This is a genomic window from Pseudoalteromonas qingdaonensis (assembly GCF_038739665.1).
GTDB classification, from domain to species: Bacteria; Pseudomonadota; Gammaproteobacteria; order Enterobacterales; family Alteromonadaceae; genus Pseudoalteromonas; species Pseudoalteromonas qingdaonensis.
Genome location: NZ_JBCGCU010000007.1, coordinates 56,621 through 113,283 on the forward strand (window position 1 = coordinate 56,621; position 56,663 = coordinate 113,283).

A 56,663-nucleotide genomic window follows, 5' to 3' on the forward strand; every position below is an offset into this window, starting at 1 on the left:
CGTTTAACCACGCTTAAACGGTCAACAAAGCGCCCTTGATAGGCCATATCCTGCTCGCGCATGGAGCCGGATAAGTCCACCGCCAGCATAATATCTCGTCCTTCATTGGCTAAAGTGATGGGCTCGCCACGATACACGGGATTCGCCAAGGCGCTTACCAGGGCCAGCCAGGCCAGAGCCAACAGCCAATGCGGCCAGCCCTTGTTGGCGGTGGTCTGTGTTTTTGCCTTGGCCTGATAAGCCAGGGAGTCGATACGCAGCAACAGGCTGCTGTGCGTTTTTTTGCTATTTTGCACCCAGGCCAGTAACCAGGGCAGGGGCAAAAGGATAAACAGCCAGGGCCAGGAAAACTCAAACATCCAAAGTCTCCTTGGTTTTAAACTGCACCAAAGCCTGCTTTAGTTTGTGCGCCAGCTCATGTTGCTCGGCTTCCTCTTTATATAGGGCATTGAGTTCATCGGCGTTAAAGTTAAGGCCACTTAACTGGGAAAGGGTTAAGGCCCATTGCTGGCCACTTAGGGCACTGATCTTGGCACCGTAATAATGCTTGCACAGGCGCTTTAGTAGTTGATGTAAACCCAGAGCCGTTTGTTGCTCTGCCAATTGCAGAGCATGACGTTTGGCGCGCAAGTGTTGCTGGCGGCGACGATAAACCAGTGCGGCGGCTATAACCAAGAGTATCAGCAGGGCGGCCAAGAGCCACCAGGCTGGACCCGGGGGCCAACTGGAAACCTCAGTGGGAATAATGACATCGGCCAATGGTAATGTGGGGGCTGACTGCATCTAAGCACTCCCTTCATAAAACTGTTGTTCCAGCGCCTTAGCGGCACTAATTTCCACCAAGGAATGGCAATATCGGGCCAACTTCTGCTGGCGCAAAGCGCCGAGTTGTTGTGCCTGCTGGTTAAAGCGGCGGCGAAAGCCAGCGTCGTGCAGGGGCAGGCTAAATTGCCCCTGATGACTGCGCACATTCACCGCTTCTGGATAGTGTGGCAGGTGCTGTTCAAAGGGATCGCTGATCACGCAGGCGACCACTTCACAATGGCGAGCCAGGCGCTGCAGTTCGCGCTCAATGGCCGGGTTGTCACCCTGTTGCAATACCGCAAAGTCGCTGATCAGATAGACGGTGCAGCCGGGCTTGGCAAGCTGGTTTAAGCGCTGTAACTGGGCCAGTAAACCTGTGTTGGCGGAGCCTGCACTGCTGGAGTCATCAATAAGGCTTTGTTGCTGTTTATGGCTGTCGAGCAGGCCGTGGAACACCCGCAGCACCGCTTTATCTCGGCTCTGTGGGCGAAACTCATGGTGTTGCTGGTCATTGAAAACCAGGGCACCGAGTTTGTCGCCCCGGGCACAGGCAGACCAAGCGATAAGGGCTGCAAGGTGCGCCGCCTGTACAGATTTAAATAACAACTGAGAGCCAAACTGCATGCTGGCGCTAAAGTCCACCAACATCAGCACCGGGCGTTCCTTTTCTTCTTGAAACAGTTTGGTATGAGCCTCGCCGGTACGGGCGGTGACACGCCAGTCGATGCTGCGCACATCATCGCCGCTTTGATAATGTCGTACTTCGGCAAACTCCATGCCGCGGCCCTTATGCGGCGCCAAATACTGGCCACTATGGGGGCTGCGAATGCGTTTACGCACAGCTAAATCCAGTAGCTGGGTTTTACTCTTGTAATAAGTGAGCTCTTTTAAAGCCAGGCTATGGCCGTTGCTATGTAACTGCTGTAGCCATTGCTGCACACTTAGGGCTGACTTCAACCTAGCCATTAAGGCACTGCCACGCGCTCTAAGATGCGCGTTAACACCTGATCTTTACTGATCCCCTCGGCCTGGGCTTCGTAGCTGAGAATAATGCGGTGGCGCAGCACATTATGAAACACTGCCTGAATATCTTCCGGGCTGACAAAGTCGCGGCTATTTAACCAGGCATGGGCGCGTGCGGAGCGGTCGAGCGCTATGGTGGCCCTTGGACTGGCGCCGTATTCAATCCAGTTGGCCAGCTCGTCATCAAAGCGCAAACCATCGCGGGTAGCTATAACCAGCTGTACCAGGTACTGCTCTAGCGGCTCGGCCAAATGCAGCGCCAAAACTTCTTGGCGGGCAGCAAACAAATCCGCCTGAGTAATAGGCTCGATAGTTAGTTGCTCTCCGGCCAAGGCTTCACCACGAGTCAGCCGTAAAATAGCCAGCTCAGCTTCGGCATCCGGGTAATCGATATTGAGGTGCAGTAAAAAGCGGTCAAGCTGCGCTTCTGGCAGCGGGTAGGTGCCTTCTTGCTCCAGCGGGTTTTGTGTCGCCATTACCATAAACAGCTGTTCCAGCGGATAGGTGTTTTTGCCCACAGTGATTTGCCGTTCGGCCATGGCCTCCAGCAGTGCCGACTGCACCTTGGCCGGGGCGCGGTTTATTTCGTCCGCCAGCACCAGGTTGTGGAATAATGGGCCCGGCTCAAACACAAACTCGCTGGTTTGTTGGCGATAAATATCCGTGCCGGTGACATCCGACGGCAATAAATCCGGAGTAAACTGAATGCGTTGAAAACTGCCCTCAAGGCCTTTGGCTAGGGCGTTTACCGCACGGGTTTTGGCAAGCCCGGGAGGGCCTTCAACGAGCAGGTGACCGTCTGCCAATACGGCAATAAGTAGGGACTGAGTGAGCTGGTGTTGACCGATGATTTGGGTATCTAAATAGGTTTTTAATTGTGCAAACTTAGAAACTGCCATAAGTGTACTTGTCCTTGCCGGCATATTTAAATGCTGTGAAAAATAGGGCGTGTATCCTAACCTAGTTACGCCTAACAACGCCCTTTAGGCATTGCTATAGTCAAATAGTTCGATCGATTTTACTTACAATTGTTCAGTTTTAAAGTCTTGTTTTTTATTTTGATTGCGCCAGTTTATTAACTATTGTTGTAGCTGGGTGGTAAATTTAGCCCTGCCTATTGGCAATGCGCGCAGGGTTGTTTTAGAATCGGGGAAACATTAACAGGTCAGACCTGTCAACAGGAGAAGCATTTATATGTCTGGGCAAACAAAACTAACAACACGAAACGGAGAGCGCATCGCCATTGTCAGCGGCCTGCGCACACCTTTTGCAAAGCAAGCGACCGCTTTTCATCATGTACCCGCATTAGATTTAGGCAAGCTGGTGGTGAACGAGATGCTTGAGCGTCTTGATTTTGACCGCAAGGAAATCGACCAACTGGTGTTTGGTCAGGTGATACAAATGCCTGAAGCGCCAAATATTGCTCGTGAAATTGTGCTCGGAACCGGCATGCCGGTGAATATCGATGCCTATTCGGTTTCTCGCGCTTGCGCAACCAGCTTCCAGGCCATCGCCAACGTCGCCGAGTCGATTATGGCCGGCCACACGCAAGTAGGTATTGCCGGTGGTGCGGACTCATCCTCTGTTTTGCCCATTGGCGTAAGCAAAAAACTGGCGGGCAGTCTGGTTGACTTAAATAAAGCGCGCACCTTCTCGCAGCGCCTAAAGATTTTCTCAAAGCTGGGTCTCAAAGACTTACTGCCGGTGCCACCGGCGGTGGCCGAATACTCCACCGGCTTGTCCATGGGGCAAACCGCCGAGCAGATGGCAAAAACCCATAATATCAGCCGCGCCGATCAGGATGCCTTGGCGCATCGCTCACACACCTTGGCAAGCCAGGCCTGGGCCGAGGGTAAGCTGGCGCAGGAGGTAATGACCGCTCATGTGCCGCCTTATAAGTCCTTTATTGAGCAGGACAACACTATCCGCGCTAACTCAGAGCTGGCCAGTTACGCTAAGTTAAAGCCAGTGTTCGACCGCAAATACGGCAGCGTTACCGCCGCTAATGCGACGCCATTAACCGATGGTGCGGCAGCGGTACTGTTGATGAATGAAAGCAAAGCCAAGGCCATGGGTTATGAAATCCTGGGCTATATTCGTAGCTATGCCTTTACCGCCATTGGCGTACACGAAGACATGCTGATGGGCCCGGCGCATTCAACGCCTGTGGCCCTTGATCGTGCCGGTATTACCTTGGGCGACCTTGACCTGATTGAAATGCACGAAGCCTTTGCAGCACAAACTCTGGCGAATATGAAGATGTTTGCTTCGGATAAGTTTGCCAAGGAGCAGCTTGGTCGCGACAAGGCCATAGGTGAAATCAATATGGATAAATTCAATGTTAACGGTGGCTCACTGGCTTATGGTCACCCCTTCGCCGCCACAGGTGCGCGTTTGATCACTCAAAGTATTCATGAACTTAATCGTCGCGGTGGTGGTTTAGCCTTAACCACGGCCTGTGCCGCTGGTGGCCTGGGTGCTGCCTTTGTATTGGAGAGCGCATAATGACTGAATCAGTATTTACATTCGAGCTCAATGATGAGCGCGTGGGTATCGTCACCATAGACGTGCCCGGCGAGAAGATGAACACATTACGCGCCAGTTTTGCCGAGCAGTTGCAGGATGTGATCACCACAGCCAACGAAAATAACGTTAAAGGCCTGGTGTTTATCAGCGCCAAGCCGGATAACTTTATTGCCGGTGCCGACATCAACATGCTGGATGAGGCCAATACCCGCGAAGAAGCGCTGGCGTTATCGACCACCTGTCACGATGCCTTTTTTGATTTAGCTAAATTGCCCTATCCCACGGTGGCCGCCATTCACGGTGCTGCTTTAGGTGGCGGTTTAGAGTTTGCTTTGGCCTGTGATTACCGTGTTTGTAGCGACAGCGACATCACCAAAATGGGTCTGCCCGAGGTACAATTAGGCCTTTTACCTGGCGGCGGCGGTACTCAGCGTCTGCCTAAGCTGGTGGGCATTCAAAAGGCTCTGGAATGGATGCTAACCGGCAAGCAGGTACGTGCCAAGCAGGCGAAAAAAGCCGGTTTGGTAAATGATTGCGTGCCGCACTCGATTTTATTGGACGTGGCGGTTCAGTTTGCGCAAAAAGGTAAAGCGAAAGCGGCGAAACCTCAGCTTGATAAAATGTCGGCGCTGCTGGAGTCTAACCCCTTTGGTCGCAACCTGATCTTCAAAAAAGCCGCCGAAAATGTGGCCAAGAAAACTGGCGGCCATTACCCGGCGCCCGAGCTGATTATCAAGGCGGTGCGTGCCAGTGTTGAGCTGGACCAACTCAAGGCTTATAAGACCGAGGCCGAAGGCTTTGCCGATCTGGTTATGAGCGATGTCTCTAAAAAGCTGCGCGGTATCTTCTTTGCCACCACAGAGATGAAAAAAGAGTGGCGTGCAGATAATGCCCCACGCACCGACAAGGTTGCGGTGTTGGGTGGCGGCCTGATGGGCGCGGGTATTACCCATGTCAGCGCCATCAAGGCGGGTGTGCGCACTCGAGTAAAAGACGTGGCACAGCAAGGCATTGCCGGTGCCATGAACTACAGCTACAAAATTCTTGAGAAGAAGCGTAAGCGTCGTATCTTGTCTCTGGCCGAGTTGCAAGAACAGATGAACCGCATTACTGGCACCACGGATTACAGCGGTTTTAAGCATGTGGACATGGTGATCGAAGCGGTATTTGAAGACCTTTCTTTGAAGCAGGCCATGGTTGCCGATGTTGAGCAATACGCCCAAGAGCACACCATTTTTGCCAGCAACACCAGCTCGTTGCCGATAGCGCAAATTGCCGCGCAGGCGCAGCGTCCGGAAAATGTTATTGGTTTACACTATTTCTCGCCGGTAGAAAAAATGCCGCTGGTGGAAATTATTCCCCACGAGAAAACCAGTGAGCAAACAATTGCCCGCACCGTGAGCTTTGCCCGCAAGCAGGGTAAAACGCCGATTGTGGTTAAAGACAAGGCTGGTTTCTTTGTAAACCGTATCTTGGCTCCTTATGTGAACGAGGCGGCGAACCTTTTACTTGCCGGTGAGCCTGTGGAGAAAATCGACCAGGCCCTGGTGGAGTTTGGCTTCCCAGTTGGCCCATTAGCGCTGCTTGATGAAGTGGGTATCGATATCGGCTCTAAGATTGCCCCTATTCTTGAGGCCGAGCTGGGTGAGCGCTTTAAGGCACCCGAGGTGTTTAATCGCCTAATCGACGATAAGCGTTTAGGTCGCAAGTCGGGCCGTGGTTTCTACGATTACAGCAAGAAACAGAAGAAGGTAGACGAGTCCGTTTACGAATTCCTGGGTGTAACCCTAAGCCCGAAATTGAACAAGGAAGAGATCGCTCAGCGCTGCGTAATGCAGATGCTAAACGAAGCGGCTCGTTGTTTGGAAGAAGGCATCATCAGCAATGCCCGCGATGGTGACATAGGTGCCATCTTTGGCATTGGCTTCCCGCCGTTCCTCGGTGGTCCATTTAGCTATATGGATAAACTGGGCGCCGCCAATGTATGTTCAACCCTGGCAACCTATGCGCAGTATAATGACGGCTTTGCCCCGGCGGCGGCCTTACTGGCCATGGCCGAGCAGGGCGGAAGTTATTACCCGCAGGAGCAGGCAGCTGCCGAAGTGGATGTTGACAGCGAGGGCAAGGTTGAAGCCGAGGAAGAGGTTGAGACAAAGGAGCAGGTTGAAGCTGAGAACAAGGCAGAGGCTAGTGACAAAGCTGACGCTGGAAGCCCCGATGAGTCGGAAGCAGTTGATTCTGAAGAGCCAGCCAAGGACGCAGCCGAGCAAGACAAGGAACAGGCTCGCAGTTAATCCCGTCATAAGTACATGGTTGAAAGCCGCAGCAATATGCTTAATGCCGATCGTTTTAAGTAATTGACCGATCCAGAGCAGGCTTCATAATCGGTCTCAACATTGTTGAGGCCGATTTTTTATGTCCGAATTTTCTAAAGAGTTACAGATCACCGCCGAGTTTTGCCAAGAACATCATCTTAATGCTTTTGCTAAACATATTCCTCTAGAGTGGGTGGAAGAAGCCGTTAGACAAACTGGCAGAGCTTCTGTCCGTAAGCGTCGGTTTCCAGCAGAGCAAGCTGTATGGTTAGTGTTAGGCATTGGTCTGTTAAGAGACCGTTCGATTCAAACTGTTTGTGACCGACTGGAGCTCGCGTTCCCTGATTCTAAGGGCGAACTTCCTCCTTTAGCTACAAGTAGTATTATCAAGGGCAAAGAAAAACTGGGCTTTGAACTCATGCGTTATCTATTCAAACTCACCGCAGCTCAATGGGATAAACAAAGTGAATTTGAGCAATGCTGTGGATTGAAACTGATGAGCGTTGACGGTACTTACTTCAAAACCCATGATACTGAAAGTAATCGCACTTTTGGCTATGCTCAAAAATCAGCGTCATTTCCTTCAGTGCTTGCTGTCACATTGATGTCCACTAGAACTCATTTAGTTTCTGATACCGCTTTCGGACCGGTGACAGAAAGTGAAATCTCTTATGCACAACAACTTGTTGGTTCAGCACCAGAAAACTCTTTAACCCTATTTGACCGGGGTTTTATGTCCGCAGAACTCTTCTCAAGCTGGCAAGGCTGCGGTGAAAATACCCATTGGCTCACGCCAATTAAGTCAAAATTTAGATATGACATTCTGGAATCATACAGCGATTATGACCATCTCATTGAAATGCCGACTTCACCTCAAGCACAAGAGCAATACCCCCATTTAGGAAAAACGTGGAAAGCGAGGCTTGTGCTTATTCCGTCACCGAAAGGAGAGATAAAAGGATTTATCACGTCTTGCTTGTGCCCTGAGAAATACGCGTTAAAAGAGCTGGTCGATGTTTACTGGCAACGTTGGGAAATCGAACGTGGTTATGGTGAACTCAAACAATATCAACTGGCGAACAAACCGTTGTTGAGAAGCCTGAAGAGTGATGGAATATACCAAGAGCTATGGGGAATACTGACGTCATACAACATTATTCGTCTAGAAATGGCTGAAATGGCCAAGCAACATAAAGTGGAATCATTACGTATTAGCTTCGTTAATGCGCTCTATCTGATACAGGATGAATTTATTTGGTCGGATAGCGGAGCCCCAGGTGCAATACCTAAAGCGCTGAAAACGCTTCGAGATAATGGTAAACGGTTAATTCTACCTGAAAAGAGGAAAAGGAAGCCTTACCCAAGAACCGGATTAAGAAAAGCGGCGAAATATGCTTCACGTTCTAGAAATAAGAATGCCACTCGCTCTTAAGCGAGTGGCATTAAGCAATATGCTGCGCTTTTTTTGTGCTCAGGTTTTTGGGCGCGTATTGGCTTCCAGTTGAAATAAAATCAACTGCAAAAGTTTACTTATCAACCAATGACCTAACGAGGAATTCTAGAAGCAGGGTGAGGTGTGTGGTTAATTAAGTAGCAGCTTTATGGTAAAGTCGCCGCCCGAGAATGAGGGGGGATTATGATTTTCTTATTAAGTGTTGTGTTTGCCAGTTTATTATTTATTGTTGCCACCGCCAAAGGCATGCCAGCGAAGCGCTGGGCCCTGCTCGGCGGATTATGTGGCCCCTTCGCCCTGGCGCTGTTTAATGTGCACTACCGACGCGCCTTGATGCGCACCATAGCCCATTGTGGGATTATTTGGCGGCCCTGATATTTCTTGGTGCTTGGAAGGATACCGCCGAGCATCCTTTTTTGTGTAAACCTGTAGCTCGGTCTTTTAGGTCGATAGAAATAACTAAGACACCCATTTGAAGAAATAACTAAGACACCCACTTTAAGAATTGAATTTGTGTAACGGAACAAGAAAATACATTTTTAAAACGAGTTCAATCAGAGCAAGCTGTTGTCAGTAGATTTACCCTTTTTTTATCATTTTCGTAAATTTTGGACGTGCGAAATCGACCTTTTGGTTGAGGATTCAAGTATAAGGAGGAAAGCAATATTTAAGCGAATAAGCTTTGACAGTTACTTAAATCCACACGTCGTTTTCTGTGTTGGTGCTGACAGTAGGTTGTTAAGGCTTGCTCTTTACCCACCGCACCGTGAAATACCTTGGTGAATGAGGTTGTTAGAGCCAACCAATTTGTAGGGCAAATATCGAGGCGCTCAAGTATGGGGGCTGCGTCAGATGCAATATGCCCAGGTTTACCTTCACGCAAACAGCGTCCCGTCCATTCAACCAGCTCTAAGTAACTTTGTAGCTCAAAAGGCAAGCCTTTCGGCATCTTCTCACGAGGGTTGCCAACAAAGGGCATTAAGGCTGTAGGCTGCTGCCCCTTCTTTGCTGATGCGATGCGGGTTTTTACACTGGTATAGTCGGATTTTTCAGGTAAATCAGCAGCCTTAGCACGAATAGGGTTTAAGTCCACATAGGCTAAGCAGGCAACCAGGGCCGCTTCATCAAGGAGGGCTTGGGACTTAAAGCGTCCCTCCCAAAAACGGCCAGTACAATCATCTTCACGATTGGCTTGGCGAGCAATCCCTTCATTGAGTACGCGCATAAACCAGCTGATATCACTCAGGCGCTCCCGATAAATCCTTATTCGACCTTGTAGGGCGGCCAACTCGGCCGTATCGAGCTGCTCTCCTTGGAAAAAGCGCTGGCAGAGCACAGTGCCTTTAAACAATTTGTGCCACCGCAGCAGAATCTCCTTATCAGTTAGCTCTTGAGATTTACTCTTATCCACATGTAGCACAACATGAGTATGGTTGCTCATTACTGCATAGGCACACACATCTATGCAGAAAATTTGCGCTAACTGTAGCAGCTTACTCTCAACCCAATCACGGCGATGTTCATAAGAGCGTCCGGTCAGTGCATCGATACCACATAAAAACGCACGCCGAACACAACGAGAGATACAGTGATAATAAGAAGTATCAGCCAGGCTGATTTGGTTTTTCCGAGGCGTTGCCATGATCCACTCCTCCTTGAGTAGCACTTTCAAAGCGTAGCAGAAGGATCAGGGATTGTGAAATATTGGAGAGTGTTGAAATGGGTGTCTTTATTGTTTTTGGGTGGGTGTCTTCGTTGTTTTATTTCTGACACTTACTCGCTTACCAACTAAAAGGCGCAAGAGTTCGCCTTAGCTACTTACTTATACATAGCCAAAACCTGCGCTTTTCTAAAACAATCATCATGATGGTCGTTGACCATGCCGCAGGCTTGCATATGGGCGTACACGGTCGTTGAGCCTAAAAACTTAAAGCCGCGCTTTTTTAGATCCTTGGCAAAGGCATCGGATTGTTCGCTGGTGGCGACATAATCTTCGCGCGAGTGAATCGAGTTCACCCTGGGCTTGTTATCGACAAACTGCCATTGATAGGCGCTAAAGCTGCCAAATTCCTTTTGCACTTCGATAAAACGCTGGGCGTTATTAATGGTGGCGTTGATCTTGAGTTTATTGCGGACTATGCCAGCATCGTCGAGCAGGCGGGCGACGTCCTGGTCGTTAAAGGCGGCCACCTTGTGTACATCAAAGTTGGCGAAGGCGCGGCGATAGTTGTCGCGCTTTTTTAAAATGGTGTACCAGCTCAGTCCGGCCTGGGCCGACTCCAAAGTTAAAAACTCAAACAATTGTTGGTCGTCATAAATGGGCACGCCCCATTCATTATCATGGTAGGCCACATAATCTTCTTTGCTGAGATCCACCCAGCTACATCTGCTACACATAACTTGTTCCTTGAGTTGGGGGTCAGGTTTGCGCCTGCGTTGAGCCTTGGGGATCACTCAACCATTCCATTCGCGGTCGTTGTGGCGCAAACAATTCGTTTAGATACTGTAGTACCTGCTCAAATTCTATATTTTCTAGCGTGTTCAACAGGTTGGCTTGCAAAGTGAAATCAACCCCCGGGTTACTGATCGCCAGCCAAAAGCGTTGCGAGCGCAGGCGTAGGTTTTTATCTTTCTCGGCAATTTGGCGATACAGACTTTGTTTACTGTGCTCCCAGGTTTGCTCATCCATTTGCGCCGCCTGCTGGCAGTACTGGCTAATAAACTGATTATGGTGCTCCAAGAGCTCCTTTCCCGAGACATTGGGCGACTGCACATAAAATGCCAGGCCTGCGCGGGAATTAAAAGGTGCATAACCGGCGCCAACCAAATAGCCAAGCTGCTGCTCGGTGCGCAGGGCATTAAAGTAAGGCTGATTAAGGAGGTGATTGATCACCATCATCAGCACCTTCTCTTCAAAATCGTGAGTTGTGGCCTGATAGTAGATCACCATGGCATGGTCGTTACTGGGCAAACTAAGCTGCTGCTGGATTACAGAGGTGATCTCCGCAAGGGGGCGGTTAATTGCCTCTATATTGGCTCTTTGTTCCAGATGTGTTTGGATCAAGCGTAAAAAGTCATAAGCGTCGGCGGGTCGCCAATTGCCATGTAGAAAGGCTTCAATATGCACGGCGGCAAAAAACTCCTGACGGAATTGCTTAAATTGCAAATAACTGGTGCTTTTCAGTGCCTGTGCTAAGGCTTCCGGGGTCGGGTTCCAGGGCATGATCTCGGCGCCGATGCGGCTGAAAATTTCGCTCACAGGTTTGTTTTGATTGCTCGATTGCCAGTGGCGTACCAATTGCTTCTTGTATTCGGCATAGCGCTTGGCGCAAATATCCGCATTAAAGAGGGCATCCAAGAGCCCCTGCGCCAACTCAAGCTGGCTCGAAGACAGGCCTGCTGTATGCAATGTTAAACCGCCCTGGTGCGACGACAAATGGTAGTTCAGACCCGCCAGCTCGGCGGGGTAAAACTGCTCAGCCACGCAGTCGATAAAGAGATCCGCAAATAAGCGGGTCAGGGCCATATGTTGCACATCTTTGACCGCCAAATGGGAGTCTATGGCCAGGTAAAAATGACCCTTGGCAACGCGATAGGTGGCGTCTTGTTTAAACCAGAAATTAAAGCCCGGATGTGAAGCCAGTTTTTCCGGGGTGGCACTGGGGGACTCCAGCTCATGAAGCACGCAAGGGCGCTGCAAATAAGGGTTTACCTCGGGCAGCGACATGGTGCCCAGCGGCGTATCTATGGCGGCCAGTGCGTCGAGCCACTGAGGCTCCAACGCCTTGGTGTAATAAGGGGTGTTGTACCATTGTGTGGTTTTACTGCTGCTTACACCCGGATGGATTAACACCAAACGCATATTCTTCGGGCTCAACCAGTCGAGTACTTTAGCAAATTGCTGGGGCTCATAACCGGCCATCAAATAGTCGCCGTTAAGATAATGCTCACTGGGGTAGTGGTGCATATTCACGCTCAAGCCACTGACCCAATCCAGTAAGCGAGCCTTTTCCTGATTATCGAAGGCGATTTGCAACAGGGTTTGCTTATCCCGATACAGGGCATGCAATTGTGCGATGTTTTGGCGGATAAGGGCGATATAGGCGAACACCATCTCGACTATATCCTGATAATACTCGATGCCATCATCGGTCAGTGCCAAGCTGATATTAAAGTCTTTAAAGTTGCTGCCGTTAATGCCACCCCCGGCGGACAGGGCATTGATCCAGCCCTGATTTTTTAGCAGAGAATGCAAAGAGCCTTCGCCTTCGTAGCCGAGTAAATGGGCAAGAAAGCTGACCGTTTTGTGCTTATAAAACTTATCTATGCTCGGCATAGCAAAGCTGATGATCAGCTTTTGCAAATGCTTATGGGGCTCAATATGCAGCTCCAGCCCCAGATCTTGCGCTCGATACAGAGGCTCGGCAATCTCCGGCTTAGCGGTTGTATTGCTGTTGATATCCGCGAAAAGGTGCTCGGCCCAACCCTTTAATTGCGCCAGAGTGTAAGGACCGCACAGCACTAAGGTCATCCATTGGGCCTGATAGTGCTCGGCAAAGAAGGTTTCCAGCTCTTGCTTTATCGGGCCATGTGCGTCGCTCAGGGTATCGAGACTGCCCACCGAAAACTTGGCAAAGGGATGCTTTGGATTAACTGTTTCCTTGTGCGCCTGATAGATACGACGGCCATCGTCCTTAATCTTGAGTTTAAACTCGGCATCGATGGCGTTGCGCTCTTTTTCTATTTCCCCGTCATTGAACAGCGGCGCGATAAAAAGCTGGCTAAAACGCTCCAGTGCCGGTTGAAAAAATTGCTTGGTGATGTCGAAGTAATAGCAGCTGTGCTCGGTGCCAGTCCAGGCATTGCTGCTGCCGCCATGGCGGCTGATAAAGTCATGAAATTCACCGGATTCAGGGTATTTTTCGGTGCCGAGGAAAAGCAGGTGCTCAACAAAATGGGCGAGGCCCTGACGATGCCAGGGGTCATCAAAATGCCCGGCGTTCACGGTAAGCGCGGCGGCCGCTTTTTGACTATCACTGTCGGCGACTAACAAAACCCTAAGACCATTGGGCAGTGTTAGGGCTTGGTAGAGTCTGTTATCATTGCGGCTGATATTCAATTATTGCTCCTGAAACTAGAAAAGTTACAAGATGTTCAGGGCCAGCGGTTACGGCGAAGTGCCTACCTGAATATCGGGTGGTAAAGCTAAACTATAGCGAATATCGCGCCTTAATGGCTAGCTTTTGCAGCAAAACTTTTTCTCTAATTAGTTGATTTAACAGAAATGAAAACAGTTTTAATCATGCGTCATGGGGATGCGCAGGCAATGCAGGGACAAGATAACTTGCGTGAGTTAACCGACAAGGGGGTGGCGCAGGCGGATCATGTTGGTCAATGGTTGGCGCAACGCTTTAATCCACAAGGGTTAATTGTTAGTCCCTACGTACGGGCGCAACAAACCGCGATGCAGGTGAAGGAGCATTGTCGCAACTTTATTTACAGTGAAGACTGTGAAGAGGTAACGCCTAATGCCGATGCAAAACGCGCCGTGGATTACCTAAGCGCCCTGATAGCTGTGCATGATGAAATAGATTGCTGGCTGGTGGTCGCCCATATGCCCATAGTCAGCTATATGGTGGCCGAGTTGTGTCCGGATAAGATGCCTATTTTTCCAACCTGTGGCGTAGCTCAGATAGATTATGACCCGCAGACGCTACGTGGCCATTGGCGGGCGCTTTATAGCCCGCAATAGCATAGCCCGCAATAACTGCTGCTCTCCGGCTTTAGCCGCCGGCAATTTTTACCTTAAAGCCCTGCGCCTCAAGCAAGCCCTTTAGCTTGTCGCGGTCATCTCCCTGGATCTCGATAACACCATCTTTAACGGCGCCGCCTTGGCCCATTTTTGACTTTAACGCCTTGGCCAGCTTCTTCAAATCATGCTCCTGCGGATCAATTCCCACAACCAGCATCACCCCTTTGCCTTTACGGCCCTTGGTTTGTCGCTCAATGCGCAGCGCCCCGTCTTTAAACAACTTAACGTCGGCTTGCTCTTTCTCAACGGGTGCCTTAATACGGCCCGTTTCTGTTGAATATACTAGGTTATTGTCGCTCATCAGTACCTCCGACCTAAACAGGCTGTTAGCTTATCATAACTGGGCTCTGCGTCTTGCCAAAATAGTGCCGAGAATTGCACTTCAAGCGGGGAAATAATCAAAGACTTATGAACCCTAGGTAAGCAGTTGCAGCGGCCCAGATGCCATTTCATTTTGCTATTGCCTGTGCTTTTGCCTCTGTGCTAGCATCCTTTTAAAGGTTTAGATGTTTGGATGGCTAAATGATTTTATATAACGAGTGGGCACAAATTGAGGCGGATGAGTCGCAGACACTGCATTATCAAGCTTTATTGCAAGAATATTTGGCGAATAAAAGTGCTCAGGTGCAATGGCAATACCTTATTCCAGAGCTGGGTGAGGGCGGCGCATGCAGCCTGTTTGGTCATTTACAGGAAGAACCCTTTAGCCTGCGAGAACATCTTGATATTGATGCCGAGGCACAGCTTGTCAAGTTGCAGGGGATAGTCGATTTTGTTGTACAACAAAGTGGCGTCGATTGGTTCGGTATTTATCAGTCGCGTGATATCCATGGTCAGTCGCAGTTGCTAAAGCTGGCGTATTATGGCGCCCCCAGTCGTCCCTTGTTTCCCATTACCCCTGAGTTTGCCGCCACCAGTAATAATGTGCAGGTTGTAAGCTCTGGAAAGGCCAGAATTATCAACAATGTGGAAGACTATGTTGCCAGCGGTGGCGAATACTATACATGTGATCCTAAAGTGGAGGCGGAAAGCTGCTTGCCGCTTTATTCGCAGAAGGGTAAAGTAGTGGGCATCATAGATGCAGAAGCATTCAGCACTGATTTTTTTACCCCCGAACGCATAGCCTTGTTGGTTGCCGCAAGCAAAGAAATTGTCGCGCATCTGCCAGCCTAATGTGGCCGGGTATTGCTAACCCTGAGATAAATAAAAAGAGAGTCCCATGTTCTCACAATTAAAACCATTACCGACGGATCCCATTCTTGGGTTGATGGCTGCGTTTAAGGCTGACACCAATGCCAATAAAATCGACTTAGGTGTCGGTGTTTATAAAGACGAGCAGGGTAATACCCCTGTGCTAAAAGCGGTAAAAAAAGCGGAAGAGTTTCGCTTAGCCAATGAGACCAGCAAGTCTTATATCGGATTGGCCGGTAACCTGGATTATTGTCAGAAAATGGAAGAATTGTTGCTAGGCAATGCACACCCTGCTTTGCTGGCAAACCGTGTACGCACGGCACAAACTCCAGGTGGTACAGGTTCACTTCGCGTAGCCGCTGAGTTTATTAAACGTTGTAACGATAATGCCACTGTTTGGGTGACAACTCCGACCTGGGCTAACCATATCAGCCTGTTTGAAGCTGCCGGTCTGACGGTAAAAGAATACCCTTACTATGACTATGAAAAGAAGGGTTTATTGTTTGACGAAATGGTTAACGCCTTAAGTCAGATCCCAGCAGGTGATGTGGTATTGCTACATGCTTGTTGTCATAACCCAAGCGGTATGGATTTGAACGCCGAGCAATGGCAAACCGTAACCGATATCGCCAAAGCACAAGGCTTTACCGTGCTTATCGATATCGCCTATCAGGGTTTTGGTACTAGCCTGGACGAAGATGCTGCCGGCCTGCGCCTGCTTGCTTCACAGGTTGAAGAGCTGATCATCTGTTCTTCATGTTCGAAGAACTTTGGCCTTTACCGTGACCGTATCGGCGCCTGCTCTATCATCTCTAAAGATGCCAGCGCTGCCGATGTATCTAACTCGGTATTGTTAAGTGTAGTGCGCAGCATTTACTCTATGCCGCCGGCGCACGGTGCGGACATTGTTAGCACTATTCTATCTAGCTCTGAGCTAACTACTATGTGGCACGATGAACTGGATGAAATGCGTTCACGCATCAACGAATTCCGTTCATTACTAAAAGAGAAGCTAAACGACAAATGCCACGGCATGGACTTTTCATTTATTGAGCGCCAGCACGGTATGTTCTCTTTCTTAGGTATTAATAAAGAGCAGATCGAGCGTCTACAAAAAGAGTATTCGATTTACATCGTTGGCTCGAGCCGCGTTAACGTAGCCGGTATCAGCCATGCCAATATCGATTATTTCGCTGACGCCGTAGCCGAAGTAACCAAATAACTTTCGCTTAGAGCGAAGCAAAAAAAGCCAGCTATGCTGGCTTTTCTTTTTTGTACTGTTACTTAGGCTTCTTTGGCTTTTAGCTCGGTGACATTTTCCTGGCTGTCTTTATCTTGGGCTTTTGGCTTTTTTTCTGCTTTATTTTCGCTTGGTTTCGCGCCTTTTAACACCTGCATAAACTCATCTTTTTGTTTGGCGATTTGCAGTGCCAGGCCTTCTACCTGTTGTTCACTTAAGGGCACATCTGTGTTGTCCAGCAGACCTTCAAGGCTTTCGGCAATATCGAGCATTTTGTCATAAGCATCGGCTTCTTTCTTGCTGGTAAAGGTCATGCGCTCGACTCCATTTCTTTCAACTACGTACTTAACGACAACAGCCATGGGATCTCCTAACTATACTGTTTTTTTATACAGTTAGATTAGGGTGGCAAGCAGCTAAGGTCAAGGTGTTTTTATGTTTTTCCGTAACTTGTGAACGAATATGAGGCTTAATCTTTGCCTCTGTGCCTGCGTTTCTAAGCCTTTAGGTTGACAAGCCCTCTCCCGTCTTCTTTATTTAATAACGGTAGTACAATGGAATATTCATCACTTTAAGGAGAGAAGTATGAAACTACTTAACACCTCTACAAGCGCCATTATCGGCGCTATTGCAACTACACTTTTACTTGCCACCACAATGCCAGCCCAGGCTGCACCGACTAAGCCCAATCAAAGCGAAGTGCCACGTTCGGCCAAAGTGAGCTTGAATAAAGCCACGGCCGAACAATTGCAGACCTTGCCTGGTATTGGTCCGGCGAAAGCCAAGGCAATTATCGAGTATCGCGATAAAAACGGCGGTTTTAAGAGTGTTGAGCAATTGGATGATGTGCCAGGGATAGGCGCGCGGTTAATGGCCGAGCTCAAGGATAAGGTGTCGTTGTAATTGGTAAAATCTAAAGGCAGCGTTAGCTGCCTTTCTTATGCTCAGTAATCGCTTGGTCGAGATGACGACAGGCAAAATAGTGGCGTACCGGTAACACTAAAACAGGGTAGGCAAGACCGGCGAGTAGTAACCAGGGCACCATTTTCCACCCCTCAAAACGTACCAATAATAAAAACAGCGGCGTAATTAGCAGCAGCTTAATTATATTGAGCAGGATTCGCTCTTGGGCGCTTAACAATTCCAGTGCATCAGCCACCAGTTGCAGACGCTGGCGGTGGCTGAAAGATTGCAGCTTAGGAATTTGGCTGGCTAAAAAATAAATCATGATATTAGGGTCTGTTTATCTTTGCGGTTTACTTTATGTTCAATCTAAACGCATTCTGATGAATATAATCACTAATTTATGTGGTCAAATTCATCCATGAAGCTTGGTTACATCGCGCATCCATGCGCTCACCTCGCTAAGCTGCGAAGCATTGCTTCGGTCTTGCTCGCCTATGTTCATCGCGAGCAACACAGAGCAGGATGCGTTTAGGTGAACCCGTAGGGCAGCGTTTGTAGCGCATTTCTACTGTGTTGTTACATGTTTATGTAGAATAACTACACCACACATGTGCCGCCTTGTACAAATACACTACAAACTGCTGCAGAAACAAACAACAAAGGTCAACAGACCCTAGGCTTAAAGAACAAGCTAGCACAGGTCACTATAACCGCTGCCGCAGCAAGGGCCGCAAAAATTACCTGCATCCAGCCCGGCATAGATAGGCCTGCGAACTGCCAATCTATGTTGCCACAATCGCCAGTCGCGGCGAAAAAGCCAGGGATCCATTCATGCAAGGGCACGGGGAAGTTAGGCTCAAATTCGCAGACAAAGGCAAAAGGATCTGTGGTGGTTTGCATCACTAGGTGTTCACGAGCCAATAGTAGCCCCCAAATGCTAGCAACCAACCAGGTCGCCAGGCCGCTCAGGCGTAGCCACGTATTAGCAGGGTTTATGGCGCCAACAAGGCCAGCTATCAAGACACCCAGCATGGCGGTACGTTGATAAATACACATGATACACGGAGCTAAATCCATGGCGTATTGAAAATAAAGGGCTGTTGCCTCGAATAAAAAGGCAGTAAGTGCCAACAACAACCAAGGAGTGCGTGTGCGCGAGATGCTACTTAACCAGCTCATTAGATTCTCTTATTAATTTTTATTTTGGGGATTATGCCCCTGCACCTGGGTCTATGCAAGCGTCGAGCAAAACAGAGAAAAGCTGATACTTTATTGTTGTTTTGTGTAATTGCCAGCTAGAGGAGAGCTGCTTTACAGTGAAGTTTTCTTGTTAGTTGCTGATCATCTGGTACAATCAGTGGAATAACTAAAATGAAATAAACCCTGCTGAAGTGGACCTTAGATGAGAATTTTTAAAGCGAAAAGCCCGGCTGGATTTGCTGAGGAATATATAGTTGAGTCCATCTGGAATGGGGAGTTTCCACCTGGCTCTATTCTTCCTGCCGAGCGCGAGCTATCGGAACTCATTGGCGTGACTCGCACGACTTTGCGTGAAGTTTTACAACGCCTTGCTCGAGATGGTTGGTTAACCATTCAGCATGGTAAGCCAACGCGAGTAAATAACTTTTGGGAAACCTCGGGCTTGAATATTCTTGAGACCTTAGGGCGTCTTGATGAAGATAAAATGCCGGAGCTGACCGATCAGTTACTTTCTGCCCACACTAACATCAGTGCCATCTATATGCGTGCGGCGATTAAAATCGACCCAGAGCGCGTAAAGGAAATTGTTGCCGATCGCGATAGCGTTGAAGACACGGCCCAAGCCTTTGCCGATTATGATTACCTGGTACATCATCACCTGGCCAGTGCCGGTAACAATAAAATTTATGTGTTGATCCTCAATGGCTTTAGAGGTTTTTACTCCAAGATAGGTTGTCACTATTTCTCTGACCCTCGTACTCGTGAGTTAGCGCGTCAGTTCTATTCAGATTTGGTTGAGCTGGCAGAGAAGCAAGATCACGATGGCGCCATTTCCTTGATTCGTCGCTATGGTCATCAAAGTGGTCAAATCTGGCAGGAAATTCGTGGCGATATGCCCGAAAATATTATGGATTAATAAAGAGCCTGCGAAAGCAGGCTTTTTTGTCTCTGCTCACTTTAAAATTTAATAATCACTTTTTTCGATAGCTGCTATCGTTAAATGCGATTGTTCTTTTGTGCCCTAGCTCAGTAACATAGGGCATTAAGAATTTAATGCTTGTATTTTGGTTGCCGGGGGTTGTTTTTAAACAGCCCGTCACTATATCTAAGTACAGGAATAATTAGAGGCTAGGCGGGATTGCCGCCTCAGTCGCAAAGTACGATAACTCAAACTATTTTGGAGAATAAAATGGGTGTATTAGTAGGCCGCAAGGCACCAGACTTTACAGCTGCAGCAGTGCTAGGTAATGGCGAAATCGTAGATAGCTACAACCTGCACGAGACAATCAAAGGCAAGAAAGCGGTTATCTTTTTCTACCCACTAGATTTCACTTTCGTTTGTCCTTCAGAGCTAATCGCTTTCGACAAGCGTTATGAAGAGTTCCAAAAGCGTGGCGTTGAAGTAATCGGTGTTTCTATCGATTCACAATTCTCACACAACGCATGGCGTAACACTGCCGTTGCTGACGGTGGTATCGGTCAAGTTAAATACGCACTAGTTGCTGACGTTAAGCACGAAATCTGTCAAGCATACGACGTTGAGCACCCAGAAGCTGGCGTTGCTTTCCGTGGTTCTTTCCTAATCGACGAAGAAGGCACTGTACGTCACCAGGTAGTTAACGACCTACCTCTAGGCCGTAACATCGACGAGATGCTACGCATGGTTGACGCACTAGCATTCCACAGCGAGCACGGCGAAGTATGTCCTGCTGGTTGGACTGAAGGTAAAAAAGGTATGGACGCAAGCCCTGAAGGTGTTGCTAAATTCCTATCTGAAAACGAAGGCGACCTATAAGGTTTACCCCGAGTTTGAAAAACCGCGCTTAGGCGCGGTTTTTTTGTGCCTGGATATTTGCCAAGGTGCCTGCTGAATTGAGATCACTCGGTCACTGAGGTAGAGCAGGGTGCGTAAGGAAAAGACATAAAAAAACCGCCCTCAGGCGGTTTTTTCTATTTCTGCTTACTGAAAGCTTACAGCGCGGCGCTCTTTGCGCGGAGCGCGGCTTTTTGCATTTGGATCACGGAAGCTGCGCTTTTTACCTTCGTTGCGATCATTACGCTCACTGCGGTCACGTGGTGGACGTGAATCACGTTTCTCGCGTTGTTCACGTGGCGCATTCGCTTCTGTTGGGCTTAGCGTTAGCTTCATTGGACGCTTACAGATGTATACCTTCTGGAAGTGTGCAACTTTCTCGGCTGGCATGCCCTGAGGTAGCTCAACGGTACTGTGAGCGTCAAACAAACGGATATCGCCAATGTACTTGCTTGAGATATCCGCTTCGTTAGCGATAGCACCAACGATGTTTTTAACCTGAACACCGTGCTCACGACCCACGTCGATACGGTAAGTGTCCATAGGCATGTTTGAGTCACGACGCTCACGACGCGGTTTATCACCACCATCACGACGGTTGTCATCGCGGCGACGCTCGCCTCGCTCACCACGACGGTCATTACGCTCGCCGCGCTCAGAACGCTCACGTGCTTGAATTTCTTCAACTTTAAGTGGTGTTTGCTGTTGTGCAAGACAAAGTAGTGCAGCGGCAAGGTCACCCTGGCTCAGTTGTAGCTTGTTACCGATTGAGTTGGCAACCTGAGCAAAGAACTCGCTGTCTTTGTGCTCAAGGGCCGCAGCAATTTTGATTTCAAGCGCGTCGATACGCTTTTGCTCAACCATTTTCGCAGTTGGAAGCTGTACTTCGGCAATGTCGCTCTTGGTATGGCGAACAATGTTCTTAAGCAGGTAACGCTCGTTACCTTTAACGAACAAGATGGCTTTACCTTGACGGCCAGCACGACCAGTACGACCGATACGGTGTACATAGGCTTCGCTGTCTTGTGGGATGTCGTAGTTAACAACCAGGCTGATACGCTCAACGTCAAGACCACGGGCGGCAACATCGGTAGCGATAACGATATCTAGTAAGCCGTTCTTCAAACGGTCTACGGTGCGCTCACGGGCTTGCTGGTTCATATCACCATTAAGCGGTGCGGCAGAGAAGCCTTCACGTTCAAGTAGTTCAGCAAGCTGAACGGTATCGTTACGAGTACGTACGAATACGATAGCAGCATCAAAATTCTCAGCTTCTAGGAAGCGGACAATGGCTTTGTTCTTGTGAACACGTGCCTGCCAGTAAACCTGCTCAATGGTAGATACCGTGCTGTTACGCGGAGTAATGCGCACTTGCTCAGCATTTTGCAAATAGGTGTTACAGATCGACTGGATCTGCTTAGGCATGGTCGCAGAGAACAAACAAGTTTGTTTGGTTTCTGGCGTTTGCGCCATGATGCTTTCAACGTCATCGATAAAGCCCATGCGTAGCATTTCATCGGCTTCGTCCAGTACTAGCGCGCTTAGGCGAGACAGGTCAATTGACTTACGGCTGATGTGATCAAGCAAACGACCAGGAGTCGCAACTATGATTTGTGCGCCACGACGAAGTGCACTTAGCTGGATACCGTAGCTTTGGCCACCGTATAGGGCTAGTACTTCAACGCCTTTGGTAAACTGCGCGTACTGCTCGAATGCTTCAGCTACCTGGATAGCTAGCTCACGAGTAGGAGTAAGTACAAGGATCTGTGGATACTTGGCATCAGCATCGATGTTGTTCAATAAAGGCAATGCAAAGGCAGCAGTTTTACCTGTACCTGTTTGCGCCATACCCAAGACATCCTTTTTGTCGAGTAAAAGGGGAATACACTGGGTCTGGATCTCTGATGGAGTCTCATAACCCAACTTATCCACTGCTTTCAAGATTGCAGGTGAAAGGTTCAACGACTCAAAGGTGACTTGTTCTGACATTAAAACGCCTTAAGGAATTCAAAGAGGCGCGCATTGTACAGGAATGAAGCAGTAATTGCTTGTATAAATTGAAACTATTTCCTATGTATTTGGTTTTGTATGAAATTTAATCAGCGGTGTTTTAAAAAACCTGTGAAATAGGCGTCAATAAAGGGTTTTTTAATAACAAAAAAGTGTTTTTGAGGCGTTAAAACAGGGTTGAAAGGCTGGGGTAAAAATGCTGAAAATAAGGTGTTTACAGATCTGCTTGGCGTTATACCATATTTTTAAATTTATAGTTTATTTAATGAGCAAGTAAAAACGCCACTCGAAAGAGCGGCGTTTTGTGGGTAGCTTAATCTTGGTACAAGCCCAGGTTTGCCTTGGCATAGGCTTCAAATTCTGTAAAGCCACCGATATGCTCTTGGCCTATAAAAATTTGCGGCACGGTTTCACAAGGTTTTCCGGCTGATTTCTCCAGATCTGCCTTGCTGATCCCTTCTTTGATGATATCCACATAGCGGAATTTAAAATCATCACGTTGCTCGGCTAGTTGACTGGCGACATCTTTTGCACGCACGCAAAAAGGACAACCCTCTCGACCAAAAATAACAGTTAACATAATCTCTCCAGTGCTTCTTTTAAGGTACGAGATGCAGTTTAACGAGCTTAAGGGCTCAGGTAAAATGCCAAAAAGCGATTTATCCGTTCGCTAAAAGCGATTAAGTGCGATAAACCGTCTTTATCAGGTGGTAGCCGAACTTGGTTTTCACCGGGCCATGCACTTCAAACAGCGGCTTTTTAAAGACCACATCGTCAAAAGCTTTGACCATGGTGCCGCGTTCAAACTCACCGAGATCACCACCGCGTTTTTTCGATGGGCAGGTTGAGTATTGCTTGGCTAGCTTATTGAAATCACCGCCTTTATCCAGCTTGGCTTTAATTGCTAAACACTCTTCTTTGCTCTTCACCAGAATGTGATAGGCACAGGCTTTGGCCATGGTTTTACTCCTAAAATTTAAATCGATACGGTGTGATCTGATCTAACACCTTTTGTTTCTCGCCAATGCCGCCGATGCGGTAGGCGGTGCCTTCATGGGCAAGCAGACCTCGGTGATCCATGGTTGCCTTTTCGGCGTGCTCCATGCGTTGCCAGCGATTGCTGGGAATATCAAAGCGCCATACCTGGCTTGAAGGCGAGCTGGGTTTGCCATTATACCCTATGCCATTGTAGTTGTAGGGATTCGGTGAGCCGCCAATAAATACCAGGTTGCCATTAATGGTGCCCGCTGCCATGCGGTAGTGCGCTTTTCCGGTTGGATGAGCCAGGCTGTGCCATGAGATTTCCCGTGGGTCTTGTGGGTCGATCACCCCTTTAAGGCACTGGGCCTTGGCGGCAAAACCACGGTGCTTGTCGGCAAAAGCCACGGTTTTAACCCCGTCACAAATGATCATCAGGTTATCTTTAATGGCCCCGGCATGGCCAAATACCGCATCGCCAAGGAAGGGGGAGGCCTGAGACCAGCTGTCTTTGGCGATATCGTAAACCTGCACCAAATTGACGTTGCCGTCATTGTGCCAGCCGCTGATCAGATAAATGTATTGGTCGTTGTAATTAAGGGCGACGCTGTCGTCTACCGGCACCGGCATGTTGGCCAAGCGCTGATACTGATCTTTTTCCACGTCATAGCGGTAGGCGTCCGGTACAGATAGCTCGGTATTATCTCCAGCCACTGTATAACCACCAAACACATAGGCGTATTTACCTACACCCACGGCGGTGGCTGCAAGGCGCCCGCTAAGCTGGGTTGAGGCCGGAACGGGCGCTTTAGTGTGCCAGGCATTGCTGCCAAGTTTTAATGCCCATACCTTGTTATGGATATCCAGGTGCGTTTTACCTGCCCCAAGACCCATAAAGCTGAGGAAATAACTGCCTTGATCTGTGTCCACCTTGGCCACAGCATTATTACTGACAGGTTCCGGCAGCGCCGGTAACTCTGCGGCGAACAGGGGGCCACACAGGGCCAGGCCCATGGCGGCGCAAAGCATTCTAATCATCTGATCTACCTCTTAATTTAATACCCAACTCGGTGGAGTAACCCATAGCCCGTCCACAGATAGATAAAGATTCATCAATCACGTAATAGGTTGGAAAGGCGGATATTTTATATTGCTGTGCGGTGTATTCGCTACCTAAAAGTATAGGCATTGTCAGCTGTAAATCATCGACAAATTCGCTTATCTGCGCCTGAGACTGGTAGTCCAGAGCAATGGCTATGGCATGAACGTCGCCTCTATCCATGGCTTTTTGTAAATTTGGCATAGATAACTTACACACGGTGCACCAAGGGGCAAAAAAATACAGCACGGTTTTTTGCCCCTGCAGTTCTTTAATACTAAAGCGGGCCTCGCTGTGCAGTTGCGGCAAAGAAAAATAGGGAGCCGGAGTGTGGTCTGCAGATAACAGGTTACGCTCCTGATAGGCGCTCACTGCGAAAAACACCACCGCCATCAGCACAAGTTGGAAAAAAAACTTCTTCATAAAAATTCTTTACTTTCAGATTGATACATATTGTAGACCGACTTTTATAAGAAAAATGTGAAATTATTACCTTGAAAATAAAAGCACTGTCCATACATTAGATTATGAGGACGCCATAAAGGGTCCCAACCAAACTAAAGTTATTGATATTTATACATAAAAGTTGTTTGTTCAAGAGAAAAACAACGACCAATATTGCTTAAAATTTGAGGATATTATTATGCGTACAGTAGACCTATCTCCACTATATCGTTCATTCATCGGTTTTGACCACCTTGCATCATTAATGGATGCGGCGGCACGCACCGACAAACAACCTAGCTACCCTCCATATAACATCGAGGCGTTGGGTAAAGACCAATACAGAATTACCATGGCAGTAGCGGGCTTTAGCGATGAAGAGCTGACCATTGAGTCAGAGAATAACACGCTAAAAGTCACCGGTACTAAAGCCGATAAAGACGCTACAGAAGAGCGCAAATTTATTCACCAAGGTATTGCAGAGCGCAACTTTGAGCGCAAGTTCCAACTTGGTGACCACGTTAAAGTGCTCGGCGCAGACCTGGCAAATGGCCTGCTTGTTATCGACCTAGAGCGTGAAATTCCAGAAGCCTTAAAGCCTCGCAAAATTGAAATTGGCAAAGGCAACTTACTAGAAAGTAAGTAATCAGTTAAGATATCTTCCTGTGATGCGCCGCCCTTTTTGGGCGGCTTTTTTGTGTTTAATAGCAATTCACTTAAATAGCTAATCATTCTAGCGGACTAAATATCACGCTCTCAGCGTTGTAATCACATCATTTATCCAGCGCTAGATCTGATCACATACTGAACAGAATTGGTATAAAAGGTGCCAGCATTGACTAAAACAGACAAGAAACGCGATAAGCAACTGCGCGAGCTATTAACTGGGCTGTGTGAACAGCACTGTAAAATGATCAAGGGTTTTAGTTGGTTAACGCATCACATAGACTGGAAAAACCCGCAAGCAAGCTTCACACTGACAGTTATATTCGAGCAGGATGGCGAGCTCGACTCATTTATAAGCTCTGGCGAGCGCGCACACCTTGAGCGTGAGATTCAAAGTAGTTTAAAGTCAGTGGGGCTGAACCTGAAAAATGCCGCTCAACAGCTCAGGTATGACACCGAAGAGCGGTGCCAGTTACAGCACCAGGGTAATTGGGCTAAGCGATTATCTTAATATAGAGCGTAATTTAGGGATAAAATCAATGAACACGCCAAAACCAAGTGCCGCCATTTTTGTGGACGTTCAGAACATTTATTACACCTGCCGAGAAAGCCATAGGTCTAACTTTGATTACAATGCGTTTTGGCGTGAAGTGAGCAGCCAATACGAGATTCAACACGCATTCGCCTACGCCATTGACCGTGGCGATAACAAGCAGCGCGAATTTCAAAATATTCTGCGCGCCATAGGTTTTGAAGTGAAGCTCAAACCCTTTATCCAACGCGCCGATGGTTCAGCCAAAGGCGATTGGGATGTGGGCATTACCCTCGACGCCATTGAGTACGGCAGCCAAACCGACACCACCATTTTACTCTCCGGTGATGGCGATTTTGACCTGCTAGCGAAAAAGCTGCGCGATGAAAAAAACAAGCGTGTGGAAGTGTACAGCTGTGAAAAGCTCACCGCAGCGTCATTAATTCACGCTGCAAGTTACTTTCGCGCGGTTGATGAGAGTTTGCTGTTGGGTTAACGCTCAAAGCAGCTGCACGGTACGCGTCAGCTGCCTTTGCTTGTTATAAACCACCTTACCCACTTACTGCCTCAGATGCAGGGCCTACATCTTTTTTAAGCAGTAACACGACGAAGTAAACCAAAACAAAAGGCGGAATTAACGATAAAACGACGCCCAATAAACCCGCTAAAACAGGAGTTTGCGTTTTGCGACGACCAAGGTAATAAGAGACCGCACCCATGATTAAGGCGAATAAAGCGATGAACTCGCCGAGCAACGTAGCATTAATATTCAAATGAACTCTCCCTGTGGTTTATAACAGCTTATTAGCGAGAATTTCGGATAAAGGAAGTTATCCACAAGCTCAAAACTCTGCGCTAACAAGTTTTTTATTTAATAATACCAATAAGTTATCAGGGGTTTTATCAGTGAGCAAGCCAATATGCGCGGCGCAAAAACGAGCCACTACTTATTCGCGCCTTACTGGGCACACTATGTAATTTATTTTATCTTTGTATATCAGATTGTTAGGATTAGAATCTACATAATCGAGCCATTTCTATCCGTTACATAGCGTGCCAAATCGCAAGCAATTTGCAGAATGTTACTTATACGTATTTTGGGTGGGTGGCAATTCCTTTAGTGCCTGTTTTGTTATCTGCAACTTTGCAACAATCCTTATAACGACTCGATGTTGTCGATGCACCACTGTGCTCTATCAAGCACGGCCTGACGGGCTTCATCACTTTGCTTATCCCAGTTTCGATAAATCATGCCGATGCGATGATTATTGCCAAATTTCTCTCTGTGTCTGTCCATAAAGTGCCAATACAAGCTATTCATAGGGCAAGACGAGGATGAGGTTTTTTCGCTCACTTTATAGTGGCAGTGTTTGCAGTAATCGCTCATCTTATTGACGTAATTGCCGCCGGCGCAGTAGGGCTTGGTGGCAATAATGCCGCCATCGGCGAACTGGCTCATGCCCCGGGTATTGGGCATTTCCACCCATTCAATGGCATCGACATAAATACCCAGGTACCAGGCATCCACCTGGTCTGGGTCAACGCCCAGCAATAAACAGAAGTTGCCAGTGATCATCAGGCGTTGGATATGATGCGCATAGCCATAGTCCAGGCTTTGGCCAATGGTGTGTTGCAGGCAGTTCATTTTTGTTTTGCCGCTCCAGAAAAATTCCGGCAGCGCCTGGTGCGCCTCGAGGGCATTACTGTGTCCGTACTTGGGCATATTGAGCCAATAGATGCCTCTGACATATTCACGCCAGCCTAAAATTTGCCTGACGAAGCCTTCAACTTGCGCCAGGGTGATCCTTCCTTCAGATTCATGATATGCCTCTATTGCCGCGTTGATGACCTGCATGGGATGCAGTATTTTTGCATTGAGCGCAAACGACAGGCGGCTATGGTACAAGGACCATTGAGCGTCGCTGTGGCAGGTCATGGCGTCCTGAAAGGTGCCAAACAGAGGCAGCAGATGATTACAAAAATGCTCAAGCAACTGCAGTGCTTGTTTGCGTGTCACCGGCCACAGCAGTCTGGGGCCGCCTTTGCCTATGGTTTTTATTTGATGGCGAGCAAGGCGCTCGGCAATTGCCTTAACGTCGTTATCAAAGCACAAGGGAGCGGGAAGCGCTTTGATATCCTCTGCTTTGAGTTTATTACGGTTTTCCTTGTCGAAGTTCCATTGGCGGCCAAGGGGTTTACCCTGGTCCATCAAGATATCGAAGCGCCTGCGCATCTTGCGATAGAATTGCTCCATGGTGTGGTGGGTATCCGCCTGGAAATAGTCGCCTAGTTCTTCAAATCCAAGCATAAAATGCTCACTGTCATAGCGCCTTATCTCAGCGCCACTTAATGTCAGTTGCTCCAGCTGCCGGCGCAGCCGATATTCATCTGGGAGCTGATAGCTAAAACGGTCGGCTTGATGCTCGATGACACAGTGGGCAATTAACTCATTGAGCTGCGTAAACTCTTGGGTGTCGTCCAGAGTAAGGTGTAAAACCTGGTGCCCCGCCTGGCTAAGGGCAGACGCAAAACGTTCCATCGCAGCAAAAAAGCACATGATCTTTTGAATATGATGTCTGGTGTAGTGCATTTCTTGATGCAGCTCAGCAATGATGTAAAGCACATCATCTCGCTTGGTTTTAAACCAAGAATGATTGGCATTGAGTTGGTCGCCTAAAATCAGGCGAACTTCTTTGTATTGCTTATTGCTCATACTGTCTCTGATATTATTTCTGTGGCCATCCATTGTGATCTCGTTCCTGAGTTTGCATAGCCACTCCACCATAACGCTTGATAAACTGGCCGTCGGGGTCGAATAACTCGGTTTGTTTGGCAATGTTGAAATGGCGTCCGCCGCGGGGATCGGCACCGACCCCGGCTATGTACTGCCAGTTGCCATAATTGCTGGCAACATCGTAATCAATCAAGTGATGCTCGAAGTAGGCCGCGCCGTAGCGCCAATCAAGTTCTAGTTCATTGACAAAACAACTGGCGACGATTTGTCTGCCTCTGTTGGACATCCATCCACTGGTATTGAGTTGATGCATAAGCGCATTGACCAGCTCAAACTCGGTATTGCCATGACACCAGGCCTGATAACGTTCCGGGTAAAAGCTGGTTTTTGGGGCCGTGTGGCTCATGCCTTTAAATACAAATAGCGAGCGGCCTTGCTTTAGAGCCAGCCATTGAAAATATTCTCGCCACAAGAGTTCAAAGTAGACCCAGTAAGTCGATTCATTGGCGCCGCAGCGTTGCTCATAAGCAAGTAGGGCGCTATAGACCTGGCGAGCGCTGAGAGAGCCATTGGCCAACCAGGGAGAGAGCCCGGTTGAGAACTTGTCACCATGCAAAGCATTACGGGTTTGCTTGTAAGTGCTGGCCGCTCGCGTGCTGAAATAGGCACTCAGTGCCTGGAGAGCGCTGTTATTAAACCAAGGCTCTGTCAGTGCTTCTGGTGAAGGATCTAGGGAGCAAACAGGTAAATCACAGTGCAAGGGTTTGGGTAAGGCGATGGGTTTTTGCAAAGTGGGTTCGATTGCCACCGAGTTTTCGGTTTTCTTACGAAATTGGCTAAATGTCGCCGGTATAGCAGACACAGAAAAGGGTAATTTCTCGGCGCTGAACAAGGTATGGTTATGGGCGTGCCAGAAACTCAGATGTGGCATACGTGTTTTAAGCAGGTGCACAGTGTTTAATTCTGCCCAGCCATGCTGAAAGGCAATGCCTATGTCCGTAATATTGTGCGTTTTAATTAGCCGGTCTAGTTGTTCAAGTCGCTCGACGTGATACAGGGAGTGGTCGTAGGCCGATAGCTGCTTTGCTAGGTTGGCGAGTGTCGCCTGGGTGAAAATGCGAACGGGCTCTGCATTATGCTGGGGCGGGTAAGCGTTGTAAGCAGATGGAAAGAGCCTTCTCAGTGGGCAATAAACAAAAAGAATCTGTCCGCAACGCGTACTGATTAGCCGTAATAGGGCGTTATCTTCTACTCTGAGGTCGTTACTAAAAAGGTAAAGGCCGATTCGCATATCGATCACAAACGAGGAATTGGAGTCGATAGATACGTAGGCGAATGGCATGTGGATCTCTGCCGATGCCTCGGCAGAGATTTAATGAACAGGGATTAACCGACCTGGGCAACCATAAGTGAGGGCTGCAGGCTGATCAGGGTCGCCTTGGCGAAGAAGTTAAACTCGGTGCTGGTGGTCCAGGTATAGGCCCCCATATTCTCGGTAAACACCAAATCACCGTCGGCTAAAGCCGGCATTAAACAGTTATCGCTGATAACATCGATACTGTCACAGGTTGGCCCGGTTAAAACACAAGGTTGCACATCTTCGTGTGCCAGGCTGTAAAAGCGCTGATCTGGCTCACCATACACTCGGCCACTAAAGGCGCCGTAGACACCATCGTCCATGTAGTACCAGGTGGTGCCCCCGCGCTTGCTTTGACCCATCACACTCATCACATGAGTCATAGCCGAGGCAACGATAAAACGTCCTGGCTCGGCAATAAACTGTACTGTGTCAGGCCAGCTGCTCAAAGCATCGCGTATCGGTGCGCAAAATTCAAAGATATCAATGGGCTGCCCAGAGTAGCTTACGGGGAAACCACCGCCTATATCCAAGGTGTTCATGGCGCCCAGACCTTCAGCGACAGCTCCTTCGAAGACTATTTTGCATTGTTCGATAGCATGCACATATTTACCCGCATCCATGGTTTGCGAACCTACATGGAATGATAAACCACGTACGCGAATACCTAACTCTTTTGCGCGCTTAAGCAAGGGTAAGGCATCAGCTCTGATCACCCCAAACTTCTTGGACAAGTCGGCCGCCGCATCCTTGTTAGGGAAGCTCAGGCGCAGCAATAACTCGACTTGGTCGCGATAAGGCACAAATTTATGCAGCTCATTTTCGCTGTCGAACACAAAGGTGGTACAGCCATAGCTAAGAGCATGCTCTATATCACTTACGCGTTTGATCGGGTGAGTGTGGATCACCTGAGAAGGAGCAACACCCGCCTGAGCCACCAGATCCACTTCGCCGTTTGTGGCCAAATCAAAGCTGCCACCAAGCTCATTTAATGTGTGTACCACATCAATATGAGGCAAAGGCTTAAGCGCATAATGCAAGGCAACATTAGGCAAGGCGTTGGCCAGCTGTAAATAATTTTCACGCACTTGGTTTAGATCAAGCACCAACAATGGGGTGCCGTGTTGCTTCGCAAGGGCGGTGCATAGAGAAAGGTGCTCGTTGTTTGTAGCAAAAGGCTGAGCAAGGGTAGAAACCGACATCATAACTCCAAAAGTTAATTTGGATAGTTACTCTTTCGCCTTGGCAAGAAATGCTGTACTAGGATTGGCTATCTAATAAAAGTGGCGCAATAATAGCCAAATTATTGCGCCACGCAAGCAAAATTTTTAAAAATTTTATCGCTTTATTTCAGCTGTTTATTCAGCGATATCAAAAGTCACTTCTGCGTCTTCACCGGCTGCTACAGTGACGTCCTGAATAGAGTATAAAGTAACTTCTTCATTCAGTACTTCAGCGTCATCAAGGTGTGCCGTACAGGTGTAGGCAAGTTGATAGCTACCCGCTGCTACGAAGCCAATTTCGAACTCGTAGTTACCACTGTCATCATCAAGTGCCACGCTAGCCGTTGCGATTGGGGCATCGGCAGGAGACGTTTCACCGTCTGTCTCAACATACAGATCTTTAGGCTCAACAACATCACCGCTGTACAGGTAAACCGCATGGCCAAAGGCACCTGTTTCTGGAGCAAAGTCGATGTTGTCGGCTTCACAGTTGGTAATCATGGCTTCTGTTACTAAGCCTTTGATGTCTTCAACATCGGCAAGGTTTTCAAGGCGGATACCTGTAGGTTTAAGGTTCACAATGTCGCTGTTGCTAGGGTCAACCAGTGATTTTTTCAGGTCAAACTCAAGCACAAAATCGTTCTCGCCAACAGCAAGTGTGAAATCATTGATTTGAATCTCACCAAGACCATCGTTGCCTTTACGCTTAACTACAATAGGAGCTAGGGTATCATCGTTATAAACAATGTGAGAAGTCATCGCGAGATTGGCTTCATCACCGTTTACTATATTGGCGCGTAACCAGTTGTACTGACCCGGTGCTACAACTTCATCATCGATAAGCTCAAATACATCGCTACCGGTGAAATCTAAAAGGTTAACCATTACCGGTTCACCGTCTGCGGTACGGGTTTCAAATGTTGGGCGCTCACCATCGGCGGCATTAAGAATGATGCTATCAAAAGCTACCCAGACTTCTTTTGCATTACTGACAGGTGCATCCGATATACCTAAGGTAAATTTAGTCGTTATTGGTTCAAGGTTATTATCGTCGTCACTCGAGCCGCCACAGCCAGTCAACATAAGAGCGGCGATAAGTGGAGGTATTGAATAGGCTTTAAGAGTCATAATTTATCCTTTTGACTGAAAATACTCCCCCAGTTTAGGAAACTTAAATGAACCTGCATTTAACCTTGGCTAGTTAATTGTTGGTACACGTTTGCAAAGGCTTTTTTGTGGCATTCAAATAAATAGCGGCGCAGTGCGCTTTTGTTGTGATTAACCTTAATGTATAGAGCGATGGCATGGTTTTGTTGACGGATCTGATCAAACTCAATCTTAATAGGGGTGTACATACCTAACCGCAACGTTGCTTTACCGTATTGGGGGAGCTCTTTAAACCGGCTGCCATCAATTACGGTCCCAGTTGATGACAGTGATAATAAGGGAATGCGAGTTCGACTTACCTCTAAAAAGCAGTCGCTGGGATCATCATTTCGCCAACTACGGTGCTGGCCTTGCGCATCAAAAATCTCTGGGGCATCAAGTTTGGGCTGTAGGTCACCATCGGTTGTTAATCCAAGGGTCAGAGGAAACCAGAGCTCAAACCTCCCAATCTCAGCGAGCATGCACAAATTGAGGGAGTCAAATAAATTAGCGGCATACCCGGGTAGCTCCGAACGCAATGATAAAACAGCGCCAGTTAGATTCGGATTATTTACGGATTGATCGGCAAAAACCTGTTTAAAAAAAGCGAGTTCTTGCTCAGTAAAGTCGGTCAATAGACAACCCTCACATGTTCTGAGTACAAATTAGATGTTATTAAATTGTAAATAATAACATGACCTTGACTCAATAATACTGCTCTAAATATAACAATAACATAGCTCAAGACGCCACTTTTGGGATTGACGTGTAAGTTAAGGCTCACCTAAATCACAATGTTTGCCGTGTTGTTTGGTGAATGTTTACTTTGTATGACTTTATTTAACTATCTGTATTTTAATGGTAATTCAACTTTGTGGGTTTAGGCGGGAGTTATTCGACCCCTGCTAATCTCGCTTTGGTTCATCGTTATTTGTTTAGTTGAGATAAACATATGGCAATGAATTTGAACTTACTTAATTTTAGGTTCTGGCTAAAGTTAATGTGCGTTTGGCAAGAGGCCGTTATGACACAGTTAAGTAAATACCAAGGTAGGCAACTGACGCCCCTGTTCATTTTGACCACTACACTGCTGTGTAGTTCAGTGGCAGTGGGTCAAGAAGTTACACTTACGATGCAAGGGCATGTACCTACTCACTGTGAATTAGCAGTTTCTTCTACCACGCTTCAGGTAAGGTCTAATGAGTCAGCAAGTGCTGGATTGAATTTTAGTTGCAATTCGCCTATGACTTTGACGCTTTACTCACAAAATGGAGGGCTCAAACACAACTTAAGTGATGTGCTTGCGCCATATTTATTAACTGTTGATGTTCCCGAAGTTATCGGGGCAACAGCATATAACGCAAAGGAGCTTGTGCAGGGAAAGCAACTACGCATTGATGAACCTATGTTCGTTAGGCAAGGAATGCTTACTGTCGAGCTTGCGCAACCGCTTTATTATGCCGGGCAATATCATGACCAGGTTCGGCTGGAAGTAACACCGAAGCAATTTGGCGTTTCTCAATAATAAAGCAACAGTAAAGCAAAGAACCAGTTAGAGGAATATAACTATGAAAATCAGTAACGTAAAAACATTAGTAGCAGTAGGTGCCGCGGCATTAATGAGTGGCTCAGTAATGGCACAAAATGTAGATATCGGCGGTGCCGTTCCTTCAGTATGTGCAATTAATGGCTTGGGTCCTGTACTATTCCCAGCGCTAGCGATGGGTAGTACCAGCAATCAAAACTTCAATGTACAGTGTAACGATGTTGACGGCGCAACTATCACCATGACTACAGCAGAAGGCCATCTACAAAATGCAGACCACGAAGACCAGGGTGTTGGTTATCACGCAACCCTGACCGCTGATGGTAACAGCTTCACCCTTCAAGCAGATAACGGCATTAACGACCAGTCAGCTTCTGGCAGCTTCCCTGCTTCTCCTGTGCTTGCAGCTGGTACAGGGGGTGACTTAGAAATTGAAGTTGTTCAAGCACCTACGTGGGCCGGTACTTACGCGGATACTCTACAAATTGCTATTACCGCGAATTAATTTTAAGTAGTTAGGCAGCTTCGGCTGCCTTTTTTATGGAGAAAAATATGCGCTATTTCCTAATATTCGCTTTGTTGCTATGGCAAAGCAGTGTTTGGGCACTTCAGGTTGAGCCCATGGTAACGGAGTTTACACCGACTGGTCAGGCATCGCAGAAAAACATGCGTATAGTCAATACCAATGAGGCACCTTTAACACTGGAAATCAGTGCTCATGATTTGACCTTGGATGCCAATTCAAAGGAGATACTCACGGCCAATGAGGATGATTTTTTGATCTTGCCCATGACGGTAACGCTTGCGCCAGGGGCGGCTCAAACTGTGGTGGTACGCTATATTGGTGAGCCGCTGTTAAAGGAGTCTAAGGCCTATAGAATAAATATCGACCAGGTAAATGTTGCCAGCGCGCAGACGGAAGATGTGTCGTCGGTGGGTATGTTGATTAGTTTTCGCACACTTTATAATGTGGTACCGCAAAACACCAAGGAAGATGTACGCCTGCTTAGTAAAGGGCAGCAGGGTGATAAATGGGTGCTCACATTTGAAAACTCAGGTGATCGCTATTCACGCTTAATAGCAAGTCAGTGGCAATTGGATGACGGTAAGCAACAAGTAGTACTTCAAGGTATGAGTTTGTCTCAGGCTATTGATGGCTCTTTTCTTCCCCCTCATAGTCAACGAAAGGTGATTTTTACACCCCCTGCTGGCTTTGACATAAATAGTACGCAACTAACCTTTTCTACAACCAAGTAAAAAGACGTGGTGATAACATGGTGATAAAGCAGCGGACAATAGTGTGGTTTATCGCTGGGTTACTGGCATTTTTTTGTTTACCTGGGGGGGCTTTAGAAGTAACCCCCATGGTGCAGACGCTTAAGGCGGATAGAGATGCACGGGGAGGGCTTACCGTAGCCAATCCCACCAACCGTGAATTTGCTTTTGAAGTGGATGTTTGGGAATTGGCTTTTGATGAAACTGGAGTCAAGGCCAGCCCAAGCGAGGCTTTAAGCGTTTTTCCTCCTGCGCTCTTGCTTCAACCAGGACAGTCTCACAGTGTTCAGATAATTTATAAAAAGCAACCGCTTAGCAGTGATAAAAGCTTTTATGTCCGTCTGAACCAACAACCCGTAGCATCTGTAGATGCTGAGCCGGGTCATGTGCGTATGTTGCTTGATATCAATACCGTAGTGCATCTGAAACATAGCCAATTTAATGCAGATATTAGTGTAAACCAAAGTCACCTAAGGGATGACCAAGGCTATATTTATGTGCAAAACCGGGGGAATGGCCACGCCTATCTGAATAACTTGCGTTGGTACCTTGAAAATGAGCAAGGTCAGCGTGTGCGAATTCCGCCCCGTGTGCTATATCAAAGTGAAGTGGATGACTTTGTGGCGGCGAACAGCGCCAAGCATTTAGAGTTTTCTCCGGCATTGCGAGATGCCTTGATGCAACTAATAATAAAAGGCCAAGGACCATGGCATGTGCGTATCGAGCCTTAAAGGCGGCTGTCTGTTTATTGATATTGGCCGCCTCGGCGAGCAGTTTTGCTAAAGTGAACCCTACAGGACGGGATTTAGACCTTTCGGTGCAGTTATACATCAATCAAGTTCAGCGTGCGGTTGTAGATATAACCATTACCCCCGAAGATCACTTTGTGATCGATAAGTCTTTGTTGGACGAGTATCTTTACCCCAGGCTTAATAGCGATGCCCAGTCAGCCTATATTGATTGGGTAAACACACCAAAAATTGACTTGGCTGAGTTGCAGCCGCACGGCATAGCACATCGTTTTGATATGAGTGACTTTTCATTGCATCTGGTGCTCGAACCTAGGCTGGTAGGGCGCCAACGTGTGTCACTAGGAAACGAAAGGCGGGCGCTGCAAGCGCTTCCGGTGGCAAAAACCAGTGCTTATCTTAATCATTTTCTAAATGCGGTTAATCAAGATAATCCGTTTACCGACTCGGAGCAAACATACACCTGGCGCAGCGAAATGGTTGCCCGTAAATATGACTGGGTGTTTGAGTCCAATCAGCAATGGCAAAAAGACGAACGCGAGGAAAACTTTGAACGTATCGCAACGCGTTTAAGCTATGACTTTCCTGATCGCGATGCCCGCTTTACTGTGGGTGACCAATATGTACGTGGTGGGGACTTTCAAGGTGCATTAAACTCTTTAGGCCTAGGCTATGTAAAAGACAGCGGCGTTATTACCCGCAGGCGTCAAGCCGCCGGTGCCCAGTATAGTTTTACGCTCACACGCCCTTCCGAAGTTGAAATTTTTAGCGAGGGTCGCTTATTGCGGCGTGTACCTTTGCAGCCAGGGCTTTATAACCTTGCCGATATCCCGTTGCAAGAGGGAGCCAATGATATCGAGCTGCGCATTACAGATGATGCCGGCGAGGTTACAACCATTTCCTTAGGGGTTAATAGTGCACTTGACCTGCTGGCGCCTCAGGAGTTGAGATTATACAGTTATCTCGGGGTACCCAGTGATCGTGGTGACAACCAGCCAGATTACGCTTGGCAACAAAAATTCTTAAGCATGCATGCAGAATACGGCTTGAGCCTTGAAAGTACCTTAGCCGCTGGTGCTCAATTGAGTGAGCATTTAAAACAACTGAGTAGTCAATGGGCCTATGCCTCGGATTGGGGGTTATGGCAAGTAGGTGCCGCCGTTAGTGACGATGAAACATTTGGTCTTGGCTACTCGGGTGAGTTTATCTTTCAAAGTTATCGGCGTACAGTGGGTAGTGAGTTTGAGCTCAATTACCGCTGGAGTGATGAAGATTTTCGGGTATTGTATTTGCAGTCTTTGCAATTGCCCAGCTCCCCATTTTCACGTCACGCCTGGCGTGCCAATTACCGCTATGGCTTTGAATCAGGGGCGATCCTTGCAGTAAGTGGCGCTACGATAAAGCCCCATAATAACGAGCGTTGGTCAAACAGTGTACGGGTTAGTTTCAGCGATACGCTTGTAAGTTGGCCAATCAATTGGCGCGTGTTTGCACAGTGGCGCGAGGAAGAGGACAAGGAATATAATTTTGGCTTACAGCTTACATATCGCTTTGATAATGAACGGCGCCTAAGAGTGCTCACAGAGCGGCGCGACCACCACGACAATATTGAGTATTCGCAGCAGCGCAACAGTCAATTTATTGGGATGAATCAGCTCCGTGCCAGTTACGATAACACCGAAGACGAGCAAGCCGCGCTGGATTTATTTGCCAATTACAATGGCAACCGGTTTGAGGGCTCTATTACGCATGGCAGTAGTTATGAGACATTGGATGCACGAACTGCTCGTCACCGCACTCAGTTATCACTGCAGCAAAGTTGGGCTTATGCGGATAACCAGTGGGCGGTTGGTCGCCCCATTGATGATGCGTTTGCCATCGTCGTCCCGCATGCCTCGTTAAAAGACAAGCGGTTATTATCATCCAACCGTGATGGTGATGTTCGCGCGCGCAATTCATCCTGGTCTAAAGCCGTGGTTTTGTCTGATTTGAGCGCTTACACCAATAGCATCATCGATATCGAAGTCGAGGATTTACCCCTTGGCTATAACGTTAACGGCTCCTTGGTGTTTTCACCTCTGCATCGCAGTGGTCATAGTATTACTCTGGGATCAGCAGAGAATATTACCCTGATAGGCACCTTATATCAGGATAAGGATACACCGCTGGCCTTGACCTCGTTGGCAGCTAGATGTCCCGACAATGATAAAAGTTATCGTTTTTTCACCAACCGCAAAGGCCGCTTTGCGTTGACTAATATTGCCGCCTGTGTGTATCAGGTTTCTCTGGATGGTTCAGAGCAAGTTTTGCTCGAGCTGGTGGTAGAAGATGGTCAGCAATTACAGCGCCGAGGAGTGATCTATGTACAACCTTAAATGGGCGTTTTTTATTGTATTAAGCGCTTTTACCATGCCTTTATCTGCCAGTGAATGTGAGCAGGTAAGCATGCAGTTAAGTCATGAGTATAACACTTTTTCTCAGTACCGTTTCGAGCAAAGCCCGCTGGCGCGCTACCAGTTAAAAGTGCGTCTTGAAGCACCTGAGCAATGTGTTTATCGTTTACAAATTAGCTCTCAAAATCAGTACGTACTGCTGCACAGTGGCGCACAGTTGCGTTACCGCCTGTTAAATGAACAATTTAATGCCTGGCAACAAAGTAGCCCGCTTACAGGGGGGAAGGAGCTGACACTCATTGGCGAACTAGATGGCCACCAAATTGCTCGAGCAGGTATATATAGAGACTTATTAACCTTTGAATTAATGCTGGGTGATAGTCTGGTCAGCTCGCAAAGTTATGAATTGGAAGGCGAAATAGAGCAGCACTTACAGCTTGCCTGGTTAGGGGCGCAAGCCACGCATGCCTTTGTTGATTTGGGTGAGCTGAAAAGTGGTCAGTATTATGGCCATTTGCCGCAGTTGTTTATTCAAGCGAATGTCCCCGTGGCGCTGGAGATCTCGTCTTTAAATCAGGGCAAGCTAGTTCACCAAACCACAGAGAAATGGCGTGTTGGTTATATGATGGAGTTGCTAGGGCAGTGGGCCAATCTTGAAAGCCCTTGGCGCGGCAATACACCTTTGGTTCAAAACCAAACCCTGTTACCCCTTGCTATCGAGCTAGAGCAGTTTGATCAATTGGCAGCTGGGAACTACCAAGATACGGTTACGATTCGCTTGGTTCCACAGCAGTTTTAGTTAAGTTTTGTGTTGCCCAAAGAACAGCTTGCTGTTTGTTTTTAACGCCAATTTTTTGGTAGATTTTATGCAGATGAACGCGCACTGTGGCATCGCTGATAAACATTTTTTCGGCCATATGCGCCAAAGATATGCCCGCGCTTAAAAGCTTTAACACCTTTAATTCTTTATCTGTAAGTTGGGCAATTTGCGTGCTTTGATGTTGTTGCGTGTTAAGGTAATGGCGCATCCAGTGATCCGTTACCGCTCGGGGAAACCATGAGCGGCCTTCCTGTATGGCTTCTAGTCCTCGGGTAATGTGTTTGCATTCCGTAGGAGCGAGTAAAATACCACTTAAATTAGGCCATGATTTGAGCTCAGAAAAGTCAATATTGCCTGGAACATTCTTAATCAGCAAATGACTTAAGTCACATTCAAACATAAACTTGGTGAGAAAAGCAGGAGTGGTCAGGGATTCGAGTGCTTGATGATCTATAACTAGAGTACGCTCTTTAGTGAAGGCTTGCATCATTACACTGTGTTGTGGTGTGGGCTTTATTTGCGACATAATTTCATCCTGAAATAGCGAAGCGTCCCTGAAGTCTAACAGAGTTGGCCACAATTAAATGTGAAATGTGACTATTTTTTAGCTTAGTTTGTTATGAATAATCAGGTAATACTTAGCTTTGATTATGGTTGCCTTCAGTGCCTTTTTAAGTCTCACTCTGGTAAAGGATTTAAAGCAAAAAGTGATAGTTTAGTGTCCAGTCAAGTTAGCTATTGTAGTTGCGTACCTTTTTTAGGTCAAACTTTTACACGAGAAAAGCGATTTTTCTCGACCGATTGGTATCAGAAATAAAAACGCCCCCCGATATAAAAGGGAGGCGTAATAATATGGATGTGATTTGCCTTATTTATTTAACTTCTTTACCCGCCGCCTGTTGGTCGGCATGGTAGCTGGAGCGTACGAAAGGTCCGCAGGCAGCATGAGAAAAGCCAATTTCGTCGGCATATTCTTTCAGGGCATCGAATTCCTCGGGTGGCACATAACGCTTAACCGCAAGGTGGTGCTTCGAAGGTTGCAGATACTGACCTACGGTCAGCATATCAACATTGTGCTCACGTAAATCGCGTAACACTTCTTCGATTTCACTCATTTCTTCGCCCAAACCAACCATAAGGCCAGATTTAGTACGTACTTCTGGGTGCGCTTCTTTAAAGCGACGCAGCAGCTCTAGTGACCATTTATAATCAGCACCAGGACGTGCCAGTTTATACAGGCGTGGCGCGGTTTCCAGGTTGTGGTTGAATACATCAGGCGGAGTTTCACTGAGGATCTCAAGGGCACGCTCCATACGACCACGGAAGTCTGGAACCAAAATTTCTATGGTAATGCCCGGGTTGTGCTTGCGAATTTCACGAATACAATCGGCAAAGTGTTGTGCACCACCGTCACGCAAGTCATCGCGGTCCACCGAGGTGATCACCACATAGCTTAACTTCATGTCCTTGATGGTCAGTGCTAGTTTTTCCGGCTCTTCGGCATCCGGTTTAAGCGGACGGCCGTGTGCCACATCGCAAAACGGGCAGCGGCGAGTACAGATAGCACCTAAGATCATAAAGGTGGCCGTACCATGGTTAAAACATTCAGACAGGTTAGGGCAGCTGGCCTCTTCACATACTGAATGCAGGCCATGTTTACGCATGGCTTGTTTAATACCATCGATACGTTCGCTCGACTTAGGCAAGCGTATCTTCAGCCACTGTGGCTTGCGCAGCATTTCTTCTTTTTCTGTCGGCAAGACCTTGACCGGGATCAGTGCCATTTTTTGGGCGTCACGAAGTTTTACGCCCGGCTCCATACGTACAGATGATTTTGTCATTCTTTCACTAAACCTTCTTGGTACTCAACCTCTGCAGGATTGAGTCGTTTAATTAATTGCTGCACCAGTCCTTGTCCGGCGCTTTCAACGCTTTGTGGACCGCCTAAGTCTTTACATTGCACCATTTGCAGGCCGGCGTAACCACAAGGGTTAATGCGCAAAAATGGGCCTAAATCCATATCAACATTTAAGGCCAGCCCATGGAAGGAGCAACCACGGCGTACACGCAGGCCTAACGAGGCAACCTTGGCTTCATTCACGTAAACACCGGGAGCATCTTTTTTGGCATAGGCCACAACGCCATATTCTTTCAGACAATCGATAATGCTTTCTTCGAGCCAGGTGACCAGCTCGCGTACGCCGATTTTCAGGCGACGTAAGTTAAACAGTACATAGAGCATTTGCTGGCCCGGGCCGTGATAGGTTACCTGACCGCCGCGATCGACCTTAACCACAGGAATATCGCCTGGCATCAGCAGGTGTTCTTCTTTACCGGCCTGGCCCTGGGTAAATACGGGGTGGTGTTCAACCAGCCAGATTTCATCGGCGCTTTGCTCATCGCGCACATCGGTAAATTCTTGCATGGCATGCCAAATAGGCATGTATTCCTGGCGACCTAGCTGGCGAACAATTAGATTACTCACTGCGTGTCCTCTGTGGTGCTGTTAAAGCACGTAGCGGACATCATCAAGGTTGCCCAGCTCAGTGTAGATAATTTCGATATGCTCTTTTGACGTTACGGTGGCAATCAGGGTTACCGACTCGTAAGTGCCCTTGCTGCTGGGCTTGGTTCTTGGGGCGTAGTCGCCCGGAGCATGTTCTTGCATAACTGTAAGTACTTGCTCAGTTAATTCTACGTTAGCAAGGCCCATTACCTTAAAGGTAAACGGACAAGGAAACTCTAGATACTCATCAAACTTGGTGTCTTTAACCGGCTTGACCATAATGCTTGACCCTCATTTACAGCACAGGACGTAGACAAACTAATGGGTTCATTAGTTCACAATGGCGCATATTCTAGCATTTTTTAGCGCAAAAAAAACGCCCCTCAATAGGGGCGCTTATTCTGGATTTGGCCAGTTGTAAGTATATTTCTACTTACTCAATGATTTGCAAGCGTAAGTAGTCGTAGATCTTGCTGAAAAAACCACCTTCTTCAACGCTTTCCAGCGTAACCAAGGGGTAGTTAGCAATCTCTTCACCGGCTAGCTGCAGGTATAAGGTACCTACCTTAGTGCCCTTGGCCAGTGGCGCTTCCAAGGTAGTATCAAGCTCGAAGTTGGCTTCCAGGTTCTTTTGCTGGCCACGTGGAATAGTGATTGGGGTGCTCTCTAAAATACCTAGAGAAACGATTTCCTTATCGCCCATCCAAACACGTTGTTCGGCAAACTTGTCACCGGCTTGATACGGAGTAATGGTTTCAAAAAAGCGGAAGCCGTAGTTAAGCAGCTTTTTGCTTTCTACCTTACGAGCACGCTCAGAGCTAGCCCCCATAATCACAGCGATTAAGCGCATATCGCCCTTGGTCGCTGAAGAAACCAGACTATAGCCGGCATCATCGGTATGACCGGTTTTAATGCCGTCAACCTCAAGGCTCTGATCCCATAACAGGCTGTTACGGTTGAACTGCTTAATGCCGTTATAGGTAAAATCTTTTTCTTTATACAGGGCATACTCGTCCGGCACATCACGGATCAAGGCGGCACCTAGGGTCGCCATATCGCGTGGCGTGGTGTAATGCTCGTTGGTGTCCAGGCCGTGGCTGTTAATAAAGTGGCTGTTGCTCATGCCTAGTTTTTCCGCATGGGCATTCATTAAATCGGCAAAGGCCGATTCGCTGCCGGCAATGTGCTCGGCCATGGCCACACAGGCATCGTTGCCCGATTGAATTATGATACCGCGGTTAAGGTCTTCAACACTGACCTGTTTACCTACTTCGATAAACATTTTTGATGATTCAGGGAAGTTCTTCGCCCAGGCATTTTCGCTTACCGTCACCATATCGGTGGGCGCCAGGTTGCCAGCAGCGATTTCTGTACCAATCACATAACTGGTCATCATTTTCGTTAAACTGGCCGGAGCCAATTTGGTATCGGCTTCGCCTTCAGCGATTACTTTGCCTGTGGTGAAGTCAACCAGGAAATAACCCTTGGCATTAACCTCAGGAGCTGCGGGAATAATTTGGGCGTTAGCGGTAAAAACGGCGCTAGCACATAGCAGTCCACTTAAGCCTTTTAGAAGAGAATGTTTAATCGATTTCATTATGCTTGTTTAATCTGTTTTGGGTGAAAGTGCGGTTAGGGTGTTATCTTAAAGGGCTTGGTCGTCATAAAGCAAGAAAGCTTGGGCAAACCTAGTACTTTTTAATTGCTCTAATAACGTTTTAGCCTGTTGCTCATCGCTTATTGGACCTAAGCGAAGGCGAAAAATTCCATCTTGGTGCTGTTTTATATGGGTCGGGACGTGATAATCCTGCTCTAGCTGCAGTGCCAGCGCCTGAATATTCGCCAATTGTGACCCGGCAGCAACCTGTATGTATTTGGTGCGCGGCTTAGCGTCGGCAAGGGTAATGGCTTCGAGCTTAACCTTGGCTGTACCCTTTAAGTGATAACCCAGTTTATACGCCGCAGCGTAGGATAAATCGATAATACGGTCTTCATGGAAAGGGCCGCGGTCGTTAACTCGCACCACCACGCTCTGGCCATTGTCGATATTGGTGACGCGCACAAAGCTAGGCAGTGGCAAGGTTTTATGGGCCGCGGTCATGGCAAACATATCGTATACCTCGCCGTTGGAGGTGTGATAGCCGTGAAATTTGCGCCCGTACCAGGAAGCAATACCGCTTTGGGTGAAGCCGGTTTCATCAAACATAGGCACATAGTGCTTGCCCCTGACTTGATAGGGGCGATTCGCCGCGGCGCTTTTCGCCTCGTCTGTGACCACAGCGTCTTGCAGTTCTAAGTCCGAAGGGTGACGCAGCGGTGCGGCATCATGCTCCATTTGATAGCGGCCAGCCTGACCCTTGCTTGGGGCGCTGCCGGGTGAGCTACAGGCGGTGATAATGAAACTAAGTAAGACGATAAAAAGTGCGCGTAAGGCCATTATTTATTCAACATCCGTTTTTCCGTGGCGATACTCATTATGATGCCAAAGCCTGCTAGCAGTGTCACCATAGATGTGCCGCCGTAACTGATCAGTGGCAAGGGAACACCCACCACGGGTAATAAGCCCGACACCATGCCGATATTTACAAAGACATAGACAAAGAAGGTCAGGGTCAGCGCACCGGCCAATAACTTGCCGAAGGCTTCCTGAGCATTTACTGCGATATAGAGGCCGCGAGCGATAATAAAGAGGTAGACACCGAGCAGGAATAAGACACCGATAAGGCCAAACTCCTCGCTCAGTACCGAGAAGATAAAGTCGGTGTGGCGCTCGGGTAGAAACTCCAGCTGTGACTGAGTGCCTTGCAGCCAGCCCTTGCCTTCAATGCCACCTGAGCCTATGGCGATTTTCGACTGGATAATATGGTAACCCGAGCCTAAAGGATCACTTTCCGGATTGAGGAAGGTGAGTACCCGCTGCTTTTGATAGGCGTGCATGCCATAGTGCCAAAACAGCGGCGCACCAGCGCCGACTAAGACCGCTAAAGAGCCGATCAGGCGCCAACTGACGCCAGCCAAAAACAGCACAAAGATGCCTGAGCTGGCGATCAGAATCGAGGTCCCTAAATCAGGCTGCTCTTTAATGAGCAAGGTCGGCACCATAACTATTACCAAACCTACAAAAAGGTTAATTAATTTCGGTGGTAAATGGTTACGGCCAATATACCAGGCGACGCACATAGGCACCGCCAGTTTCATGATTTCCGAGGGTTGAAAGCGAATGCCTATATTTAGCCAGCGCTGCGCCCCTTTGGAGCTGACACCGACAAAAAGCACGGCGACCAACATTAAGGTGCCCACCAGGTACAGAGGGATCACCACGCGTTTCAGGGTGCTTGGCGAGATTTGTGCACAGATCATCATGGCAATAAAGGCGCCACCCATGCGGGTGCTGTGGCGCAACATCATGCCGGTATCTTGGCCACTGGCGCTATACACTATGGCTAAGCTGCCCGCCATCATTGCTAACAGAGCCAAAAACAGCGGCAGGTCGATATGTACACGCTGCCAAATAGAAACCTTATTGGTGACTGGCGTCATGACTGCGGCTCCTTCTGGCCTTGGCTAATGGGATTGGCGAGGAAATAATAATCCATTACCTGACGGGCAATAGGTGCCGCCACCGAAGCGCCGCCACCTGTGTTTTCGACAATTATGGTGACCACGATTTGCGGGTCGTTAAAAGGGGCAAAACCTACATAAATGGCGTTATCACGATGACGCTCTTTAAGCTTATCGGCTTGGTAACGCTCACCCTGGGCTATGCTGACTACCTGCGCCGTACCGGTTTTACCCGCAGGGTCGTAGGTCGCACCTTTAAAGGCCTTATGCGCCGTACCTGTGACCTTGGTCACTGTGTTATGCATGGCATCGAGAGCAATTTGCCAGTGTCTTGGGTTGTTCAAGACTATGGGTGGCTTTTCATCATTATTGATTAATTCTACTTGCTCATCGCGGCGCAGTGCTTGTGCCAAGTGCGGCGGATGGTGTCTGCCCTTATTCACCAGGATATTAATGGAGTTGGCGATTTGAATCGGCGTTGCCGTCCAGTAACCCTGACCTATGCCCACTGAGATGGTATCGCCGCGCCACCAGGGCTCGCGGAAACGTCCTTCTTTCCATTCTCTGGTAGGTAAAATGGCGGTGGTTTCTTCTTTGATATCTATGCCGGAGAGATCGCCAAAGCCAAATTGCGCCATAAAATCGCTGATCTTGGTGATCCCGGCGCGATAGGCGATATCGTAAAAATAGGTGTCGCACGACTCTTCGATGGCCTTGTACACATCAACATGACCATGACCCCAGCGGCGCCAGTCACGCCATTTATGCTCAACATTGGGAATTTGGAAAAACCCTGGGTCGAACATCTTGGTTTGCTCTGTTACCAACCCTTCTTCCATGCCGAAAATCGCCATATGCGGTTTGATGGTAGAAGCCGGAGCGTAGCGCCCCTGAGTGGCGCGGTTGATAAGGGGTCTGTCCGGATTTAACAGGGCCTTGTAGTCCGCCGAGCTAATGCCGTGAACAAAGAGGTTAGGGTCGTAGCTGGGGTTGGAATACAGGGCCAGGATACCACCGGTTTTCGCATCCAGGGCGATTATCGTACCGCGCTTATCTTCCATGCTCAATTGAGCGATTTGTTGCAGGCCAATGTCTAAGGTCAGTACCAGATCTTTACCCGGCACAGGCGCGGTTTCATCCAAACTGCGCAGCACCCGGCCGCGGTTATTGATCTCCACCGATTGCGAGCCCACTTCACCGTGCAATTCGGTTTCATAAAATTTCTCTAAACCTAATTTACCGAAGTCGCGGGTGGCGCGGTAGTTGGTGGCTAAATCTTCCGCCTCAAGCTGTGCCAGCTCCTTTTTATTGAGTTTGGCCACATAGCCCAAAGCATGGGTTAAGGTATCGCCGTAGGGGTAATGACGAGCCAGTCGGGCTTCAATGCTAAAGCCGGGAAACTTATGTTGATTGACCGAAAAAAGCGCTACCTCTTTTTCATCAAGTCGGCCTTTAAGCACCTGGCTTTTAAAGCGGCGGTTATGACGTATATCGTCTAAAAATTCATCTTTTTGTTGCTCACTAATGCTGATCAATTTGCCAATTTCATCAAGGGCGGCATCGAGATCATCCACCTCTTCTGGGATCACCTCGAGGTTATACACGGGCTTGTTTTCCGCCAGCAGATTGCCATTACGGTCATAAATAAGACCGCGGTTGGGCGCTATGGGGATCACATTAATGCGGTTATCGTTCGAGCGTGTTTGATAAGTTTGGTGCGCAACTATCTGTAAGTTATACAGGTTTGAAATAAGTATAGCGACCAGGATCAAGACAAAAACAAAGGCGGTAAAGGCCCGCCGCGCAAACAAATTGGCCTCGGCGGAATGGTCGCGGATCGGAGTGCGTTTGCGCAGCATGGGTTCTTATTATTCTCGGTGATAAGGATGGTTGTTGTTTAAGCTCCAGCCCCGATACAGGCTTTCGGCTACAATAATGCGAACCAGGGGATGTGGCAAGGTCAAATTCGATAGTGACCATTTTTGTTCCGAGCGGGCGATACACTCGGGTGCCAGGCCTTCAGGGCCGCCGATCAATAAGCTGACATCCCGGCCATCGAGCTGCCATTTTTCCATGGCTTTGGCCAATTGATGGGTGTCCATGGCCTTGCCCGTCACCTCCAGAGTGACGATGCGATTGCCCTTAGGGATGGCGGCCAGGGTACGCTCACCTTCTTGCTGCAAGATGCGTTTAATATCGGCGTTCTTACCGCGTTTACCGGCGGGGATCTCGACCAGCTCTAAGGCCATATCTTTAGGAAAACGGCGCTGATATTCGCTAAAGCCCGCTTCAACCCAAGCGGGCATCTTGGTGCCCACGGCGACCAATTGGATCTTCACCGCTTAGCCCCAGAGTTTTTCTAGCTGGTAGAAGTCGCGGGTTTCATCTTGCATAACATGGACGATAACTTCGCCAAGGTCGACCAATACCCATTCACCCACGTCCTGACCTTCTTGGCCGATCACGTCGAGGTTATGTTCTTTAGCTTCTTTGGCAAGATGGCGAGCAATAGATTGTACCTGGCGTTTGGAGTTACCAGAGCACACCACCATGTAGTCGGTAATGTCTGAGCTTTCGCGTACGTCTAAGGTGATCACGTCGCGGGCTTTCATGTCATCAATTTTGTCTAATGCAAAGTCAAGGAGTTCGTTGGTTTGCAAAATACACTCTCTGTTTAATCAAATTTATTTAAGCGGGTGATGTTATCACTTTTAACTGGCCATATACAGGCGCTTATCGCGTATATATTGGCTCACCGCTGCGGGTATTAAATCTTCACAGAGCTCTCCACGTTGCAAGCGCTCGCGCACCAAGGTAGAGGAGACCGCTCGTTGTGGTCCGGCTAAAAAGTACACCAGTCCTGCTTGTTTAGACTCCAGCGCCGAACCTTGGTTGCATTGGTGCTGGTTTAAATAGGCCTGCAACTGAGGCGAGGGGGACAGATGCTCGTCCGGGCGCTGATACACCACCAGATGACATAACTCGAGAATGTCGCGCCACTGGTACCAGGAATCAAAGCTGTTAAAGGAGTCCATACCCAACAAAAACAAAATGGGTTCCTGCGCCTGACCACTGGCATTGAGTTCGCTGCGCAATTCTTGCAGGCTCAATAAGGAATAAGAGGGGCCGCTGCGGTGTAATTCGCGCTCGTCTATGGCAAAGCGGGGCTCGGCAGCAATGGCGAGTTTCAGCATTGCCAACTTATCGGCATTGTCGATACCGCTTGCTTGTTTATGTGCGGGAACCCGATTGGGCATAAAAAACAGGGTTTTGCCGCCAAAATGCTCAAGGCACTGTTCGGCCATATTCAGATGGGCAAAATGCACCGGATCAAAGGTGCCGCCAAATAACAACATGCTTACTCCACAAAGCTAGGTGCGGCAAAAGGCAGTGCCCGGCAAAAGCTGACGCTGATATGGGCCAACATGGGGTAAGGAGAGCCCAGTTTGCCACTTTTGTAGGCGCTATCGAAATCTGCCAGCAGGTCGAGCAACGCACTTAGGTGTTCGCTACGCAGGCGCTGCAAGGCCTGGCTGTACATGCCTTGTTGGTTTTTCCAAATGGCCAGCTGTTTGCAGGCGCTGTTAAAGTCTTGCCCATTTTGTTGCAAGCTCAGCAGCTTTTGTAATTGCTGCGCTTCCTTGGTCAGAGCCCAGGCGATGGCGGTGGGCTCGGTATTATCGTTTTGCAACCGGGTTAATACCTGGATGGCTTTAGTGCTGTCGCCGAGCAAGATGGCATTGGCCAAATCGAAAATATCGAACTTGTTTTGATTCAATAAGGTGCCGAGCAGGGTGTGGCCATTAATGGCGCGCTGCCCATAGAGCAAGGAAAGCTTTTCCAGCTCCTGATAGCAGGCCAGCAGGTTGCCTTCTGTGGTGTCGAGCAACACTTGTTTAGCATCGCCTTCGAGGTTTAACTGCAGGCGACGGCAATGGCCGTCAAGCCAGCGGCGTAAATGGTTGCCGCTTAAGGGGTAGCAGGGGATAAAGAGGCCTTGCTGATCTAAGGCCTTAAACCAGGCGCTGCGCTGGATCTCTTGTGATGCCTTCATGCCGTGCAAAACGATAACACAATCCGGGTTAGGGGACTGCACATAGCCTTTTAGGTGTTCGGCTCCGGTTTTGCCCGGCTTTTGTCCCGCCATATCCACTTCAATCAGGGTGCGGGCACTAAAGAGCGACATACTTTGATAATGGGCGTCCAGCTCTAGCCAATCGAATTGCGCCCCGGCGCTCAGCTTAATGACTTCATCGAAGCCCTGTTGCTTGGCGCTGTGGCGAATTTGCTGCACGCATTCACTGACTTGAAAGGGCTCCTCGCCAAAGACCATGTAAAATGGCGCTAACCCTTTTTGTAGTTGTTGCATCAGTTGATTGGCGTAGACGCGCATTAGAGCTGGGCCAACTCACGAACGATGCGACGACTGGCCTGTTTGCGCAGTTCGTCGAGCAAGATGGTCATTTCATTGGCTTTTGCCAGAGCATTATCAGGGTCGTCCTGATAATTGCGATAGAGCTCAAAGTGTTGCTCAATCGGCTTATCATTGACACGCTCAAGGCGATAAGAAACCGAGTAAATCAGTTCATATTCCGCCACCTGACCGTTTTTAAACAGCGACAGTACGCGTCTGTCGAGGCTGTCGGCTTTTAGGGTGAGGGTCGGAGAATTCGCTCTAAGATTTTGGTTTACTTGCACATTGCTGTGCTCAAGTTCCTGTAATACCTCGGCGAAAAGGGCCGAGTTAGGATCCTGCGCCGTAACTTCTAAGGTCATTAGATCTTCAGGCAGGTCGGAAGCTCGTTTAAGGTGAAAGCCGCAGCCACTTAGCATAAGCGCTAAGCAGCCGAGGATCATAAGCTTGAGCAAACGCGATGGGGCGAACATCTTAGTTCGCCACCACGTTAAGTACTTTGCCTTTAATATAAATCACTTTACGCACAGTCAGGCCTTCGGTGAATTTCTGTACATTGGCATCGGCAAAAGCAGCTTGCTCTACCGCTTCTTGGCTGGCATCCGCCGCAAGCGTCAGTTTCGCACGTACCTTACCATTGATCTGGACCACGACCAGCTTTTCACTTTCAACCATAGCCGATTCATCGGCAACCGGCCAAGTCGCGTCAAGCACATCGCCTTCTTTGCCCAGATCTTGCCATAGTTGATGCGACAAGTGCGGAGTGATAGGCGCAAGCATGATCAACATGGTTTCTAGCGCTTCGTTGGCAACCGCTTTGTCGCCTGCATCTGCTAATGGTGCCTTGATCAGCTTGTTAGACAGCTCCATTACGGCGGCAATGGCGGTGTTAAAGGTTTGACGGCGCTCTAAGTCGTCGGTGATCTTGGCTATGGCTTTATGCAGCTCGCGACGCAGCTCTTTTTGCTCTTTCGAAAGCGAAGCTACATCTAATGCCACAAAGCCGGCATTTTTCACATCAAGTGCGTATTTGTAAACACGCTTAATAAAGCGATGCGCACCTTCTACGCCCGAGTCTGACCATTCCAGGGTTTGCTCTGGTGGCGCGGTGAACATCATAAACAAACGCACCGTATCAGCACCGTATTGGTCGATAACATGCTGCGGGTCGATACCGTTATTTTTCGACTTTGACATCTTGCTCATACCGGCGCTTTCTACCGGCTGGCCGTCGTCTTTGTGCCAGGCCTTGATGATGCGGCCCTTGTCGTCTTTCTCGGTTTCAACATCGGTGGGTGAAATCCAGATATCGCCGCCTTTTTCATCCTTACGGAAGTAGGTTTCTGCAAGCACCATGCCTTGGCAAAGCAAGCGCTCGAACGGTTCATCAGAATTAACCAGACCGAAGTCACGCAACAGCTTGTGGAAGAAGCGCGCATACAAAAGGTGCAAAATTGCGTGCTCGATACCACCTATATACTGGTTTACCGGTAGCCAGTAGTTGGCAGCTCCCGGCTCTAGCATGCCTTCATCGTAGCGCGGGCTACAGTAACGGGCATAGTACCAAGACGACTCCATAAAGGTGTCGAAGGTATCAGTTTCGTGGAATACGGTTTCGCCGTTAATGGTAGCCTTGGCCCACTGGGGGTCTGATTTGATCGGTGAAGTTACACCGTCCATGACCACGTCTTCTGGCAGACGTACCGGCAGCATGTCTTCAGGTGCGGCCAGTTCAGAGCCATCTTCTTTGTTCAGCATAGGGATAGGAGAACCCCAGTAACGCTGACGGCTTACACCCCAGTCACGTAGGCGGAAGTTTACCTTGCGCTCACCCATGCCAAGCGCGCTTAGCTTATCGGCGATGGCATTGAAGGCGCCATCAAAATCTAAACCGTCAAACTCACCAGAATTAACCAGCGTGCCTTTTTCCGTGTAGGCGGCTTTTGAAAGGTCGCACTCATCGCCTTCGTTTGCTGCGATAACCTGTTTGATCTCAAGACCATAAGAGGTAGCGAATTCAAAGTCGCGCTGATCGTGTGCCGGTACGGCCATAACCGCGCCTGAACCGTAATCCATCAATACGAAGTTGGCGATCCAGATTGGCACTTCCTGACCCGTTAATGGGTGGATGGCGTATAGACCTGTGGCAATACCCTTTTTCTCCATGGTGGCCACATCGGCTTCGGCCACCTTGGTGTTTTTACATTCTTCAATGAAGGCGGCTACCTCGGCATTGCTTGCCGCCGCTTCTTGGGCAATCGGGTGCGCTGCAGCCACGGCCACATAGCTGACGCCCATAAAGGTATCCGGACGGGTAGTGTAGACACTGAATTCACCTTGGCCATCGGCACGTTTAAAGGTGATATCTACGCCTTCTGAGCGGCCAATCCAGTTACGCTGCATGGTGCGTACCTGCTCAGGCCAGTGCTCTAGCTTGTCTAAGTCATCCAGCAACTCTTGTGCATAGTCGGTGATCTTAATAAACCACTGCGGAATTTCTTTTTGCTCAACCACAGCGCCTGAACGCCAACCTTTACCGTCGATAACCTGCTCGTTGGCAAGTACGGTTTGGTCTACCGGATCCCAGTTAACCGTTGACATCTTCTTGTAAACCAAGCCTTTTTCGTAAAGCTTAGTGAAGAACCACTGTTCCCACTTATAGTAGCCAGGGTGACAAGTGGCGATTTCACGATCCCAGTCATAACCAAAACCAAGTAGTTTTAGCTGGCTGCGCATGTAATCGATGTTTTCATAAGTCCAGTTAGCCGGCGCCGTGTTGTTTTTAATGGCGGCGTTTTCAGCAGGCAGACCAAAAGCATCCCAGCCCATAGGCTGCATGACGTTTTTACCTTGCAGGCGCTGGAAGCGAGAAACTACATCACCTATGGTGTAGTTGCGCACGTGACCCATGTGCAGTCGACCACTGGGGTAGGGGAACATGGAGAGACAGTAAAACTTCTCTTTCGAGTCGTCTTCTGTTGCTTTAAAGACCTTGTTTTCTTCCCAGTATGACTGGGCATTCGCTTCAATTTCCTGCGGGTTATATTGCTCTTGCATCTACTCTTCCAGACTTCTTGCAAAATGATGACAAACTTGCCTGATAGCATACCCCAAATCTATGGCTAATCACAGCAAGGTACAGGCTTTTTTGTCGCCATTATTGAATTGTGGGCAGGCAGGCTATAGTTAACTAGTAGGGGTAAAAATTATGCAAGGAGTCAGTATGGCAGATTATCGACAATGGTTATCCGAATTTAGCGATTGGCTAAAGGATGTAAATGACCATGAAGTCAAAGATATGGTGGCCTCCTTTTTGGAGTCTAAGCAGGCGATAAAGGATTTAAGCAAGGATAAGTACGGAGAATATAAGCGTTATTTGGCGCGGGATATAGACCACTTTATCGAGCACGAGAGCTATTACAACTCATTGGCCTGGCAGGAGCTTAAGGAGAGCCTCTGGTATGAGTTATCCCATATCGAAGACAAGTCCCAGTTGGAGTGGCAGGCGTTGAGCCAAGACTTTAAACATAAAGGGGTTTATCATAGCGGAGAATGGATAGCCATGGGCACCTTAGTGTGCCAAAATTGTCATTCTAAGGTAGATGTGTACCACCCCAGTGAAATTCTGCCCTGCACCGAGTGCGGCGGCATTCACTTTAATCGTCAGGCGCTGCAGCCATAGCCAATTTTAGCGGCGTTAAAAATAACAAGGGCCCGGCTATGGGCCCAGTAAAAGACGTGTTGTATGAAACATAAAACATCAGGTGTGGTCAGCACCTTAAGTGCTTGCGCTCTTGCGCCGCAAATTTCCGAAAATCATATTCGTACTTGCCTCACTCATCCTTACCCTGAAGAGCTACCTTTTATCGGTCAAAAGCGTGCCGACAGTGCCCTTGATTTCGCCTTGGGTATGTACTTGCCTGGCTATAACGCCTATGTGATGGGCGAGCCGGCACTGGGTCGTTACACCCTAGTGCAACACAAGCTGCAACAGTATGCCAAGGACAGGGAAACTCCCAGAGAATGGTTGTATGTAAACAACTATCATGATCACCGTGAGCCTATTGCTATCTTGATGAACCCGGGTGAAGGGCAGGTCTTGGTGGACGATATTGATGCTGTGCTTGAGGAAATTCTCGATACCTTTCCTGCTGCCTTTGATAACCCTGGCTATCAGCGCAAGAAAAAGTCCATCGACCGCGAATTTGAAGACAAATACGAAGATGCCCTGGCTCATGTCGAAGAGCTGGCCAATGAGCACAGCGTGGAGCTGATTGAAGATCAAAACAACGTTGGCTTTGTGCCCATAGTGAACAATCAACGTTTAAGTGATGAGCAATTCAGCGCCTTGGACGAGCAGACCCAGGAGCGCTTTATCAACGCCATTACTGAGCTCGAAGATGCCTTAATTGATGCCCTCATTGAGCTGCCGAAATGGAAGCGTGAGTCGAGCGAAGCGCTGCGTAAGCTGAAAAAGGCCACCGCTGAGGCGGCTATTAAGCCGTTACTACGTGAATTGGAGCACAAATACGCCACCCATATTGGCGTATTACGCTATTTAAAAGACCTGCGCTCCGAGCTGGTTGATACGGTACTGGAATGGCTGGACGAAGAGCAGAGCAATGACAAGAGCGAGGAAGAGTATGACCGCAAGGAAATGCTTACCGAATTCTTTGCCCCAAACCTTTTGGTGCCCTACAAGGAGCACGATGCCGCACCGGTCATTTACGAGCCCAATCCAACCTTTGGTAATCTCTTTGGTAAGATTGAATACTCTACCTCGCAAGGCTCTTTGGTGACCAGTTACCGCAGTATTCAGCCCGGCGCCTTACACCGTGCCAACGGCGGCTATCTGATTATGGATGCCGAGAAGGTGATGGCCAATGCCCAGGTGTGGGATGGCTTAAAGCTGAGTTTAAAAACTCACCAGATAAAAAATGATTTGCCCTATCAGGACAGCTCAGTGGGCAGCAGCTTTACCCTGCGCCCCCAGCTTATTCCCTTGGATGTAAAAGTGCTTTTGTTGGGCTCTCGCGAACTCTACTACGCACTTAACGAATATGATGAAGAGTTTGCCGAGCACTTTAGGGTGCTGGCGGACTTTGATTTCTACCTGCCGGGCACGGACAAATACCAGTATCAGTTTATTACCAAGGTGCAGGAATATTGCCGCGAGACCTTAAAAACCGAGGTCAACTGCGATGCCATGTCACTTTTGCTGCGTTTTAGCCATCGTCAGGCCGAGCATCAGCAAAAGCTCTCGGCGCGTTTTGCCGATGTGATGGAATTGGTGGCAGAGGCCAGCTATTACGCCCGTCAGGATCGCAGCGAGCAGATCCACGCCACTCATGTAAATGAAGCCTTGGCCGGCAAGGAGTATCGCACCGGACAAATGAGCGAACACATGCTCAGCGATATCCGCGAAGGTCATATTTTGATTGCCACCGAGGGTAAGGCGGTGGGCATGGTCAATGGTCTTACCGTATTGCATGTGGGCGATACCTCCTTTGGTACCCCGGCGCGCATCAGTGCCTCTGTTTATGCCGGTAGCGATGGTGTTATCGATATCGAACGTGAAGCCGAGCTGGGCAAGGCGATTCACTCCAAAGGGGTGATGCTGCTTACCGGTTATCTGGGCAGCAAGTATGCCCAGGATTTCAGCCTGACCCTGAGCGCTAATATTGCCATCGAGCAAAGCTACGGCTATATCGATGGTGACAGCGCGTCTTTGGCGGAATTGTGCGCCTTGGTATCAAGTATTACCCGAGTGCCTATCGACCAAGGTATCGCTATGACAGGCTCGATTAACCAACGCGGTGAGGTGCAGGCCATAGGCGGTGTGAATGAGAAAATTGAAGGCTTCTTTAAACTCTGTCAGATGCGTGGCTTAAGTGGTGAGCAGGGGGTAATTATTCCTAAATCGAACTGCTTAAATCTGGTATTAAATCAGGACGTGATCGATGCGGTGGAGCAGGGGCGTTTTCATATTTACCCGGTCGCCAATGTCGATGAAGCGCTAAGCTTACTTACAGGCATGGAGTGCGGCGAGCTAAAAGATGGCGCCTATACCAAGGGCAGCATTCACGACCTAGCCATGACTCGACTGCGCGAAATTGCCGCCATAGTCGGTGGGGAGGATGAAGACGATGCTTAATCTTATTCTTTCGGCCATTATCCTTGTCTTACTGGTCTTGACCATACGTGGGCACCTGCGCAACCGCAAGGTCGCAGAGATTAACAAGCAAAAGGCTGCGGACTTCTTTGCCAAAAACAAAGAGCAGGAAGGGCTGGAAGAGCTGCCAAGCGGGGTGCAAATCCTGTGGCATACCCGCAGCGATGAGGGGCAACAGCCAGAGCCAACATCCAAGGTTTGTGTGCACTATCGTGGCACTCTCTTAGATGGTCGTGAGTTTGACAGCTCCTATAAGCGCGACAAGCCCTTAGATTTTAAATTGAATCAGGTGATCAAGGGCTGGCAGCTAGGGCTGCAACAAATGCGTGTGGGTGATAAGGCAACCTTGTATATCCCCGCCCACCTCGCCTATGGCGACCGCCGTGTGGGAATTATTGAGCCCGCCAGCCCGTTGATTTTTGAGGTTGAGCTACTGCGCCTCGGCTGATTAGTTACTTAGATAAGTGATACTGCATAAGAAAGTAAAAAGGCGCGATTAAGCGCCTTTTTTACGTCGGTAAGTAATGCCCATACTAAGGAGGGCAAAGGCAATCAACAGCAGCCACACCGGCCATGTACCTTGGCGGGCGTAGAAGCTGTCGCCGGCGATAAGCTGTATATCGGTAAGTAATACATCATCAACAAACTGAGGCAGGCTCTGTTGCTTTTGTGACAGCGGATCATAGACCCCAGTGACCCCTGTGTTGGTAACGCGAACCAAAGGACGCATTAGCTCCAATGCGCGCATACGTGAT

At 48.5% G+C, this 56,663-nt stretch carries 59 protein-coding genes (2 of these 59 running past the window's edge); 22 read left to right on the plus strand and 37 right to left on the minus strand.

Annotated features, from left to right (window positions below):
- The 4 genes in view from WCN91_RS07945 to WCN91_RS07960 are tightly spaced (at most 8 nt apart) and all read right to left on the minus strand, a layout consistent with a single transcriptional unit that may run on beyond the window.
- Positions 1–359, minus strand: the start of a protein-coding gene (locus WCN91_RS07945) for a vWA domain-containing protein (protein ID WP_342677942.1). It extends 637 nt beyond the left edge of the window; 359 of the gene's 996 nt are visible here — the first part of the coding sequence; it begins with the start codon at positions 357–359; the stop codon falls past the left edge of the window.
- Positions 352–783 (minus strand): DUF4381 family protein, encoded by a 432-nt coding sequence (locus WCN91_RS07950; RefSeq protein ID WP_342677944.1) that lies wholly within the window; start codon positions 781–783, stop codon positions 352–354. Before WCN91_RS07950 ends, WCN91_RS07945 begins: the two co-directional genes overlap by 8 nt.
- Positions 784–1,761: a DUF58 domain-containing protein gene (locus tag WCN91_RS07955; RefSeq protein WP_425416025.1), complete on the minus strand. Its 978-nt coding sequence runs from the start codon at positions 1,759–1,761 to the stop codon at positions 784–786. It abuts the gene before it with no gap.
- A gap of 8 nt (positions 1,762–1,769) precedes the next feature.
- The gene (locus tag WCN91_RS07960; protein WP_342677948.1) at positions 1,770–2,726 is read right to left on the minus strand and encodes an AAA family ATPase; all 957 of its coding nucleotides are present in this window, start codon (positions 2,724–2,726) and stop codon (positions 1,770–1,772) included.
- A 295-nt stretch (positions 2,727–3,021) separates the two neighbouring features.
- On the opposite strand from WCN91_RS07960, the gene fadI reads away from it, so the two are divergent.
- The 4 genes from fadI (at position 3,022) to WCN91_RS07980 (ending at position 8,496) form a co-directional block, all read left to right on the plus strand.
- Positions 3,022–4,332, plus strand: coding sequence for an acetyl-CoA C-acyltransferase FadI (fadI, locus tag WCN91_RS07965; RefSeq protein WP_342677950.1), 1,311 nt, complete (start codon positions 3,022–3,024; stop codon positions 4,330–4,332).
- A complete protein-coding gene (gene fadJ / locus WCN91_RS07970; protein ID WP_342677952.1) occupies positions 4,332–6,647 on the plus strand; it encodes a fatty acid oxidation complex subunit alpha FadJ in 2,316 nt (771 codons plus the stop codon). The genes fadI and fadJ overlap by 1 nt, the downstream gene beginning before the upstream one ends.
- A 121-nt stretch (positions 6,648–6,768) precedes the next feature.
- Positions 6,769–8,100 carry an IS4 family transposase gene (locus WCN91_RS07975; protein WP_342677954.1) on the plus strand — a complete coding sequence of 444 codons (1,332 nt, stop codon included), beginning with the start codon at positions 6,769–6,771 and terminating at the stop codon, positions 8,098–8,100.
- A gap of 204 nt (positions 8,101–8,304) precedes the next feature.
- A complete protein-coding gene (locus tag WCN91_RS07980) occupies positions 8,305–8,496 on the plus strand; it encodes a hypothetical protein (RefSeq protein ID WP_425416023.1) in 192 nt (63 codons plus the stop codon).
- Positions 8,497–8,788: 292 nt separating this feature from the next.
- Here WCN91_RS07980 and WCN91_RS07985 read toward each other — a convergent pair whose 3' ends face one another.
- From WCN91_RS07985 to WCN91_RS07995, 3 genes are all read right to left on the minus strand, one after another.
- Positions 8,789–9,763, minus strand: coding sequence for a transposase (locus WCN91_RS07985; protein WP_342677956.1), 975 nt, complete (start codon positions 9,761–9,763; stop codon positions 8,789–8,791).
- Positions 9,764–9,939: 176 nt separating this feature from the next.
- Complete coding sequence (locus WCN91_RS07990) at positions 9,940–10,518, minus strand: DNA-3-methyladenine glycosylase I (RefSeq protein WP_342677958.1); 579 nt, start codon at positions 10,516–10,518, stop codon at positions 9,940–9,942.
- Positions 10,519–10,540: 22 nt separating this feature from the next.
- The gene (locus WCN91_RS07995; RefSeq protein ID WP_342677960.1) at positions 10,541–13,240 is read right to left on the minus strand and encodes an insulinase family protein; all 2,700 of its coding nucleotides are present in this window, start codon (positions 13,238–13,240) and stop codon (positions 10,541–10,543) included.
- A gap of 165 nt (positions 13,241–13,405) precedes the next feature.
- Here WCN91_RS07995 and sixA point away from each other — a divergent pair, with 165 nt between their 5' ends.
- Positions 13,406–13,873, plus strand: a complete 468-nt coding sequence (sixA, locus tag WCN91_RS08000; protein WP_342677962.1) for a phosphohistidine phosphatase SixA — start codon at positions 13,406–13,408, stop codon at positions 13,871–13,873.
- 31 nt (positions 13,874–13,904) lie between these two features.
- On the opposite strand, the gene WCN91_RS08005 is transcribed toward sixA, so the two are convergent.
- Complete coding sequence (locus WCN91_RS08005) at positions 13,905–14,234, minus strand: SUI1 family translation initiation factor (protein ID WP_342677964.1); 330 nt, start codon at positions 14,232–14,234, stop codon at positions 13,905–13,907.
- Between the two features lie 221 nt (positions 14,235–14,455).
- Here WCN91_RS08005 and WCN91_RS08010 point away from each other — a divergent pair, with 221 nt between their 5' ends.
- Positions 14,456–15,106, plus strand: a complete 651-nt coding sequence (locus tag WCN91_RS08010) for a GAF domain-containing protein (RefSeq protein ID WP_342677966.1) — start codon at positions 14,456–14,458, stop codon at positions 15,104–15,106.
- 46 nt (positions 15,107–15,152) lie between these two features.
- The gene (locus WCN91_RS08015) at positions 15,153–16,346 is read left to right on the plus strand and encodes an amino acid aminotransferase (protein WP_342677968.1); all 1,194 of its coding nucleotides are present in this window, start codon (positions 15,153–15,155) and stop codon (positions 16,344–16,346) included.
- A 62-nt stretch (positions 16,347–16,408) separates the two neighbouring features.
- Here WCN91_RS08015 and WCN91_RS08020 read toward each other — a convergent pair whose 3' ends face one another.
- A complete protein-coding gene (locus WCN91_RS08020) occupies positions 16,409–16,726 on the minus strand; it encodes a YebG family protein (protein WP_342677970.1) in 318 nt (105 codons plus the stop codon).
- A gap of 223 nt (positions 16,727–16,949) precedes the next feature.
- Between WCN91_RS08020 and WCN91_RS08025 the strand changes: the two genes are divergently transcribed.
- Positions 16,950–17,267 carry a ComEA family DNA-binding protein gene (locus WCN91_RS08025; RefSeq protein WP_342677971.1) on the plus strand — a complete coding sequence of 106 codons (318 nt, stop codon included), beginning with the start codon at positions 16,950–16,952 and terminating at the stop codon, positions 17,265–17,267.
- A 22-nt stretch (positions 17,268–17,289) separates the two neighbouring features.
- On the opposite strand, the gene WCN91_RS08030 is transcribed toward WCN91_RS08025, so the two are convergent.
- Both WCN91_RS08030 and dsbB read right to left on the minus strand, forming a co-directional pair.
- Positions 17,290–17,592 carry a DUF6170 family protein gene (locus tag WCN91_RS08030; protein ID WP_342677972.1) on the minus strand — a complete coding sequence of 101 codons (303 nt, stop codon included), beginning with the start codon at positions 17,590–17,592 and terminating at the stop codon, positions 17,290–17,292.
- Between the two features lie 341 nt (positions 17,593–17,933).
- Positions 17,934–18,449 carry a disulfide bond formation protein DsbB gene (gene dsbB, locus WCN91_RS08035; RefSeq protein ID WP_342677973.1) on the minus strand — a complete coding sequence of 172 codons (516 nt, stop codon included), beginning with the start codon at positions 18,447–18,449 and terminating at the stop codon, positions 17,934–17,936.
- Positions 18,450–18,672: 223 nt separating this feature from the next.
- Here dsbB and fadR point away from each other — a divergent pair, with 223 nt between their 5' ends.
- Together fadR and WCN91_RS08045 are read left to right on the plus strand one after the other, a co-directional pair.
- The gene (fadR, locus tag WCN91_RS08040; RefSeq protein ID WP_342677975.1) at positions 18,673–19,386 is read left to right on the plus strand and encodes a fatty acid metabolism transcriptional regulator FadR; all 714 of its coding nucleotides are present in this window, start codon (positions 18,673–18,675) and stop codon (positions 19,384–19,386) included.
- 273 nt (positions 19,387–19,659) lie between these two features.
- Positions 19,660–20,265: a peroxiredoxin gene (locus WCN91_RS08045; RefSeq protein ID WP_342677976.1), complete on the plus strand. Its 606-nt coding sequence runs from the start codon at positions 19,660–19,662 to the stop codon at positions 20,263–20,265.
- A gap of 165 nt (positions 20,266–20,430) precedes the next feature.
- Here WCN91_RS08045 and WCN91_RS08050 read toward each other — a convergent pair whose 3' ends face one another.
- From WCN91_RS08050 to WCN91_RS08070, 5 genes are all read right to left on the minus strand, one after another.
- Positions 20,431–22,272, minus strand: a complete 1,842-nt coding sequence (locus tag WCN91_RS08050; RefSeq protein ID WP_342677977.1) for a DEAD/DEAH box helicase — start codon at positions 22,270–22,272, stop codon at positions 20,431–20,433.
- Between the two features lie 334 nt (positions 22,273–22,606).
- Positions 22,607–22,873 carry a GrxA family glutaredoxin gene (locus tag WCN91_RS08055; protein WP_342677978.1) on the minus strand — a complete coding sequence of 89 codons (267 nt, stop codon included), beginning with the start codon at positions 22,871–22,873 and terminating at the stop codon, positions 22,607–22,609.
- Between the two features lie 100 nt (positions 22,874–22,973).
- The gene (locus WCN91_RS08060) at positions 22,974–23,252 is read right to left on the minus strand and encodes a peptidylprolyl isomerase (protein WP_105200689.1); all 279 of its coding nucleotides are present in this window, start codon (positions 23,250–23,252) and stop codon (positions 22,974–22,976) included.
- A gap of 10 nt (positions 23,253–23,262) precedes the next feature.
- Positions 23,263–24,309, minus strand: coding sequence for a Kelch repeat-containing protein (locus WCN91_RS08065; protein ID WP_342677979.1), 1,047 nt, complete (start codon positions 24,307–24,309; stop codon positions 23,263–23,265).
- Complete coding sequence (locus tag WCN91_RS08070) at positions 24,302–24,793, minus strand: TlpA family protein disulfide reductase (RefSeq protein WP_342677981.1); 492 nt, start codon at positions 24,791–24,793, stop codon at positions 24,302–24,304. The genes WCN91_RS08065 and WCN91_RS08070 overlap by 8 nt, the downstream gene beginning before the upstream one ends.
- 220 nt (positions 24,794–25,013) lie before the next feature.
- Between WCN91_RS08070 and WCN91_RS08075 the strand changes: the two genes are divergently transcribed.
- From WCN91_RS08075 to WCN91_RS08085, 3 genes are all read left to right on the plus strand, one after another.
- Positions 25,014–25,460, plus strand: a complete 447-nt coding sequence (locus WCN91_RS08075; protein WP_342677983.1) for an Hsp20 family protein — start codon at positions 25,014–25,016, stop codon at positions 25,458–25,460.
- Positions 25,461–25,649: 189 nt separating this feature from the next.
- Positions 25,650–25,991, plus strand: coding sequence for a Fis family transcriptional regulator (locus WCN91_RS08080; RefSeq protein ID WP_342677985.1), 342 nt, complete (start codon positions 25,650–25,652; stop codon positions 25,989–25,991).
- A 28-nt stretch (positions 25,992–26,019) separates the two neighbouring features.
- Positions 26,020–26,508 carry a LabA-like NYN domain-containing protein gene (locus WCN91_RS08085; RefSeq protein WP_342677987.1) on the plus strand — a complete coding sequence of 163 codons (489 nt, stop codon included), beginning with the start codon at positions 26,020–26,022 and terminating at the stop codon, positions 26,506–26,508.
- Positions 26,509–26,563: 55 nt separating this feature from the next.
- Here the strand turns inward: WCN91_RS08085 and WCN91_RS08090 are convergent, their stop codons facing one another.
- The 6 genes from WCN91_RS08090 to WCN91_RS08115 form a co-directional block, all read right to left on the minus strand.
- Positions 26,564–26,785 carry a hypothetical protein gene (locus WCN91_RS08090; protein WP_342677989.1) on the minus strand — a complete coding sequence of 74 codons (222 nt, stop codon included), beginning with the start codon at positions 26,783–26,785 and terminating at the stop codon, positions 26,564–26,566.
- Positions 26,786–27,168: 383 nt separating this feature from the next.
- Entirely contained in the window at positions 27,169–28,725 is a 1,557-nt protein-coding gene (locus WCN91_RS08095) for a cryptochrome/photolyase family protein (protein WP_342677990.1), read from the minus strand.
- A 13-nt stretch (positions 28,726–28,738) separates the two neighbouring features.
- Positions 28,739–30,088 (minus strand): DASH family cryptochrome, encoded by a 1,350-nt coding sequence (locus WCN91_RS08100; protein WP_342677992.1) that lies wholly within the window; start codon positions 30,086–30,088, stop codon positions 28,739–28,741.
- 44 nt (positions 30,089–30,132) lie between these two features.
- Positions 30,133–31,308 carry a type III PLP-dependent enzyme gene (locus WCN91_RS08105; RefSeq protein ID WP_342677994.1) on the minus strand — a complete coding sequence of 392 codons (1,176 nt, stop codon included), beginning with the start codon at positions 31,306–31,308 and terminating at the stop codon, positions 30,133–30,135.
- Between the two features lie 153 nt (positions 31,309–31,461).
- Positions 31,462–32,454 (minus strand): DUF4382 domain-containing protein, encoded by a 993-nt coding sequence (locus WCN91_RS08110; RefSeq protein WP_342677995.1) that lies wholly within the window; start codon positions 32,452–32,454, stop codon positions 31,462–31,464.
- Between the two features lie 59 nt (positions 32,455–32,513).
- The gene (locus WCN91_RS08115; RefSeq protein ID WP_342677996.1) at positions 32,514–33,107 is read right to left on the minus strand and encodes a hypothetical protein; all 594 of its coding nucleotides are present in this window, start codon (positions 33,105–33,107) and stop codon (positions 32,514–32,516) included.
- A 389-nt stretch (positions 33,108–33,496) separates the two neighbouring features.
- Between WCN91_RS08115 and WCN91_RS08120 the strand changes: the two genes are divergently transcribed.
- From WCN91_RS08120 to WCN91_RS08145, 6 genes are read left to right on the plus strand one after another with little or no spacing between them, the layout of a single operon-like run.
- A complete protein-coding gene (locus tag WCN91_RS08120) occupies positions 33,497–33,997 on the plus strand; it encodes a hypothetical protein (RefSeq protein ID WP_342677998.1) in 501 nt (166 codons plus the stop codon).
- A gap of 43 nt (positions 33,998–34,040) precedes the next feature.
- Positions 34,041–34,523, plus strand: coding sequence for a hypothetical protein (locus WCN91_RS08125; RefSeq protein WP_342677999.1), 483 nt, complete (start codon positions 34,041–34,043; stop codon positions 34,521–34,523).
- A 47-nt stretch (positions 34,524–34,570) separates the two neighbouring features.
- Positions 34,571–35,275 carry a fimbria/pilus periplasmic chaperone gene (locus WCN91_RS08130; protein WP_342678001.1) on the plus strand — a complete coding sequence of 235 codons (705 nt, stop codon included), beginning with the start codon at positions 34,571–34,573 and terminating at the stop codon, positions 35,273–35,275.
- A 17-nt stretch (positions 35,276–35,292) separates the two neighbouring features.
- Positions 35,293–36,024 (plus strand): fimbria/pilus periplasmic chaperone, encoded by a 732-nt coding sequence (locus WCN91_RS08135; RefSeq protein WP_342678003.1) that lies wholly within the window; start codon positions 35,293–35,295, stop codon positions 36,022–36,024.
- Positions 36,025–36,077: 53 nt separating this feature from the next.
- Positions 36,078–38,417, plus strand: coding sequence for a fimbria/pilus outer membrane usher protein (locus tag WCN91_RS08140; RefSeq protein ID WP_342678005.1), 2,340 nt, complete (start codon positions 36,078–36,080; stop codon positions 38,415–38,417).
- A complete protein-coding gene (locus WCN91_RS08145) occupies positions 38,404–39,234 on the plus strand; it encodes a hypothetical protein (protein WP_342678006.1) in 831 nt (276 codons plus the stop codon). Before WCN91_RS08140 ends, WCN91_RS08145 begins: the two co-directional genes overlap by 14 nt.
- Here the strand turns inward: WCN91_RS08145 and WCN91_RS08150 are convergent.
- The 14 genes from WCN91_RS08150 to leuS form a co-directional block, all read right to left on the minus strand.
- On the minus strand, positions 39,203–39,781 hold the full coding sequence (locus tag WCN91_RS08150) for a LuxR C-terminal-related transcriptional regulator (protein WP_342678008.1): 579 nt from the start codon (positions 39,779–39,781) through the stop codon (positions 39,203–39,205). The genes WCN91_RS08145 and WCN91_RS08150 overlap by 32 nt on opposite strands.
- A gap of 346 nt (positions 39,782–40,127) precedes the next feature.
- On the minus strand, positions 40,128–41,096 hold the full coding sequence (lipA, locus tag WCN91_RS08155) for a lipoyl synthase (RefSeq protein WP_105200677.1): 969 nt from the start codon (positions 41,094–41,096) through the stop codon (positions 40,128–40,130).
- Positions 41,093–41,698: a lipoyl(octanoyl) transferase LipB gene (gene lipB / locus WCN91_RS08160; RefSeq protein ID WP_425416026.1), complete on the minus strand. Its 606-nt coding sequence runs from the start codon at positions 41,696–41,698 to the stop codon at positions 41,093–41,095. Before lipB ends, lipA begins: the two co-directional genes overlap by 4 nt.
- Positions 41,699–41,761: 63 nt before the next feature.
- Entirely contained in the window at positions 41,762–42,040 is a 279-nt protein-coding gene (gene ybeD, locus WCN91_RS08165) for a DUF493 family protein YbeD (protein ID WP_342678011.1), read from the minus strand.
- A 154-nt stretch (positions 42,041–42,194) separates the two neighbouring features.
- Positions 42,195–43,358 carry a serine hydrolase gene (locus WCN91_RS08170; RefSeq protein ID WP_342678013.1) on the minus strand — a complete coding sequence of 388 codons (1,164 nt, stop codon included), beginning with the start codon at positions 43,356–43,358 and terminating at the stop codon, positions 42,195–42,197.
- Positions 43,359–43,406: 48 nt separating this feature from the next.
- Positions 43,407–44,198, minus strand: coding sequence for a septal ring lytic transglycosylase RlpA family protein (locus WCN91_RS08175; RefSeq protein ID WP_342678015.1), 792 nt, complete (start codon positions 44,196–44,198; stop codon positions 43,407–43,409).
- Positions 44,198–45,301, minus strand: a complete 1,104-nt coding sequence (gene rodA / locus WCN91_RS08180; protein WP_342678017.1) for a rod shape-determining protein RodA — start codon at positions 45,299–45,301, stop codon at positions 44,198–44,200. Before rodA ends, WCN91_RS08175 begins: the two co-directional genes overlap by 1 nt.
- Positions 45,298–47,181: a penicillin-binding protein 2 gene (gene mrdA, locus WCN91_RS08185; protein ID WP_342678019.1), complete on the minus strand. Its 1,884-nt coding sequence runs from the start codon at positions 47,179–47,181 to the stop codon at positions 45,298–45,300. The genes rodA and mrdA overlap by 4 nt, the downstream gene beginning before the upstream one ends.
- 9 nt (positions 47,182–47,190) lie before the next feature.
- On the minus strand, positions 47,191–47,661 hold the full coding sequence (rlmH, locus tag WCN91_RS08190) for a 23S rRNA (pseudouridine(1915)-N(3))-methyltransferase RlmH (RefSeq protein WP_105200671.1): 471 nt from the start codon (positions 47,659–47,661) through the stop codon (positions 47,191–47,193).
- Between the two features lie 3 nt (positions 47,662–47,664).
- A complete protein-coding gene (gene rsfS, locus WCN91_RS08195; protein ID WP_342678022.1) occupies positions 47,665–47,982 on the minus strand; it encodes a ribosome silencing factor in 318 nt (105 codons plus the stop codon).
- A gap of 51 nt (positions 47,983–48,033) precedes the next feature.
- On the minus strand, positions 48,034–48,678 hold the full coding sequence (gene nadD, locus WCN91_RS08200) for a nicotinate-nucleotide adenylyltransferase (RefSeq protein ID WP_342678024.1): 645 nt from the start codon (positions 48,676–48,678) through the stop codon (positions 48,034–48,036).
- A gap of 2 nt (positions 48,679–48,680) precedes the next feature.
- On the minus strand, positions 48,681–49,715 hold the full coding sequence (holA, locus tag WCN91_RS08205; RefSeq protein ID WP_342678026.1) for a DNA polymerase III subunit delta: 1,035 nt from the start codon (positions 49,713–49,715) through the stop codon (positions 48,681–48,683).
- Complete coding sequence (locus WCN91_RS08210; protein ID WP_342678028.1) at positions 49,715–50,209, minus strand: LPS-assembly lipoprotein LptE; 495 nt, start codon at positions 50,207–50,209, stop codon at positions 49,715–49,717. The genes holA and WCN91_RS08210 overlap by 1 nt, the downstream gene beginning before the upstream one ends.
- Position 50,210: 1 nt before the next feature.
- A complete protein-coding gene (leuS, locus tag WCN91_RS08215) occupies positions 50,211–52,793 on the minus strand; it encodes a leucine--tRNA ligase (protein WP_342678030.1) in 2,583 nt (860 codons plus the stop codon).
- Between the two features lie 166 nt (positions 52,794–52,959).
- Between leuS and WCN91_RS08220 the strand changes: the two genes are divergently transcribed.
- The 3 genes from WCN91_RS08220 (at position 52,960) to bamJ (ending at position 56,356) form a co-directional block, all read left to right on the plus strand.
- On the plus strand, positions 52,960–53,418 hold the full coding sequence (locus tag WCN91_RS08220; protein ID WP_342678031.1) for a zinc ribbon-containing protein: 459 nt from the start codon (positions 52,960–52,962) through the stop codon (positions 53,416–53,418).
- A gap of 63 nt (positions 53,419–53,481) precedes the next feature.
- The gene (locus WCN91_RS08225; RefSeq protein WP_342678033.1) at positions 53,482–55,890 is read left to right on the plus strand and encodes a Lon protease family protein; all 2,409 of its coding nucleotides are present in this window, start codon (positions 53,482–53,484) and stop codon (positions 55,888–55,890) included.
- On the plus strand, positions 55,883–56,356 hold the full coding sequence (bamJ, locus tag WCN91_RS08230) for a BamJ family beta-barrel-assembly machinery protein (RefSeq protein ID WP_342678035.1): 474 nt from the start codon (positions 55,883–55,885) through the stop codon (positions 56,354–56,356). The genes WCN91_RS08225 and bamJ overlap by 8 nt, the downstream gene beginning before the upstream one ends.
- 48 nt (positions 56,357–56,404) lie before the next feature.
- Here bamJ and lnt read toward each other — a convergent pair whose 3' ends face one another.
- A protein-coding gene (lnt, locus tag WCN91_RS08235; RefSeq protein WP_342678127.1) for an apolipoprotein N-acyltransferase crosses the window boundary here: on the minus strand, positions 56,405–56,663 show its end. The gene runs 1,292 nt beyond the window's last position; only the last 259 of its 1,551 coding nucleotides appear in the window; its start codon lies beyond the right edge, outside the window — the gene reads right to left on this strand; its stop codon occupies positions 56,405–56,407.

Excerpts from the sequence above, each read along its gene's own strand:
- WCN91_RS08065 (WP_342677979.1), bottom strand. The coding sequence starts at position 24,309 with ATGATTAGAATGCTTTGCGCCGCCATGGGCCTGGCCCTGTGTGGCCCC.
- WCN91_RS08020 (WP_342677970.1), bottom strand. The coding sequence starts at position 16,726 with ATGGCTGTTGTCGTTAAGTACGTAGTTGAAAGAAATGGAGTCGAGCGC.
- mrdA (WP_342678019.1), bottom strand. The coding sequence starts at position 47,181 with ATGCTGCGCAAACGCACTCCGATCCGCGACCATTCCGCCGAGGCCAAT.
- WCN91_RS08210 (WP_342678028.1), bottom strand. The coding sequence starts at position 50,209 with ATGTTCGCCCCATCGCGTTTGCTCAAGCTTATGATCCTCGGCTGCTTA.
- WCN91_RS08110 (WP_342677995.1), bottom strand. The coding sequence starts at position 32,454 with ATGACTCTTAAAGCCTATTCAATACCTCCACTTATCGCCGCTCTTATG.
- WCN91_RS07990 (WP_342677958.1), bottom strand. The coding sequence starts at position 10,518 with ATGTGTAGCAGATGTAGCTGGGTGGATCTCAGCAAAGAAGATTATGTG.
- WCN91_RS08015 (WP_342677968.1), top strand. The coding sequence starts at position 15,153 with ATGTTCTCACAATTAAAACCATTACCGACGGATCCCATTCTTGGGTTG.
- fadI (WP_342677950.1), top strand. The coding sequence starts at position 3,022 with ATGTCTGGGCAAACAAAACTAACAACACGAAACGGAGAGCGCATCGCC.
- WCN91_RS08050 (WP_342677977.1), bottom strand. The coding sequence starts at position 22,272 with ATGTCAGAACAAGTCACCTTTGAGTCGTTGAACCTTTCACCTGCAATC.
- WCN91_RS08055 (WP_342677978.1), bottom strand. The coding sequence starts at position 22,873 with ATGTTAACTGTTATTTTTGGTCGAGAGGGTTGTCCTTTTTGCGTGCGT.
- WCN91_RS08175 (WP_342678015.1), bottom strand. The coding sequence starts at position 44,198 with ATGGCCTTACGCGCACTTTTTATCGTCTTACTTAGTTTCATTATCACC.
- WCN91_RS08095 (WP_342677990.1), bottom strand. The coding sequence starts at position 28,725 with ATGAGCAATAAGCAATACAAAGAAGTTCGCCTGATTTTAGGCGACCAA.
- WCN91_RS08145 (WP_342678006.1), top strand. The coding sequence starts at position 38,404 with ATGTACAACCTTAAATGGGCGTTTTTTATTGTATTAAGCGCTTTTACC.
- WCN91_RS08070 (WP_342677981.1), bottom strand. The coding sequence starts at position 24,793 with ATGAAGAAGTTTTTTTTCCAACTTGTGCTGATGGCGGTGGTGTTTTTC.
- WCN91_RS07980 (WP_425416023.1), top strand. The coding sequence starts at position 8,305 with ATGATTTTCTTATTAAGTGTTGTGTTTGCCAGTTTATTATTTATTGTT.
- WCN91_RS08010 (WP_342677966.1), top strand. The coding sequence starts at position 14,456 with ATGATTTTATATAACGAGTGGGCACAAATTGAGGCGGATGAGTCGCAG.
- WCN91_RS08025 (WP_342677971.1), top strand. The coding sequence starts at position 16,950 with ATGAAACTACTTAACACCTCTACAAGCGCCATTATCGGCGCTATTGCA.
- WCN91_RS07950 (WP_342677944.1), bottom strand. The coding sequence starts at position 783 with ATGCAGTCAGCCCCCACATTACCATTGGCCGATGTCATTATTCCCACT.
- leuS (WP_342678030.1), bottom strand. The coding sequence starts at position 52,793 with ATGCAAGAGCAATATAACCCGCAGGAAATTGAAGCGAATGCCCAGTCA.
- WCN91_RS08125 (WP_342677999.1), top strand. The coding sequence starts at position 34,041 with ATGAAAATCAGTAACGTAAAAACATTAGTAGCAGTAGGTGCCGCGGCA.
- lipB (WP_425416026.1), bottom strand. The coding sequence starts at position 41,698 with ATGCCTATTTGGCATGCCATGCAAGAATTTACCGATGTGCGCGATGAG.
- WCN91_RS08030 (WP_342677972.1), bottom strand. The coding sequence starts at position 17,592 with ATGATTTATTTTTTAGCCAGCCAAATTCCTAAGCTGCAATCTTTCAGC.
- WCN91_RS08085 (WP_342677987.1), top strand. The coding sequence starts at position 26,020 with ATGAACACGCCAAAACCAAGTGCCGCCATTTTTGTGGACGTTCAGAAC.
- sixA (WP_342677962.1), top strand. The coding sequence starts at position 13,406 with ATGAAAACAGTTTTAATCATGCGTCATGGGGATGCGCAGGCAATGCAG.
- WCN91_RS08150 (WP_342678008.1), bottom strand. The coding sequence starts at position 39,781 with ATGTCGCAAATAAAGCCCACACCACAACACAGTGTAATGATGCAAGCC.
- WCN91_RS08225 (WP_342678033.1), top strand. The coding sequence starts at position 53,482 with ATGAAACATAAAACATCAGGTGTGGTCAGCACCTTAAGTGCTTGCGCT.
- WCN91_RS07985 (WP_342677956.1), bottom strand. The coding sequence starts at position 9,763 with ATGGCAACGCCTCGGAAAAACCAAATCAGCCTGGCTGATACTTCTTAT.
- fadJ (WP_342677952.1), top strand. The coding sequence starts at position 4,332 with ATGACTGAATCAGTATTTACATTCGAGCTCAATGATGAGCGCGTGGGT.
- WCN91_RS08220 (WP_342678031.1), top strand. The coding sequence starts at position 52,960 with ATGGCAGATTATCGACAATGGTTATCCGAATTTAGCGATTGGCTAAAG.
- WCN91_RS07960 (WP_342677948.1), bottom strand. The coding sequence starts at position 2,726 with ATGGCAGTTTCTAAGTTTGCACAATTAAAAACCTATTTAGATACCCAA.
- WCN91_RS08105 (WP_342677994.1), bottom strand. The coding sequence starts at position 31,308 with ATGATGTCGGTTTCTACCCTTGCTCAGCCTTTTGCTACAAACAACGAG.
- WCN91_RS08135 (WP_342678003.1), top strand. The coding sequence starts at position 35,293 with ATGGTGATAAAGCAGCGGACAATAGTGTGGTTTATCGCTGGGTTACTG.
- bamJ (WP_342678035.1), top strand. The coding sequence starts at position 55,883 with ATGCTTAATCTTATTCTTTCGGCCATTATCCTTGTCTTACTGGTCTTG.
- WCN91_RS08120 (WP_342677998.1), top strand. The coding sequence starts at position 33,497 with ATGACACAGTTAAGTAAATACCAAGGTAGGCAACTGACGCCCCTGTTC.
- WCN91_RS08060 (WP_105200689.1), bottom strand. The coding sequence starts at position 23,252 with ATGGCCAAAGCCTGTGCCTATCACATTCTGGTGAAGAGCAAAGAAGAG.
- rodA (WP_342678017.1), bottom strand. The coding sequence starts at position 45,301 with ATGACGCCAGTCACCAATAAGGTTTCTATTTGGCAGCGTGTACATATC.
- holA (WP_342678026.1), bottom strand. The coding sequence starts at position 49,715 with ATGCGCGTCTACGCCAATCAACTGATGCAACAACTACAAAAAGGGTTA.
- WCN91_RS08075 (WP_342677983.1), top strand. The coding sequence starts at position 25,014 with ATGCGTACAGTAGACCTATCTCCACTATATCGTTCATTCATCGGTTTT.
- nadD (WP_342678024.1), bottom strand. The coding sequence starts at position 48,678 with ATGTTGTTATTTGGCGGCACCTTTGATCCGGTGCATTTTGCCCATCTG.
- WCN91_RS08170 (WP_342678013.1), bottom strand. The coding sequence starts at position 43,358 with ATGAAATCGATTAAACATTCTCTTCTAAAAGGCTTAAGTGGACTGCTA.
- WCN91_RS08130 (WP_342678001.1), top strand. The coding sequence starts at position 34,571 with ATGCGCTATTTCCTAATATTCGCTTTGTTGCTATGGCAAAGCAGTGTT.
- fadR (WP_342677975.1), top strand. The coding sequence starts at position 18,673 with ATGAGAATTTTTAAAGCGAAAAGCCCGGCTGGATTTGCTGAGGAATAT.
- dsbB (WP_342677973.1), bottom strand. The coding sequence starts at position 18,449 with ATGAGCTGGTTAAGTAGCATCTCGCGCACACGCACTCCTTGGTTGTTG.
- WCN91_RS08045 (WP_342677976.1), top strand. The coding sequence starts at position 19,660 with ATGGGTGTATTAGTAGGCCGCAAGGCACCAGACTTTACAGCTGCAGCA.
- lipA (WP_105200677.1), bottom strand. The coding sequence starts at position 41,096 with ATGACAAAATCATCTGTACGTATGGAGCCGGGCGTAAAACTTCGTGAC.
- WCN91_RS07975 (WP_342677954.1), top strand. The coding sequence starts at position 6,769 with ATGTCCGAATTTTCTAAAGAGTTACAGATCACCGCCGAGTTTTGCCAA.
- WCN91_RS08100 (WP_342677992.1), bottom strand. The coding sequence starts at position 30,088 with ATGCCATTCGCCTACGTATCTATCGACTCCAATTCCTCGTTTGTGATC.
- ybeD (WP_342678011.1), bottom strand. The coding sequence starts at position 42,040 with ATGGTCAAGCCGGTTAAAGACACCAAGTTTGATGAGTATCTAGAGTTT.
- WCN91_RS08005 (WP_342677964.1), bottom strand. The coding sequence starts at position 14,234 with ATGAGCGACAATAACCTAGTATATTCAACAGAAACGGGCCGTATTAAG.